Here is a 52,555-nt window from a genome sequence, read left to right as displayed (position 1 = left end):
CAACCGGCCAGACGGTAGAACTGATCCCAGGTTCGAGCCCGTGGCGAAGGGCGACAAGGTTGCCTTCCGCGACGAGTATCAGGGCTGGTGGTTCGTCATTCACGACGGCACCTATGGCTGGGTCCAGAAGAGCGACTTGACGAAGTGCAAGAAGATGGACGGAACGCCATAATGCGAGTCCTGGTCTACGGCGGTCGGGACTTCGTCGATAGAAGATGGCTCTATCGCGTTTTGGACGAGCTGGATGCACGTTCAACCATCAGCTGTATCATTGAGGGTGAGGCGACTGGAGCCGATAGGATGGCCCGGGAATGGGCCAAGAGCCGCGGTGTCCTGTTCGATCCGTACCCAGCTGCGTGGAACGACATCACCCGCCCCGGCGCCGTGGTCCGACGCAACAAGGCCGGCAAGCTGTATGATGCAGCTGCCGGCCCATTCCGGAACGAGAAGATGCTTCGCGAGGGTAAGCCGGACTATGCGGTAGGCTTCCCTGGCGGGACCGGCACCCGGGACATGACGATCAGGTGTTGGGAATACGGACTCGCCCCTTTGCTTCCGAAGACCACCTGATCAGGCTTGGCACTGAGACAGCAACGATGACGTTGAGAGCGATATATATGGACCCCGCGGCGGTCGGCGCGCTCACCTCGTTGATTGGCGGGACGATGCACCAGTTGTAGCAGACGGCGCCGAGCATGGTCACGACGATCGCCGCCCATAAGCCCCAGACAATCCCGAAGCGGCTGTGCAATCGCCGCTGCTGCTGGCAGGGCCGGACTTGACGGTGAAGCGGCTGCGGAATGCGACAACTCCGGCCGGGCTGCTTACTGGCGCGGCACCATCAGCGAAATCGAGATCCATACGGCACATGGGCTTTTCGAGCAGGTCGCGGATCCACGACGGCTGTTCATTTTTTAAGATATGCTGATCAAGGACTTCCTCTGCTGCGACCCAGAGCGCATCCACGCTTCTTAGGACCCGCAAGAGGTGGTTGGACGTCATCAAAAAATCATCCCCATCCAAGGACTTCGCCTGGTAACGGCCGTCTTCAGCCGAAATTTCGTAACCCCGATAACAAAAAGAACGCTTCATGGTGTTCCGCCGCCAGACCATAGCCGAGACCCCAACGTCCCGGTTCCGTCGTTTGCATTAGCTAGGCTTGCGGCAAAATGCAAGTTTTCACCGCGGCCACAATGCTATTCCGGCAGGAACTGAAAACATCCAAAAACCCAGTATTTCCGGCTTGAAAGCCCCTTCATCGGGTTCCAACCCAAAACTTGCTTGTTTGCATTTTGTATTGTATTGCAAATCAACAACGCAAATGGAGAGGCAAGGTGTTTAGCCGGTTGATGCTGGGTTGCTGTTCCGCCGTGAGTCCCTGCTCCCATCAGCAGCGCGATCCAAATTCGATCTGCGATATCTGCTGCCAGGCGTCCCGAATCGCTCCGGTCGCTGCGCCAGTTAGGACCGAGATCAAGCGCAACAACCTCGACTGGGATCGCTACCACCTGCGCGTGGCTCGCGAGATCGCCAGCGGATCGAAGGACCCGAGCACGCAAGTCGGCGCGGTGATCGTCCGACCGGACAGAACGATCGCGGGAACCGGATACAACGGCTTCCCGCGCGGAATCGCTGACACCTTCGAGCGCTTGCATGACCGGGACACCAAGATCGCCCTGGTCATCCACGCTGAGATCAACGCGGTGCTGACTGCTCGTGAGCCGCTCCACGGCTACACGCTCTACACCTGGCCGTTCCTCACCTGCGACCGCTGCGCCCTCCACATGGTGCAGGCAGGCATCAAGCGCGTCGTCGCGCCTGAGCTGCCGGAAGACAAGCGCGAACGGTGGAAGGACTCGATGGCAAAGTCACGCTCGATCTACGACGAATGCGGCATCCAGTGCGACATCATCGACCTGCCGGAGGACGAAGATGTCGCATGACCGCGGCTGCCCGTGCGGCAACGAGCGATGGGATTTTCGTGAGTGCGCCATCCGCAAGGGCGATGACTGCTATCGTTACCATCTCGTCCAGAACTGGGAGCCTCCTAAAACGAAGCCCCGCATCCGAGTGAAGGCAGCTACGGAGCGCGTCGATGCGACTTGAAGACTGGCCCCTGGCGCAGGTCCGCGTGAAGTGCGCGCAATGCAACCGCGAAGGCCGTGTGAGCAAGGTCAAGCTGCTGGAGCGCTTCGGTCACGACCGCGAGATGTTCGTGGTCAGGGCCAAGCTAACGGAGCCGACCTGCGACCGCAAGGACAAGAAGCAGCCCTGCATGTCGATCCTGCCGGATGCCATGCTGGTCCAGGCGATCCTCGCAGAGCGCAAGGAAGACGTGCTCAAGCCAGAGCTGATCGAGGAAGCGATGCAATATCAGCCGCGGTGGCTGAAGGAGGAGGACTGATGAAGCTGACGAGCAGGGAGAAGTTGGCCTTGAAGGACGCTGTCGAGCGGCCCGGCGGTTGGGGACTCTTCAACCCGAAGACGACCGCGAAGCTGGCGGAGCGCGGCTTCTTCATCAAGGAGAATCTGAACGGCTACGGCATGCAGTGGCGGATCACCGATGCCGGCCGCGCAGCGCTCACAGAGGCTGACGTATGAAGGTCGGCGACAAGGTCGAGAAGATCAAGGGGTACAAGTGGCCGGGCGTGGTCGTCTCGATGTTCTCGACACTCAAGGGCAAGCCACGCCTGGTTGTCGAGTGTACCGTCCCTGAAGTCGGAGGCGCGCTTCACATCTACAATCCTGAGCAGCTCCGTCTGATCGATTGACGACCAAAAGTTGACAGCCCTCGCCTGCTCTGGCATTTGCATGAATGCAAAGGATATAAATGCAAATGCCAGAGTTCCAACTGAGCCCTCTCCTGAGACACCACTATGGCCTGGCGAAGATCGACCCGCCGTGGACGTTCCAGACCTATTCAGAGAAAGGCAAGGGCAAGTCGGCTGAGCAGCACTACGAGTGCATGTCGATCGACGACATCTACGAGCTGCCGATTGCGGAGCTGGCGCACCCAGATGGCATGTGGGTTTGGCTCTATGCCACGGGCGCGATGTACGACGAGGCTCGCGAGTGCCTCAGGCGCTGGAACGTCAAGTACGTCACCCAAGGCGTCTGGGTGAAGATGACGAAGGACAACAGCCGGCCGACCTTCGGCACCGGCTACGTCTTCCGCAACTGTCATGAGCCGATCCTGATCGGCAAGGTTGGCAAGCCTCGCGTTCATGCCCGCGACATCCGCTCTGCCATCTTGAGCCCGCGCCGCGAACACTCACGCAAGCCCGAGGAGGGATACGTCAACGCTGCCAAGATGGCAGGACCGTATCCGAAGGCGGACATCTTCGCGCGCCAAGAGCGGCCGGGATGGGACGCCTGGGGCCATGAGGTCACGAAATTCAATTCCGAGCTGGTCGGTGAGCCGGCTCTGAACGTCGCTGGCGAACCAGCAATCCTCGCAGCTTAACCAGGAGATCGAAGTGAAGAGAGCAATCTCGGCGCTGCTCTGCGCCGCTGCCTTGGCCGCGACAGTCAGTACGGCTGAAGCTCGTCCCCGTCATCATCATCGCCAATACCATCACCAGGCGGTCGTGCAACAGGAGGAGCAGAGCGTCTTCGGCGGCTTCCAGAATGGTCTGCAGCATGGTTTCGGCGCCGGCAGCAGCTTCGTCGAGCGCGCTCGTCAGTTCGTCGGTGAGACGGCCCATCAGGTCGGCGTCCGCAGCACCCTGTGGTGCTCCGCCTTCCTGCGGAAGATCACAGGCGCCACGGGCGTGGATGATCGCGCCCTCTCATGGGAGAGCCACCGCCGTGTCGCGCCCCAGGTCGGAGCTGTCGTGACCATGGGTCGCCGCGGCGGCGGGCACGTCGGCATCGTCTCCGGCTTCACCGCGAAGGGTGATCCGATCGTCATCAGTGGAAATCACGGGCACCGAGTGGCGGAGAGCGTCTATCCGCGCCACCGCATCCGCACGTGGGTGTCGCCAACCTAAGGAGCAGAGATGCCGATAAAAAGGATGGATTGGATCACGAGACAGGACCTCCGGGGCAACCCGGAGGCAGTCTTCGTCTTCGGCGACAACATGGAGCGCCGGGGCTACGGAGGTCAGGCGGCGGCCATGCGCGGCGAGCCCAACGCGATCGGCGTAGCCACGAAATGGAAGCCCAGCATGTCCGCTGCGGCGTTCTTCGACGACAGCATCGAGTGTCAGGTGGCGGTGATGCAGGACCTGAAGAAAGTCCAGGACGCGCTCGACGCCGGCAAGACCGTCTACGTGCCAAAGGACGGCATCGGGACCGGGCTATCCCGCCTGTTTGCCACGGCGCCGAACCTCGATCGCTTCATCAAGCGGTGGTTCGAGGATCGCGAGAAGCCGCACGGATTCGGTCGCTGCCCGACCTGCGGCTAGCCTGGCCACGTGATGGAGAAGCGGCCCAACGGCGACACGATCTGCATCGAAGGCCACAAGCATCCCTCATCGGAGTTTCGCTGATGTCAATCGACCTGACGTGGAGGCCAGGACCTGAGTGCCTCGCCCACTGGGCAAAGGTTCGCGAGAAGATCCAAGCGAACCCGACCATGATCAAACCTCAGTCACTCACTCATGTGCGCGCGTCAGTTCTCGAAGCTGAGCTGCTCAAGTTGAAAGCTGAGCTTCGCAAGCTGTCTGAATAAGGGGCGATTGCTCACATGACGATGTTTCTGACCAGAGGAGATGCGATCCTCTTCCGGACCGACGACTTGATCTCGGAGCTGGAGTCCCGGGGCTTCAAGGTGCTGGCGAAGAGCGCGTCTCGTCCCGCGCTGTCGTGGCATCGGACAGAGCCCTTCCCCAAGGGATTGGACTTCAAGGCTGAGGCCACGGAGAAGATTCGCGGACAGCTCACGGCCGCAGATCTCGAGTTTCGCACAAGGCCGCACATGACGTGCTCAATCAGCGACGGAGAGCTAGTTGAGACGACCGTCCATTCCGCATACCTGAGGGTGTTCCGATGAGCGCCGCAGCAGCCCACAGGCGCGAGATGGCGCACAAGATCTGGCGTGGAACGTTGACTGGATGGAGCCGGCCGACGTGGAGGCTGACGAAGAAGGATGAGGCCGCGATTGTCTACTGGGAGAAGCACGGCCACATCGAGCAGGCGAACTACGTGATGCGGCTCACGGATGCTGGTCGAGCTGCGCTTCTGGAGCCATGGCCGGCCGGATGCCATTCTCCGAACTCGTGCTCGCGGCACCGCAGCTGCATGTACACCGGCTGCCAGCACGCGGGCAGCGCTATCCTGCAAGCCGACATCGACAAGGCGATTGAGCTAATCAGTCCGAAGGCTTGAGGTGATCCTGCTGCGAGATCAGCTGCGGCAAACAGCGTTGAATACGCTGGAGAAAATCCCGCGGGGAGATTACGGTGCCGGGGTATTGCGGATGTTGCGAAGCGGAGACAATGAGGTACAAATGGGAAGAGTCAGCTCGCTTTTGCCGAACTATTGAGCGAAGTGCATGTTGATAGGGCATATGCTCTGTCTACTTTGCGTTGCGGAGGAGGACAAAAATCGTGTCATCTTCAGCACGCGAGGCAAGCGCTCGCGCAAAGCACCTCAAGTCAATACGGAGAAAGTATGGAAGCAACAATCGGACTAACGCTTGGACCGGTCGACATCACCGGAACCGGATTGCCCGGAACCGGTGCTGCCGTCGTGATCGTGATCGCGATCATCATCTACCTGATCAAGGCAAGACCCAGCATCAGTCTTAATCTGACCTGATGTCTGACCGGAGCGCTGGCGGCTGGACCCCGTCAGTGCTCTGCGGTCATTGTGCACGACCACTGACCGTCTGCAAGGCCGATGAAATACGAGCACGGGAGGGTGACGCGCCCCGGCCACACCTCGGCTGGGCGATAGGCCCTCGCGCGATCACAGGTGCCGCGCGATCACCGGCTAGGTCACCCAGACGCAGCAGGCAATGATCACGACGCACGTCGTGACCAACGGAACGATGCTGCCCGCGATGTCGCCGTCCGACATGGCGTCTCGCAGCTTCCGATCGCGGTGCAGGTCCATCAGCAGCATGAACATCCAGGCGTTCAAGTCAGATGCTCCAGAGCTGCGATGTCCTCATAGATTTTCTGGCACCAGGAGGCGAAGCGCTTGATGTGGACGGCAAAGAACCTGCGCACCAGGTAGGAACGCACGACCGAGATGACGGTGAACGCCAGCGTGATGCCCACTGACGCCCCGATCTTCACGGGGGCGCCGAAGAGCGGGAGGAGCACGAAATTCACCGGAACGGAGGTGACAAAGCCGATCAGGGCGTTCGTCACCACCTCAACCAGGGACATCACCCGGGACTGCTCCATCAAACCGCACGCCGAAGCTTCAACGCACCCCGCATTAGCGAATCGACGTTCTGCTTCAGCTCATCCAGAGACCCGTTGTTGTCGATCACGAAGTCGCACATCCAGGGCTCGATCGTGAGCGAGGTACGCGGCTCGCGATACTCCAGGCGTTCGCATGCGTCGATCCAGATCGATATGTCGAACACCCTCGCATTCCGCAGGGCGTGAAATTCGCGGGCATTTCGGTTGCCCACATAGAGGTCGTATTCGTTGAAGATCGCACGTCCCAGCGTGGTGAGATCGGCCTTGTTGGACTCAGCGATCAGATCGAACCATATCGCCCGATGGCTCGCCCGGTCATCGTAGCATTCCTGCACCGATGCATACTTGCCGGGATACTTCTCCTCGAACCACGGAAACACGACACGCTCGGCCATGAACCAGCTCGACGAGACAAACGTAGCGCCGTGCTCATCGCGCAAGATCTCGGCGGCCGTGTCCTTGCCATGCCGACCGTGGCCAACCACCATCATGCGATACGGAAAACTCATCAGAATCTCTTCCCCTTTTTGCATTCATGCAAATCGTCAGGCAGCAGAAGCCGCTGGCATGCGGATGACAGGCTTCTCCGGACGCCACTTGCCCTTTTGCAGCGTGATCAGCGCCCGCTTGCCGTCCTGATACTGGACGACGTGCGAGACGGCCCAGCCGGAAGGTCCCTTGTTGTAGCCATGCCGCAGGTTCATCGCGCCGGCCACGTACACGCCCTCGTTGATCTCAGGGCTGTGCTTGTCGCCGATCGTCATCTTGCGACCCATGCGGGCGAAGCCAGCCACGGTGCCCTTAGCGCCGTTCGCGCCGCGGAAGCCGTGGTTGCCGACCTCGATGCCGTCGATCAGATGGCTGTAGCCGTCGTGGCACCAGACCACCCTGTCGCCGAGCTGCGGGTACTTCATCCGGATGGCGTATTCGAGCAGCGAGAAGCGCGGGATCGGCAGATCGTTGTCGATGGCGTACGAACGCTTCTCGACGTGCGCCATGTAGGCGTCTTCGAGCTGCAGGCCGAAGCGCAGGTTAGTGCCGTGCCCGCGATAGCGAGCCTCGCGGACGTACTTCTCCAGCGCGATGTCGTGGTTACCCTCGGCAACGATGCCCTGGCTGTCATCACCGATCGTGCGGTGCAGGAAGTCGCCACACTGGTCGACCTCATCCTCCACCCTGTCACGCCCCCGGAACGCCATCTCGTACTGATAGGCGACGTCGTGGACGTGGTGATGGTTGCCCGGCTCGTTGTCGAAGATGTCGTGGTAGATCCGGTACTGCGGATTGAGTACGTCGGTGAGGCTGTTGCGATACCGGGCGATGTTGCCGCGCATGTCCCAGCCAAACGTCGCCATGGTGTTGGCGGCATCGAGCTTGCGGACATGGATGTCGGCATAGGTGATCGCCCGAGCGCGGTGCCCGGTCGTGACCTCGCCATCCGCCACATGGGCGTCGAGATCGTAGAATGAGCCGTCCTCGTTCGCCGTGATCTGCCGGCAGAAGACGTCGCCGTCGCCATCGAACTGGACCACGGTCGCCCCGATGACCTGGTGGAAGATGGATTTCACGCCCGCCTTGCGGGGGATCACCTTCGGCCGGGTCACCGCGCCGGTCGTCATGACCTGGTGCGCCTGGATGTTCGGATCGGTGGATGGAACGCTCTTCAGCTGACGCTTGGCGTGCGGGAAAACGGCCCAACGGCCCCGGCTGTAGGTCACGAGATCCGAGATCGGCTGCGACGCGGTCGGCAGCGTGTTCATCTCGCCGCAGAACATGAAGTTGTCGCCGATCTTCATCTGGCCGAAGCACAGATATTCCGTCAGCTCGTTCGAGTACGCGCGGGCGGTTGGGTTGTTCTCGGCCCACCACTGGGTCTCGTAGGTCCACGGACCGACGACGATCTCGGCGTTGATATGCGCCGCATAGACCAGCAGGTTGGCCCAGAACTCCTCGTGCAGCAGCGCGTCGTTCTGAGCGCCCGTGAAGATGAAGTTGCGGTTGCGGGCGTTCCGGATCGGTGCGACACGCAGGGTGTCGGTCATCCAGGTCCGTGGAGTCCCTTCCTTGGTCACGTAGCCGCGCAGCTCGCGGTCGTATTTGCGGACCAGGTAGGAGTCGATGATGATGGCTTCGGGGTTGATGACCGGATAGCGGGATCTGGTGATGAGGTTGGTCACCTCCACCGACAGATCCTGGGCGCGCATGTGCGCGTGGTCCTCGGCGGACAGCTCCTCGCCAGCCTCATCGGCGCCCCGGGTCACGGTAGCGGCGGGCTGCGGCGGGATGTAGAGAGACCAGTCGACAGCGAAGTGCTCTTTGCGCTTTCGCTTCAGCGCCTCTTCTGCGCGGACCCAGTTCGGGTAGTTGATGCCTTCGCGGCGCTCCGCCGTCTTGGTGGCTGACGCAAGGCCTCCGCGCGAACCCTGAGGATGATATCCGAGCCGCAGCAGATCCTCGATGACCTGCTTTCTCCGGGCGCGCTCGTCGTTCGATAGTGTCATGGAACCCCAAAAGTCGGCGGGAAATCGTAAATTTGCACTATCACATAATTTGCATTCATGCAAATGACAGTGGGTTTCGCATGGCTTTGAGGCGCCCCCCCCGGGGGGGGGGGATGGTAATTTCCATGGCTATCGACTGGCCGGGATGCCAACCATTTACGGGCGATATGCCTCTTGCAAATGGCAAGGATTCTCCGCAACCATAACGCGGGCACCAGTCTTGGTGCCACCAACCAGCCCTGATTCGAAATCGAGAGCGGTCCAGTTCTATGGCGTTGGACGACGATATTGAACGGCTTGGAATGATGTTTGTGCTGTCGGGACCTTCAGGTGCCGGAGTGACTACGCTGTCGCGCCTTCTGATCGAGCGCATACCGAGACTGCAAGTGTCGGTGTCGGTAACGACCCGCCCGATGCGTCCCGGCGAGATCGACGGTCGCGATTATCAGTTCGTCGACCGCGCGCGGTTCGAGGAGATGGTCAAGCGCAAAGAGCTGCTTGAATGGGCGACCGTGTTTGATAACCGTTACGGCACGCCGCGGGCGCCGGTCGAAGCGGCGCTGTCGGCAGGCCAGGACGTGCTGTTCGACATCGACTGGCAGGGCACGCAGCAGCTGCGGGAGACGGCGCGGCAGGACGTCGTCAGCGTTTTCATCCTGCCGCCGTCAACTGCCGATCTTGAGAAGCGGCTGCACATCCGCGCGCAGGATTCCCAGGAGGTCATCCAGGCGCGCATGAGTCGCGCCGGCAATGAGATGAGCCACTGGGCGGAGTACGACTACATCGTTGTCAATCGCGATCTCGATGAGGCGTTCGCCGAGGTGCAGTCGATCCTCAAGGCCGAACGTTTGAAGCGCGAACGGCGTATTGGACTGCGAGATAAAATCCGCGCTATCGGTACCGGGGTCGTAGAAATCACGAACTCTCCGCCTGATCGCGAGACTCTCACCGCGGATGCGGATACACTTTCGGCCGACACAGTCGAAACTTCGCCCAGTGATCTTGCCAGCGCAGACCAGGGCGCTGGTGTCGTGGCCCTGACCGCCACCAGTCACGCCAGGGTTACAGGTGGTGCTCTCCCAAGTAGCGAGCCTCGCGGTGGGGCCACTCATGTGGTTACCTCAAATGGAGCTGACGCAGCTCAGTTGCGGGAGGCGGCCTTTGAGTCGCTGCAAGCGCGCGTCGCTGTGTTGGAAGCCACCCTATTAGCTCGACCTGCCGGAATTGGTCACAACCGCGGCCCGAACAACGACAACGAGCCGGGTGTCGATGAGGACGAAATTCAAGCGTTTATTTCTCGCCTGAAGGACCAGCGCGCAACCGCGCCGGTTGAGCTGCCAAAGCTGATCGAAGCAGCGCGAGTCGCCGATCCGGCAGTCAACAAATGGCGAGAGCGATTAGATGATTTTGTGAAGGGCGCGCTGAAAGGAGCAGGCTTCGCTACTGGGAAAATAGTTGGCGAAAAGCTCGTGAGGGCTGCGTGGGTTCATTCTGTTTATTCGGCCCTTGAAGCTGTGTACGAAAGCCTCAAACATTGGTTGACTTGGTTCTAGTACCCACAATCGTTTAAAGCAAAACGGGGCCCCAGCTCGAAAGCCAGGGGCCAGTCGCCGACTTCTTAAGCGTTCGGCTTGAAATTCAGGAACTTCATGATCCTATCGACCATGACGTCGGGGAGTTTCATCACCTGATCGGAGATGTCGTCCATTCGGGCGGTTAGGCGACTCTCGATCGCCTGCACAGTCTCCCAGGAGGCGTACTCCTCGGCGACCTTCAGCTTGAAGGCTGCAAGTTCCCTCTCGTTCTGGAGGGCCTTCTTGGCCGCCTCGTCGATCTTCCCGTCCACGCGCCACCAGACGCCCAGGATGAGGCCAACGGCAGCGATGAAGGGGCCGGCAACGCTGACGATGCCTTCCATGGTGATGGCGTCAGCGGGAGGGGTCGGCGCGACCATTATGTTGTTCCAATCTGTAGAGCGTCGATCTCGGCGAGACACTCGGCTACGCCGTCGATGCGGATGTTCGCGGTGATGAGGGCAGCTCGGTAGCGGGCAATGATCGCGACCTTGTCCATGCCCGGAGCGATCGGCGGCAGAGCCACCTTGTGAGCGACCTTCTGGCACTCTGCCAGGCCGTCCGGCATCGCCCAGGGGACGATGTCACCTGATGTCAAGCAGCCAGCGAGAATCAGCGGGAGACAGATGAGCGCCGCCGCTCGCAGGGCGCTTCGCAGGTTGAGGTGCATGCATCTTTGCCTTGGTTTTGGGGGCCGGCTCGGGCGGCGAAGCGAGCTGTTCAGCCGGCAGCACCGGACATGCAGGGGCGTTCGCCCTCGCCTGCTCCGCAGCTGCGAGCTGCAGCTTCACAGAGCCGAGTTCCCGTTTGAACTGCTCGATGGTTCCCTGCTGGCTAGAGACGCCCACGTGATGGGCAAGGCCGAGCGCGGTGATAGCGAGCAGAACAGCCAGGCTGATCTGGCCCTCCTTTGAGGTGGGATAGTCCGGGACGGCCTTCGCCTTCTCCCGGACCGTGGGGATGAGCCCCACGATCTTCTCGATGATGGACATGATCACCTGTTGAGGTTCTGGCCTGTCTGGTGATCCTTCAGACGGGCCTCGATGACATCGCCGTAGCAGCGCCACAGCACGAACCCGACGACGATCGCGCCGACCCACCAGTACGGCAGGAAACCGACGACGACGTCGTTAGCAGAGTCCAGGATGCCCTTGGCAACCCGCACCTGGCTGACCACGTCCCTGGCCTTGTCGAGGACACCGGCCGTGTTGGCGCCGCCGATCGCTCCGGCACCGACGATGATCTTGGTCAGCGTGGAGCCTTTCTGGGCCGCCTTGATCGTCTTGGAGCCGGCGGCGGCCAGATCATCGGCCGTAGCGTTTGCGCGCTCAGGCGAGGCCGGACGGGGCGCTATGGCCCTATCCAGCGCGTCCGTCGTCTCAGCATTCGGATGACCGGTGACCTTCAGGCCCTCACGCCTCTGGAACGACGCGCAGGCGCCCGTGGTGAGATCGCCCCAGTCGCCATCAACATTTCCGACGTTGTAATTCAGGCCCTTCAGCTTCTGCTGGTAGACGAGCGTGATGGCCTTGCCAGGCTTGGCCTCATAATTCCCGCTCGCCAGGCGCCGCTCCCAGGCCGTGTTCGCAGCCTGCATGCGCGTGTCGTAGTGGTTCTGGGCGTAGCCAGAACCGTTGTAGCCCCGAGCGAAGCTGGTGAAGTCCTTGGCGATCAGGAACCGGTCGAGCTTCGTGTGCATGATCTCGCGGCACAGTGCATCCACCTGCTCGGCGATACCCCGCGACAGCTCGGCGACCATTGCCGTGGCATTGGCGTATTTCAGGCCCTCAGCGTTGAAGCCCATGGTCTGGCCGAGACCCCAGGACGCCGCCCGGTTGGCGACCTCCTCGTCGATCTGACGCGCCCTGGCGATCAGCGACAGGCGGCCAGCCGACTTGCCCTGATCCTTGTACTGGGTCTTCGGCGACCACTTCTGGATCGCGAGGCCGGCGGCGATCGCGGACTTCAGCTTGCTTGGCTGATGGGCCTGCATCTCGGAATAGAACTTGTGGCGCTCGAACAGCAGCGTCGGGGTGTGATTGTCCTCCTCGAAGGGCTTCCCGGACGTTTCGCACTCGACGACGGCCAGCAGCGAAGATGCCGGCCAGCCGTGCTGGTTCGCCGCCGCCACGATGGCGTCGATGATCTCTTGACTGAACATGTTGGATTCCGTGGTTTAGGGAGCCGCGTTGCCGCTTCCGGGCGCTCCGGGAAGCACACCGCCCATCGGCTCTCCGGGCATGGGTCTGAGGAAAAGGTCGTCGGCGCGGTCGCTGTAATCGACACCATCGCCAGGGGCTCGGCACTGCAGGCTGGAGCGGATGCCGGTGCTCTTGATGTACGTGTGGGTTGCCTTCTCAACGACGTAGGAGCCGTTGATGCCGTCCCGCATGTTGGTCACAAGGATCGTCTGCGCGTCGCGGATCCAGGGATCACCCTTGGCGAGATCGAAGATCGCCTCGACGGAGGCGCGCTTGATCGCCCCGGCCTTTGCAGCCGCGGCAGCCTCAGCCTCCATCTGAGAGTTGAAGATCTGGCCGATAGTGAAGGGATCGCCATCGCCGCCGGGAAGCGCGGACGAGATCCATCTCCGGATGTGCTGATTCTTATCCCAGTAGGCAGCCTTCACTTCAGACGCATCATTTCGGCCCGCGTAGCGGATGCGCCACGTTCCGAAGTGCTCGGGATGCAGTACCAACGTCGGCAATGCGACGCCGCTGACGCTCTCGGTCGAGTCGCGCGGGACGAAAACCAGGTTGCCGTCAGCCACCTTGCCAACGGCGCCGAACATGCGCTCCAGCTCGTGGATCATGTGCAGGTTACTGACCTGCTGATTCTTGAATGGGATCTGCCGGCCAGCCAGGTCGCTTGGGATCGATAGCTGAAGTCCGGATTGTGAGGCCATCTCGCCGAGGATGTCGCCAACAGTCTTGTTGCTGAAGTTGGCGATCTGCGGTGCCTTCTTGATATCGTTGAAGCCGGTCGATGTGCCGGTGAGCTGGATGCTCCGCGGCATACCTTCGAAGATGACGTCGTCAATCGTATAGGTTCCGAGATAAGCTAGGCCGATCTCCTTGTAGCCCAACCAGACCTGGATCATTTCTCCACCGAACGGCCTGGCAATGCGCCAGTCGCGGTCATCGAGTTCGATCTCGCATCGGTCGCCCTCGCCCCCGCCGGACGTCAGGTCAACCTTGATCTTGGTGGTCCGATCATTGAAGTGATCGGTGATGTCGATCCCGCCTTTGTAGATGCGGTAGATCGGAGTGTAGCCAGTGGCCACGTACGCCTCCAAATGCAAAAGGCCGCCCAATGGGGCGGCCAGACTGATCAGGGCTTAGACTGCCTGCGAAACCTGCTTCGCTCTTGCACCAAGTCGAAGTCAGCCTAAGAAAGCGATCTACCTACCGCCCCCAGAGATCTGGTGGTCGCGTATAGCGTGCGCGGCGTCGATCGTATTTTTGATCCTTTCTTGCTCATGTCGCTCCCAAGTTTGGTTACCAGTCTCGCGCGGTCTAGCATCCGGACTATCACTTCCGACATACGCCACCGAGCCAGATGGTCCTCTGTTTGAACGACCTCGGCCCCTCCCGGATTGCGTTGGCTCGTTAGGCCATGTTGGAGAGAGGGAAACGCTTCCTGGCTTGTTAAAGCCGAGAATCGAAAACGGATCCGGAGATACCTTCTCACACTTGCAGCTACAAAACCTGCCACTCTCCGAGGCCGTACAGAAGTCCGGACAGGATAGCACACAGATTTTTTGGGCTGCGGCCGGTCCTTCAGATGCGATTAAAGACAAAACAAAGCAGACAATTGCAATTATCCTCTTCATTTTCTTCTCCTGAGCTACCTAACAGCATGCCTATTGCGCGCACACCTATATTCGCGAGTCAAGGAGCTTTAGATAGACCACAATGTATTAGTCCCAGAGGAATAGCTGCGGAAGGACAGGCACCGCGGCGACCTTCACCGGAGGCTCCGGGAGGTTGATGCTGACGCCCATCGGTAGAACGATGCCATATAGCTCGATGCCGTCGTTCTGCTCGAGGACCCATTCCACGAGACGGTTGTTGGCCGAGCCGTACCGTGCGTAAACGATGCGATCGAGCCGGTCGAACATCTTGGTGACGTAAATCGACATCATGTGGCCCAGAAATCTTGAGCAGCTGCAGTGTTCAGGTCGTCGCCATACCGCGTCAACTCCAGCTGGAAGTCGATCTTGTGCGCGATGCCGATCGTGCCGATCTTGGACTCCACGGTGCGAAGCCGCTTGATGACGAAGTTGCCAAGGTTCTCGCTGCCATACGAAAGAGAACCGCCAGGCTGCGACAGCGGATAGAAGCGCGCCAGAATGTAAGGCTTACCTGATCGGCCGGCCTGATCGAGCAGCTTGATGGTTGAGAGGCCGCCGAAGTGATACGGATACATCCGACCTTCGACGACGATGTTCTCTTCTCCAGGCCCAGTGAACTGCATCGCGGGATCGCGCGACAGGCGGTCGTTAGAAACCCAGGTGAACTGTCGATCGCGCTGCAGCTGCTCGAAGCCGGGCGTGTCGTTGTTCGGCAGTGGGACGTAGAAAAGGATCACATTGTCGCTCGCGTTGGGTTCGAGCGAACCCAAACCCATGAGCACAGACGCCATAGAACCCTCTCAAAATGAAAAGGCCCCGCCGGATGGCGAGGCCTCTATCGGTGGAAGTTGTGTCCCGGCCCCGTAGGGCCAGGCGCATTAGGTGTATTCGGACTCGCTGTCGTGAGCGCGGTAGTTCATGGACTCGTCGATGCGGCGCTGGACCAGAAGCGCGAGAGATTCAGGATCATGCGAACCACCGTTGATGTGGATCGCGACCTGACCGCCTCCGCCCATGCGAACATCACCAGCGCCAGCACCCGGAGTAGCGGGCATCGGCACCTTGCTCGTGGCTGCGCCGGCAGACGGGACCTTGGAGGTCTCGCCAGCGATGCCCTTCTCGATCATCTGGCGATAATCGCGAGACCGCTTGTTTCCGAGCCATTCGGTGAACTCGTTGCCGCCGTAGTTCACGGTCGGCAGCGCGGGCAACCCCTTACGACGCCGCGTGACGGTGCCGTTCGGATCGGTCGGCAGTCCCTGGTCGGTAAAGCCACCGATCTTGTGGCTTCCGGCGAGCGCCTGCTGCGTATAGCGATCGTACTTCGCAAACAGCTTCGGATCGTTCTGAAGCTTCCGGATTGCCCCCGGCAGCTCATGACGCTTGATCGGCCCGTAGAACTGGAACTTCGTGTTCGGAAGACCGTCCTGGCCTGCACCGAGGCCGTGACGAAGCGACTGCCCCGTCATGTCCATGCGGTTCATCAGAGCCTCAATCGTTCCGCCGCCGCTCGCGCCTTCGGTCATCTGCATGGCCGCGAGGTGCATCCTCAGGGTCGGATCGTTCTTCAGCTCCTCAGCGAACCGAGCGCGCCTTGCCTGCAGGAACTCAGAGCCGGCCAGGCCAGCTCCGACACCGTCGTCGGCTGACGATCCTCCCCCGCCGCTGAAGCTGGGAACGTTGCTCGGGCTGATGATGCGTCCGTTCGAACCGTTTCGAATGAGTCCGCCGCCACGATGCAGGATCGAGCCGCTGGAGCCGACACCGAAGTCAGGCAGAATGCGGCCAGGCGTGCTGCTGAACAGCGCGGTAGGGCTGCCGCTACCAGACCCGAGGGCCATGATGCGACCGCCGGAGCCACCGCCTCCAAGAGACGATGCAACAGCACTGCCAGTTGAGCCGATGCCGCTGCCGATGAAGGCAGCCTTCTCGACGTTGCCGCCGAGCTTCTTCAGCTGGTCCGTCAAATCGTCGACCTGGCTGGTGCGACGACGACCGGAGAAGTCGGTCGGGCCGGTGTAGCTCGACCGCTTCAGCAGTTCCAGGCGCTTGAGGTACTCCTCGGTGCTCTCTCCGGGCTTCATCGCCGGAGGCGGCACCCAACCCTTGCCCTTGAACTTGTTCTCGCCCTTGGGCTGACCCCTGCTCTTGCCGGCCTCCTTCTGGAGGGCGTCCATGTCCTCGGCGCTGTTGTCCGCGCGGCCATCACCCATCATGATGCCGCCGAGCATGCCGCCGGTGAGGCCACCAACTCCGAGCTTGGCGAGCATCGCCAAGACAGCCTTGCTGACCACGCCCTTGCCAACGCCCTTGAGCGCAGCGCCGATGGCGACGATGCCAACGACCAGCGATGAGAACACGCTCATCACCGGGGCCAGCGCCGTCAGTGCGACCACCAATGCGGTGATACGGCCGGCGAACTTGCCGATCACCTCAGGATCGGACGAGTTCTGTCCGAACATCTGGAGGATAATCTTTCCGGCAGATCCGATCGCCGAAATGATCGAGGTGATTCCTTCAGCGAGGCCCTTGCCGAATTTTCCGATGTTCTCGGCGCTCCAGCCACTCTGGCTGCCAGGCTTTCCGAAGACCTGATCCAGGAGATCTCGGAGGGTCGCTCCCTTCTTCCCGGTGAAGCCCTCGATCAGACCATTGATGAACGCCCTCAGGCGCTCCTTCATGCCGCCGGTCTTGAGCGACTCATACATGTCGCCAGCCCAGACGCTGATCTGCTCGATGAACGGCTTCAGCGTGTCACCGATCTCAGCCTTCAGAACCTTCCAAACCGCACCGAGGCGGTCCATCATGTTCTCAAGGCCCTTCTGGTATTCCGCCCAGGCCCGGTTGATCCCGTTGTTCTCTGGGTTCTCGGCCGCCGCCCTGCGGGCGATCTTCAGGTTCTCCCACATGTTGCCCGGAGCGTCGATCATGTTCTTGATGATCGGTCCGAACTCAGAACCGAAGAAGGCATGCAGCGCCTGGCTGCGCTTTTCGAGATCCTTGATGTTGCGGAAGGACTCGATGATCTTGAACAGACCTTCGTCGGGGTTGTCCTTCAGCATCGCACGCATGTTTCCGAGCGAGCCGAAGCCGAGTCTGGTGGGGATCGACATGAAGAGGCGATCCTCTTCAGTCCGATGACCCTTGCTGTTGATCATCTTGCGCTTCATCTCCAGCTCGGAGAACTGCTCTCCAAGGTGGGACAGGAAGCGCGACGCCTGACGTGCCTGAGCGCCGGCCAGGATTGCGGCGTTGCCGAATGCCATGGTGCCGACGTCGGACATGCCAACCGATGCACCAGCACCGAGACCAGATCGCAGGAACGACAGGGTTTCAGCGGGGTCGGTCGCGGTCTCTGCCGCGAGGGTCGATGCGATGTTGAACTTGCGGGTCAGCCCCGTGATATCGTTGCCCTGCATGCGGCCGGAGCCGATTTCCTGGGCAACCGCACGGCCGATGGCCGTCATCATCTCGCTGGGATCGATGCCGAAGCGCTTGGCGGTCTTGAACGACATCTCCGCGGCAGCCTTGGACATCCCCTCAGGGACGCCAGCCTTCGACGCCTCGACTGCTCCGCCCATCAGCGTGCCAGGGTCGATACCCATCTTGACAGCAGTGGGGAGCGCCCAGTTGTCACGCAGGTCTCGTGCATTGAGCTTGGACTGGTCCATGTTCATGCGCGCGGAGGTCTCAGCCGCGTCGACGTTGACTGCGGCGCGGACCGCTGACCTGGTCCCCATGGCGAGGCCGGCTGCAGACAGCGCGCCTCCGATGCCGACCGTCCGTCCAATGCTGGACAGGCGGCCCGGGACTTCACGGACGCGGTTGAAGCCACGCCTCAGGCCACGACGAACGCGAGCGCGCTCCTCAAGCGCCTGCTTCTCAGCACGAGCCCGCTCACGGGCTGCCTGGCGCTCCTGGCGCTCCAGCTTCTCCAGGTGCTGCTTCTGCTCCCTGGCCGCCTTAGCGAGCGCACGCTTCTTCTCAGCCTCGGATCTATCGGACAGCCGCTTCTTGGCTCGCTCCATCACCTCGTCGCGGCGCTGCTTTGCCAGCTCAAGCCGGCTCAAAGCCTGATGATGCCGGGATACAGCGCGCTGATGTCTCTCGTGCTCCTGCATGTAGACGTATCGGAACGCTCGTGCGTATCCGACCTGGTCGCGGAGCTGACGCGCCAGCTCGGCGCGCTTCTTGCCGGTCGACTTCTGGAAAGCGCTGACCGAGTTGTTGATGTCGTTGGTGATCTTGGTCCAGACCGTGGTGTTCATCCGCCCGAGCATCTTCTGCTCGCGAGCCCAACGCTTCTGTTCTTCGGTCAGGCGGTTGAAGCCCTTCTCGGTGACCTTGAGCGCCTTCTGCGCTTTGCTCTGGACTTCGGGATCGACGATTGATCCCTTGATCGGGGCTGCAGCGAAGCTCTTCTTGATCTGAGCCTCGAGCTGCTTGATCTGGGTGAGGAGCCGTTTGATATTGGCAGAGGCCTGGTCTTCGGCCGTAAGCCTGGCCCTAATGTCGAGAGTTTCGTCGGCCATCACCGCTCCTGGAGAGGGAAAGGGCGACCCGGGGTTAACGCCCCCGGGCCTTTTGCGCGGCTTCCATCGCTTCCTGATCACGCTTATTCAGGAACTGAACGCCATCGGCGATTAAGAGGAAGTCGTCCCATTCGAGCGCCTCGACGGCGTCAAGCGTCCAGTGGAAGCGCTCGAAGATTGGGAACGAGTCCTCGATTATTCGTCCGATCCGTTCAGCATGGGCTTCAAAAAACTCTCGAACCACGCCTTCATCGGACCGAAGTCCTCGATGTCGATCTCGGCGATGATCTTCTCGTCGACCTCGCACAGATCGGCGAGCGCCTTCTCGAAGGCCGCAACGCTGTCGCGGTCGACGTTCTTCACGAAGTTGCGGAGATCGCGCACCTTCGGCCGGCGAGCCTTGAACTCGATGTAGTTCGCGCCGCGATACTCGAAGGGATGGGTGAGGTTGAACACTTTGATCGTCATTGGCTTGCACACCTATGTGACAGGGAAAGAAAAAGGCCCCGCCGGATGGCGAGGCCTGAAGTTCGGGAGATCTCGGGCTTAGTAGGTGAAGCCCAGGATCTGCCGGGCATTGGCGGTCTTGTCGACGCCGCCGATGTTGGTGATCTTGTTGAAGACGTCGATCTCGGTGACGAGGTTGTTGTCGATGTAGTGCGCGTAGTAATTCGCACACAGATTGATCGTCATCTCGACCTTCTTGCCGGGCGTGGCCTTGCCGGGCTTGATGGACTTGATCAGCGAGCGGGTCTCGATGATCACGCCCTTCTCCCCGCCGGCTGCCGTCAGCATGTAGCCGCGGAAGGTGACCGGAACGTCGAGCGAGCCAGGGCCATAGCCGAGGTTCTGCCAGATCTGCTCGTCCCAGGTGTGGAGCTGGAAGTCGAACTCGATCTTCTCGATGCCCATCGGGATCTCGACGGTGCCGTCCATGCCGCCACCGCGAAACTCTTCGACCTCGATGTTGATCTCCGGGGGCTGGAACTCGGGGGACTCGCCGATCTTGCCGATGTCCTGGATCCAGACCGTGAAGTCCTGGAGAATGTTGGAGTCGCGAAGGTTGTTGTTTGCCATTTAACTCTCCGGCCATGCGGAGCGCGTCCGGCCCAGGAAGGACCGAGCGACCCGCGATGGCTCTTGGTGATGTGATCGTTGCGGAGGCGAAGCAGCGCTTAGCTGGTCGCAACCTGCCGCGAAAACTCCTCGATGAAGTCCGCGTAGTAGTTCGGGTTGCGGCGGGCGCGGAACTGCAGGTGCTCCAAGCAGGCCGGGGGCTCCAGATCGAAGTCCACCGTCAGCTCACCGTTGGCGAAGGTCGCCGGGGTGTTGATGGACTTGTCGATCCAGCACTTGCCGCCGATCAGCGCGCCGCGCGAGCGGAGCAGACGGAGGTAAGCGTTGACGTCGCCCTGGATGCCGGAGAGCAGCTGGTAGCTGAACGGCTTGTCGAGCCGGACGCGCTCGGCGCGCTCCAGGCTCTCGTACACCATGTCCGCGGTGCGGCGGACCGACAGCTGAGCCCAGAGCGGGTCGGTGCCGGTGTTGCGCAGACCCCAGAACCGGAAGCCATCATCGTGGATGATGGTCGTGACCTGGTTGGAGTTGAGCATGTTGGCTTCGCTGTCGCGGTCGTTCGGCATGAAGTCGACCGGACGTGCGGGGCCTCCGATGTTCTGGATCAGCTCGTTCGAGAACGAGTACCAGAAGCCCTTCTCCTCATCGACGCGGGCCTGGATGCCGGCCGCGTAGGCCGAAGCAGGCTTCTGCACGTAGACCGAGTTCTCGGTGTCCCAAGACAGGACGCCGGGGTCGACGATCGAGATGCGCTGGCTGCCGTAGTCACCGCGGTACTCGACAGCGTCCTCATACGAGGTGCCGGGACCGTCGAGGAATGCCACCGCGCGGAGGCGATCGACGATCGACGCAAAGGCAACGCCAACCGGATTGGCAACGTGGCCGAGGGTTGCGGTGAGGGTTGCGCCAGTGCCGGCGCCCGTCACGGTCACGCTGGGCACTGCGACGTAGCCATAGCCGGGGTCGGTGATGATCGCGCCGGTCAGCTTGCCCCCAACAACCTGGGGCACCGCCTTGGCCTGCCGGCCGCCGGCCGGAGGTGCGTCGATGATGATCGTGGTCGTGGAGAGCACGTAGTTCTGGCCGACGTCGCCGATGACCAGGTTCTTGACGCCATTGGTCGGGCGACCGGAGGTGAGGCCGGGTGCACAGAGCAGCTTCGGGATGACCTGCAGCGTCGGACGCGACTTCAGGAGCGACCAGATGCCGGTCTTGCCGGTCGGCGAGCCAACCGCGTTCGACCAGGTCCCTTCCATGCTCTGGCCTTCGGCCACGCGGGTCACCACGACCACTGCCGACTTCTGGCTGTAGATGGCGTCCACGGCGTCGAGCAGGGTGCCATCGCTCTTGAGCTGGCCTGCCTTCAGGGCGTCGGCGAACACCGGGACCGGAGTGTTGAGCGGGAAGATATCCGGGTCGGCGTTCGGGGCGGTTCCGACCAAGCCGATCACGTTCGACTTGACGGTCTCAACCGGACCCGAGGGGCTATCGAGTTCGATCGTCTCGATGCCGTGGAGATATTGAACAGTCACGTATGGTTCTCCCAAACGAAAAAAGCCGCCCGGTGAGGGGCGGCCTGGTGGAGGGTGGTGTTGGTGTTTGGTGGGATACGGCTACAGAGCCGGCATCAGTGGTCCTTCGCCGTTGGCTAGGTAACGCTCGACGGCAGCGGAGACGATATCGAAGGTCTTTCTCATCCTGATGTCGAGGGTGAGCATGATGGCGTACCTGTCATCCGTCCTCGATCGGTTGAAGACGTTATGATAGTGCGCGCCGTTGAAGGCCCAGGCCTCTCCAGCAGGATAGTTCTTCTGATGGATCTGAAGCTGGCCAGCCGAATAGTCGGCCAACTCGAAGATCCTGGTCTCGATGACCTCGTAGCTGAACTCCGTGTTGGTCCGGATCGGAACGTGGACGATCAGCTCGTACCAGTTTGGACGCTTGCCATTGACGCCCATGATCATCGACAGCTCGGACCCGTGGCGGTGCCAGGTCAGGCTTCCGCCTGCCTTGACGCGCATCAGCCTGACGCGCTGCCCCTCTCCGCCAAGCTCGGTGACCACCTGCTTGATGTAGGGGCTACCCTCCGCAACAGGCGTCCACACATATCCTGTCCTGCCTTGGTATGGCGCCTCGGTCAGGTCGTCGTGGATCGCCCCGTCAGGAGCAACCAACGAGAAGCCGCTCCAGAACTTTCCGATATGCTGTGCATTCCGGCTCTTGGACCTGAACGACGCGAACATCGTTGGGTCTATTTTCGACAGTTCCGACTGTAAGAGATTCGTGTCGTATTTCTTACCGAGGTCGAGGTGCGGGATTCTATCGAGCTTCTCGACGAGATCAGCGAACTTCGACATCTCGATCCTTCTTGAGCCTTGGCCTCACGATGTCCCCGCTGAAGCCGACCATCCAGCGACCCGTCAGGATGAACAGTGCCGCCCTGAAGAAGGCCAGGTTGTAGTAGAACTCGGCGTTGCAGCTGTGGGTCCAGTTGTCGCCGCCCTGATACATGCACGCACCCTGGCACAGCTGCAGCACGGGGCAGCTCTGGCACTCCGGGCGCTTGCTCCAGTGGCGAGAGGTGTTGAGCGCGATGTCTTCGAACTCGCTGACGTGCCCGATCTTGTGGTTGCCGTTGGCCCCCACATTCTGGCAGGTCATGACATTGCCCTTGAGGTCGACCGCCAGATATTCCGGCATGTCCATGCCGCACTTCTGGAAGAGAGACTCCGAGGAGCGCTCGTTGACCATCGACCTGACGGCACGCCGCAGTTTGTCGTGGAGCATGAACGAACGGAGCGCGGACCCATCGATCAGCTGCCTCGACAGAACGTCGCTGAATTGACCGAGCTTCTCTTCTGAGAAGATCGAGGCGGGATCGCCGGCATAGCTGTGAACCACGCCCTCAAAACCAACATTGCAGCCCGGAATGCAATCCTGGAACCAATCGATGATGGCGTTGACATCGTTGCTTGCCGGCGTCAACACCGCGTTGAACGAGAAGCGCGGGTGAAACGTCTTCTGCGCATACTGGATCATCGCGAACTGGTGCGGATCCTCAAACGGGTCGCTCCCGCGCACCGCCTGGCCCGGTCCATCGTGGCTGATCGCCATCGAAAAGTTCCAGGCCTTCAGCTTGTCGACGATCTCCCGCGTCAGCAATTCGCCGTTCGTGATGATCGATAACCGCGCGTTCGGGAACTTCTTGATCAGCTCGGGTGCGAGTATCTCGATCTTCTTCCAGTAGAGTAGCGGCTCGCCGCCCCAGAACTCGACCTTCTCCATCCCCTCAGGAGCTTCGATCCAGCCATCGATGTTCGCCAAAAACTCGCTGGCATCGCGCGTCGACGACGCCGCGGCCTTGTTGATCTGGGCTGCCTGAAGGCAATAGGAGCAGGCCTTGTTGCATCCGAGACCGAGCTGAATCTTCAGCTTCTTCACTTGACGCACCTTGCGTCCAGGCTGGTCATAATCGACCGCGATGAACGGGCGAGCTTGCACAGGCTCACGCTCAAGCATCGGGTTATTGGAGAAATCGACGGCCCTGAAGCCATTATTGTCGAGCAGCCGTGAGGCGTGCTGATCGTAGAACAGAGGCACGACCTCTCCGTCGCTACTCAGCATTTCAAGTCGGATCATCTGGCACTTTGCAGGTATGCCGCCATGGGCAGCGGGTCATTGAACCGATAGATCGCCGTGGCGTCGTCGAACGATGACCACGTGACCCTCTGATATTCCTGCGGGGGCCGCTGGCCTCCCGGGATGTCGACGACCTTCTCCCGCGCGTACTGCGTCAGCATGCAGTTCGGATGCGCCGAGATGTGCCGATCCTCTCTGCCGGCGAACAGCCGGCTCCAGAAGGTCGAGATGCCATCGGTCCAGAAGAAGCCGATGCCCCAATTCACAAGATCGACCGCGGCGTCTGACCATGCGGCGCCGTCCTGCCTTGGCAGTGCTGCCTCTGGATCTTCGATGACGGATCGGATCGTGATGTTGTCGTTGTCGGCCCAGCGGGTGAAGTTGACCCAGGAGACAAGCTTTCCAGAGTCGTCAAAATACCCCCAGAAGCTCGACATCGCGTGCTCAAAGCAAAGGTCCACATGGTCCTTCGCGAGCTGGCGGAAGTTCTGCTTTGTGGGTGCCTCAGGGTCATTGCACCAGGCACCCATTCCGCTGCTGTGCTTGTCGATGATGTCGCACATGTCGCCAAAGTCAGCCGGCGTCAGAAAGCGGATCTTGGGCATTTGGCTCCTTTCAGCGCCAGAGCTTGGCGCCCATCACAGGCTCGATGATCTTGGCCGTGAGCGGCCTGGAGATCTCCAGCATCGTCGCGCCACGGAACTGGCTATGGGAGATTTCGATGAGGCCCTCGGCGAGGTAGATGAAGTTGCCTGGTTCCACATCGAACGTCTCGCCGGCCTGTCCGGACACGAAAGCGCGCTGCCAGAAGAACGGCACCTTGCTCTTCGGCGTTATGCAGTGGTACTCGCTGCCTTCCGCCGTGGCGCGGAGGCGATAGTTGTCAATGCCGCGCACGAACTGGGTCGCGCCGCTCCCAGCCGGCCGCGGGTCAGGCGCGTGATCGCCGCCGAGCGCCTCAAATCCGCCCTTCGTGTAGACCGGGATCGTGTAGAGCGGATGAGCATCAGGCTTGCCTTCGAGCAGATAGGCGATCGACGGAGCGTCTGCCCACGTCAATCCGCGCGTCAGCTCCACTGGAGGGCAGATGCGCTCTTCTCCGGCATGGGCCGTGAAGATCGTGATCGTGAAATTCTCAAAACGGATGCGCCTGAACTGCATCGTCACACCTTGTGCGTTTCCAGAGGCAGACCGACAGGGTCTTCCATCGGACGGTCAATTCGGTATGTGAACTGCCCTTCCATGGCCGCCGGGGCCAATGGCGAGCTGCGCGACAAGATCGACATCCACCGCGCAAGGAAGGGCTGTGACGGAAACTGCATCACGATGGCTCCCCGCTGCTCATCTGCGGAGAAGTGGAGAGGAACGAGGACGTTCTTGATCATGCTGCCGAGCAGCCCGTGCTTATACTCGACACGAGCCCAACCATCCTGGCTGACGTCCAATATCTTGTAGCTAAACGTGCTGCTCGGCACCTGATCCATCATGTCCTCACTTACCGCATGCGCCGCAATCGCAAGCGCACGCACAGTTCCATTCATCGTGTCCGGAAGTCCCGTAGAACGAAGACATTGGGAAGTTGGCCGTCGGGAACGTCCCGCCGCCACCTGCCCTGTAGTACGTTCTTCCGGCGTACTGGCTCATTTGATTGCCCCAACCGAACACAGAGTTGACGGTCGAAAATCCGACCGCGCCTGTTGATGGTACGGCCATTATGCGCCCTCCAACCCTTCCACCCTGGTCGCCAGGCTCTTGATCGCCTCGACGAGGAGACCAGTGACCTGCTCATAGAAGATGTTCAGGAACTCGCTCCCTGACTTGCTGTTGCCGTCCTCGTCACGGTCAAACGGCGCAATGCCGACAGCCTCAGGAAGGACTTCACGCAGCTCCTGCGCAAGCAAACCAGCCTTGCGAAACTTCTGCTCAGGGGCCCCGACCTCTTTGGCAAGATCGCTCTGGATCCAGGTCACGCCTCTCAGCTTCTTGACCTTCTCCAGCGCGTCCTCGATCACCTGGATCTCGTCCTTCAGACGGATGTCAGAGGCGCCGTAGACGACATCGCCAGTAGCAACAATCGAACCGCTTTGCGTCGATGCGAAGGTTCCTACGCCGAGTGATCCTCGCAGGTAGCCGTCGCCAACGCCAGAAACGCCGAACCGCCAGTTCGCCCCATCCGACCATCCGCCGATACGCCACCAGTTATCGCCATCGAGGCCGGCCTGTACCGCATAGGCACCGCGGTGGTAGGTGACGAATGCGGCACCCTGGTCAGGCGCATAGACAGTCAGGCCACCGTAGGTGTTGTGGTTGAAGCCGTATGTCTGTCCAGAGCTGAACTGGTGAATGTGTTTGCCGGTCCACGTCGGCTGGATCGACATGTCGAGCTTGATGCTCGCATCCGACCGCATGTAGGTCGTTGCCGTTCCGGCCGAAGCATTCATCGTTGCAGCCCCAATCGGGGTCGCGAACGAGATGCCGAGGTTCGTCAGAGCCGCGGCCTTGTTCGGCACGTCCGCGAGGTTCTGATCCTTCTGCAACTTCCCAGCCACAGACGTTGTCAGTGCGCCGACAGCGCTCTCGTCGGACGCCAACTGATCTGCAATCTCCTTAAGCGTGTCCAAGGTGCCGGGAGCACCATTGACCAGAGCGTCGATCGCGTTCTTGACGTAGGCGGTCGATGCCGCCTTCAGCGAGTTATCGCCAGCCGTGACTGTTGGGACGGTCGGGCTGACCGTGAAGTTGACGGAGGCGCTGAACGTGCCGCCGACGTCCTTCTTGATGTAGAATGACGGATCGAAGATCTGGGCGTTCGCCGCATAGGTCGCACACTGGTCGCGAGCTGCAAGAGCATCCGACTTCATCTGAGCGACCGCGGACCTGTCCTGACCGGTCTGGGTCGCGTACGTCGAAGCCGTGTCACGATAGCCCTTCGCTGCGTCGCGGGCTGCCTGAGCATCCATCAACGCCTGCGTCACCACCTGCGGCAGCGCGGTGCCAACGTAGATGATCCAGTCCGAGAACGGTCCGGCATTGCCGAAAATCTGGATGGGCTGCAGGGTCAACTGGCCGCTGCTGCGGTTCCAGTTGACGAGCTTTGCGAACGCATAGTCGGTGGTGTTGGCCTGCCTGACGATCGTGACGAACGGCGATGGCGCGAAGAGGTCACGCTCTGCCTCATCAGGGATCGCGAAGGTCTGGGTGGTCGCGACGTTCAGCGTCACCGAGTTGTTGGCGTGCGCCAGCAGGAAGCCCTGCTCGGACACCAGCGCGATCTTGTCGAGCGCGGGCGCTAGAACGAGATCGAGACGGTTGAGCGCGAGGCCCTCGACGTAAGAGGTCAAGCCGCCGATGGCAGCAAGACCGTCTTCGTTCGAGTTGATTCGGCGGTCGAGGTCTTCGAAGCGCTGGTTCCAATACTCGGGGTCACCGAGATTATCCCTCGCCTTGACCCGGTAGAATTGATCGTACCTGCGCGCCATCGGGCTTAGACCTCTTCGTAGCCGATGACGGCGTCACCGAGGCCAGCGATCAGGTTGCCCTTGACGATCACCTCGTGCCCGGGACGCGCCCAGATCTTGGGAGCGACCTCGATGGCCCGCGCGAGCTTCAGGCGATAGCTCTTCGCCGGATCGACGGCGAGCTTCGGAGGAGTATTCGTCGGCACAGCAACGGGTGCAGCAGCCGCCGGAGCGGCTGCGTTTTCAGTGTCGGCCATGAGGTTGGTTCCTTACTTGCTGTAGAACGACCGCTCGGCAACGTGGTACGTGACCTGCGGCGAGTTGGTCGTTCCGGTCTGCTCGATCGTGAACTGTGTGGTTCCGGCCGGCAGACTAAAGGTGTAGGTCTTCTCGTATCGCTTCGCCTTCGCATCCTTCAGCACCGTGACGGTGGTGTCGGGCGAGTATTCCGTCGAGCCGACCCGAACCGTCATCGCGTAGGTGTGCGGCGTCGGATCGAACATTTCGAGCAGGTTGACGAAGGTCAGGTTGTGCGTGACGTTCGACAGAGCCGGCACCGTCATCGTCGTCGAGACGTGCTTGAAGGCCGCCTTCGGCCGCGAGACATGGACGCGCGATCCCGTGAGATGCAGGATCGGCATCATGTCCCTGGTGCCGACGAAGCGAGCCCGGAACTGAGCCAGCGGCGGAGCGACCGCGAGCACGCCGGAGTTATCCTGGGTCAGCGACTGCCACTCGCCGGTACCGTTCGGCCGCATCTCGTAGACCAGCTCGCACGAGCCCGGCACCCACTGCTCAGCGAGGATGTCGATGTCGCGGAAGCCGCCGTCGAGGTTGATCGGAGCGAACTCGATCGCGACCTGGGACGAAGCGAACTGAGCGCCATAGACCTGGATCATCATGTCCTTGGTCAGGTCACCCATGTAGTAGATGCCGTCCGTCGAGTAGAAAAACGTGCCGTCCAGATAAGACTGACCGTTGGTCATACCGATCTGATGGTTTGCGTTCGAGATGAACACGAAAGCATAGCGCTTGCCCTTCGCGAGGAAGGTCGGCTGGATCTGGCACAGGTTCCAACCCGTGACGATGTTCTGCTGCGCGTAGACCGTCTTTAGCACGACCTTTTCGAGGTCGGGCTGGCCTGCAGTCACCTCGCAGAGAGCGATGTGGATGTCCTCGTTCGCGGCCTTCTGGGTGATGTAGAAGCCCACCTGAGTCGCGATGATGTCGTTCGACACCAGGAAGGTCTGCGCAACCTGAGCACCAGTCACGGAGAGGTTCGTGGTGACCTCATACATGAACGGCTCTTCCCAGGTGTCGAGCCAGTAGTAGTCGGTCCGCTGTGACCAGGCGCCGTCACCGTTGCCGTGAACGTTGTAGTTGTTCGTGACCGTCGAGTATTCGATGGTGTTGAAGTCGTACAGATTGGTGGTGTCGACCGGGTTTCCGGGCGTGCTCCAGGCGTTGCCGTTGGTGCAGACCGTGTAGCTTCCGCCGTACCGGACGCGGGTGCGGGACATGTACCCGACCTTCATCGAATGCACCTGGTAGCCGTACTGCGCGATGCCAAGCGACTCGGTGTAATTGCCGGTCTGGATCTTCAGCACGTTGGTGTATTTCGGCATCAGGTAGCCGCCGGCCATCGCCGCGTTCGGATCGTTCGCCGAGAACAGCGAGATCTCGAACTGGTTCGCGTTGGCGTTGTTGAAGCGGATGCCCTCCTCGACCCTGGCGTCGAAGCCCAGCAGCTTGCTGTTGGTCATGTCCGACTTCGTTTGATCGAGGAAGAAGTCGGTATCAAAGCCGGAGGCGTCAGCCGGATAGCGCAGGCTCTCCTTGACCCGAGCCAGGTCGAGGTAGATGCGGGACAGGTCGGAGGCGCTGCTCAGGCCGGTCATGCGGTTCGCGAGGTCGGCGAGGTCCGACGCCAGCGATGTGACGCGCGGCTCGATGATCGACCGGAAGGTCTCCAGCAGGTCGGTCCGGATATCCAGTGCGTCGGTCGAGACGACCTTGTTCTGGTCCTGGATGTCGATCGAAACGATCTGCGTGGTGTCCAGCATCACATTCGCGATCACCACATGGGTGGCCGGGACAGCAGCCGGGACAGGGTCGGCAGCCTCGGCGCCGGCCGTGAAAACGATCTGGACGTTGCGGGAGCGGGTCATGGCGACCGAGCGCGGCTCCACGGTGCCCGTATCGACGTCCGTCAGATAGTCGCGCTGCTCGACGTCGGTCTCGACCTCCTGGCCATAGGCCGAGATCGTCACGATGCGCCGGGCCGCTGCGGCCACGTAGGTGGCGAGCGACTGGGTCAGGACCGAGCGGAGTGCATAGACGGCGCCCGTATCGTAGACGCGACCTGCGCCGATCGTGACCTCGACCTGCCCGGTCTTGGTGATCATCAGTCCGGAGTACTTCCGTGTCGCAGAAACGGCATCGGCGACAATGTGGTCCATCGCCGTCTGAACGTATTCCTGGATGTTGTTGTGATCGGTCGCGGTCTGTTCCTGATAATCGCGAAAGATGACTTGCTGGTCCATCTAAGGGCCTCTTGCTGCGAACGCGAAAAGGCCCACCGTCCCCGCGGACGATGGGACCAATGCATTCTGGTTATTGTCAGATGATGATCGGGCTGCCCGCGAACCGCGGCAGGCCGGCGATGAAACCAGGCTTGGTGTCGGTATCGAGCAGGATCTTGTCGGTCATGCGCTTGGCCGCGATGATGGCCTGTCGGTTCTTGGTCATCAGCGTGCCGTCATGCGGCGTGAAGAAGCGCGTTTTCGGAGAGAATGGCTGCGCGAGACGTGCCTTGTATTTGCTCCACCGCGTCTGCATCTGGATCTTCAGCTCGGCCGAGCGCGGCTCGATGCCATACCGCCCGACGCCCATGAACTGGATCGATGGACGTTTGGCGTCTGCAGCGGACCCGTCATTGACCGCATACCGCTCGTAGGTGTGGTACGGCGCCATTGAGGGCACGAAGAACCGCTTGTGGATGGGGCGACCGGAATAGACGGCTTTGCCTTCCTTGCCGGAGATCGTGATCAGCTCCGGCGTGGTTGACACCGGCTCGATCTGCGGACCGACCGCTCTGCGCCATGGCGCGCTGACGATCGGGGCGATCGTGACGATCCTGCTGGCTGCCGTGGACGGCATCGGAAACTTCTTCTTCAGGCCAAGCGGCGTGTTGCAGAATGTCGAATACGGCCGGACAGCCTTGATGTAGAGCCTGAAGTAGGTACCTTCGTTGTCGATCTTGGTGTCGGTCTCGACACCATTGACGACCCAGGACGCTCGCTTCGAAAGCCGCGTGATCGCCTCATTCGGGGTCGGGAACTTCTTCTCCAGAAAGCTGCTGTAGCGGCTTCCGCCTGAGAAGATACGACGCCGGGCGGCGCCGCGCAGGTAATTCTGGTAGATCCGAACCTGCGGCAGCTTGGCGAGCCAGGCTTCCCGCTGCTCCTTGTTGAGCGAGGGGCCTGAGAACACCTTTGCCGGCGGCGTCGTGGCCTTCAGGACCTTGCTGTCGACGAGGTCGACGTAGGTCTCGATGGCTTTCAGCGTGCCCTTGATCTGGTGATGCTTGATCGCATTCGCGACCACGCTCCGGCGCTTCGTCAGCGGCCATTCCGAGTCCCACAGGTCTACCGAGAGAGCCCAGGCCAGGTAAGGCAGCAGATTCTCAGGGCAGGTCCACGGATTCCAGAGCTGCCGGATCGGGATGTCGATTTGGAGCAGGCGTTCGACCTGGGAGGCCAGCGTGCGCTCGTACTCCGTCGCATTCGGGGACAGGATGTGATCCATCCTGCGCGTCGGGAACGGGCCCATGGCTTACTCCAATCTAGTCGGGAGCGGCGTGACCTTTGCGGAATCGATGACGACGCACTGGTCATTGCCGGCCACGACATCGGCAGCCGGCGAGATCAGGTCGACGTTCTGGACGCCATTCTGGTTGAGCGCCGAAATGATTGCCGACCTGGTCAGATCTCGTCCGATCATGGAGACGTTGGTGCGGACCTTCGTCAGGGCCGTTCCGATGTCGCTCATGACCAGCGCGGCATCGGGTCCTGGATACAGCGTGACGTTGGCAACGATCTGCGTCCGCAGCGGCATGACCGGACAGACCGAGATGACGTCGGTCAGCGGCTTGATCCCTTTCTGGTTCAAGCGCTTCACGACGTTGGCGATGATGTCCTTGGTCGGTACCGGGTCGGTTCCGCTCTGCATGACGGCGACTTTGACGCCGCCGAATTTGTTGACCTTGGTCGCCGTTGCATCGCGGATGCGGACGTCGGCGCTCAGGGCCTGGAAGATGTAGGCTCCCTCGGAGCCGCCCGTCGAATAGGCTTCTGGCGCCATCTGAGCGCGGCGCCGGAGGCTGTCATCCAGCTCGTCCGGCAGGCGCTCAACGCCGAAGAAGGCAGCCAGGTTTTCAAGGTCCGCGCCCTTGGCGAAGGCCAGCATGACGGCGCGTGCAGCGGCGTTGACCCGCGCTCGCACCAGGACCTCGCCGTAGGCCTGCGGCTCCAGGATGACGTTGGTCGGAGACTGCTCGAGGACAAGCGCTGCCTTCAGCTTCGGGTTCTTTTCGAGAACCTCGTCCTTGTAGCGCTGGAGCAGAACCTCGTAATCAATGGTCTCGATGACGTCGGGTGGGGGAAGACGCGCGAAGTCGATATACAGCGCGGGCGACGTGTAATTGGGCATTCAACCCTCGCTAGATGGTGACCGAAGTTCTCCGCAGCACCTGCTCTACGAGGTCGATTCCATCGATGGTGATCGTGATCGCACCGGTCGCGTCGGCCTCGTCAATAGCCACTCGCGTGACCTTGAACTCCGGCTCGTAGGTGTTGATCGCGGCGATCGCGGCCATCATGCCGGACATCATCGTCTCCTCGTTGGAGGGCTTGTCCTGCATGTCCTGAAACCTCGACCCCCACCACGCCCGCATCAGGCGAACCTTGAGGCGGGTGGTGAGGATGACGAAGATGCTCTGCTTGATCCGGGGCCAGCCCTGGATCAGTTCGCCGGTCTCACGATCGATATCGACCAGGTGCTCACTTGGAAGCGTTGCCATCGGCCGGCTTCTCCGAAGCAACGGCACCGAGCACCTTGGTCTCGACAGCCTTCGCCGCGGTCACCGCCTTGGTGACGGTCTCCTCGACCTTGGCCACGACGGCCTCGGCCTCTTCGACCTTCTCCTGCACGACGTGCTTGAGATACTTGACCTCAGCCTCGACCGCGGTGACGACGGAGCCGGCCGGCACCATGACGCCCTTGCGCCAGAAATCCTTGATAACTTCGTAGGTCTTCATTTTTCTTCTTTCTCGCTACGCGATCTTGGCCCAGACCACCTGAGATGGTCCAGCCTCTGTCATAACGCGCTGGTCAGCCTGCTCATTGGGTCCGGAGACCCCGAGGTTGACGCGCTCCTTGGTGATGTTGACCCATCGGCCATCGACGCCGGCCGAGCAGCTGTTCGCGCCCTTCACCTCGACGTGGTCTTTGTGGAATGTGACTGTCGTCCCATCGCCGTGCTTCAGGACAATCGCGTCCTGGTCCAGCTTGATGTTGGCCTGGTTCTCACCGTAGGTGACGTTCAGGTCGTTCTCAGTCCACTTGACGCTGGCCTTCTTGTCCTTGAACTGGATCTTGACCTGGTTCTCGTCCATCAGGACGTCGCCCTTGGCTCCCTTTTCGCCATAGCGGACGTTGACCAGCTTCTCATCCTGCCTGTAGTAGGACTTATTCTTGCCGACCGTCTTGAGGATCTTCTCCTTGTCCGCCAGCTGCCGCGTGACGCCGTCATCGCCCTCTTCCGGCACTTCCGGAAGCTTGGGCGGCTGCGTCTGCTGTGACTGCTGCTGTTGATCGGACGATGAGGCATCCGAGCTGCTCGTGTCCGAGCTGCCAGATCCGCTTCCACCTCCACCGCCGCCACCTCCTCCACTGCCGCCTGCAAGGCTCGCCGGGATGCCGGCCGCTCCGCCCGCGCCGCCGCCGATCATCTGACCGACGACGCCCATGAGGTTGCCGGAGGCGACCTGGTTGGCGATGCCGGCGAGATTGCCGAGTTGGGACAGCCCTGGGAGGCCGGACAGGTTGGCGAGCTGGCCAACATTGGCGAGCTGGCCGAGCTTGAGGCCCGACAGCTGCGAAAGGCCCGCCATGTTGGCGATGTTCGAGATGTCGAGGCTGGCGAGGTTGCCCAGGTTGCCGAGATTGCTGAGGCCGCCGAGCATGCTGGAGAAGTCCGTGCCGCTTAGGCCGGCCATCTGGCTGATGCCTGCGAGATCGCCGAGACCAGAGATATCGCCGAGTCCCGTGGGGGCGCCCTGCTGCTTCTTCTTGGTCTTGATGATCAGGTGGTTCGAATCCTTGGTCTGGTGGATCCAGTGCTGCTGATCCTCTTTCTCGTGGATCAGCCCGACCGTCTCATCCTGCTTGCCGTGCGGCGATGGCGTGTCCGGGCCGTAATGGAACGGCTCGACCGTCCCCAGCTCGGGGATGCCGCCGACCGAGCGCAGGATGCCGTGCATCCCGATCTTCGGCGGAACCGAATACTTGATCGTCGCATGCGAGTGGCTTTGCCATGGCTGCCAGTCGCTCTTGAAGGTGTCCTGCTTCGAGTAAGTCTCATTCCCGCTCGGGGTCTGATCCTCGCCGTCGTTCATCTTGACGTACCAGCGATTCTTCTCGAACTTGACCGCGACGATCTTTCCGAGCCGCTCCTTGTTCTGGAACTTGCGCTCCAAATCCTGGAGCCGGCGCTCCATCGCGTGAATTGCACGCACCATTACGGCACCTCGGGTGTCACATCGACCGTCTCGTCGCCGGACAGACCCGCTGCAGTCTCCACATGACCGAGGATCTTTGCCTTGGTGCTCGGCACCTTGGTGACCATCTGGCCGTTATTCCAGACGAAGTCTCGCTGCAGCACCTTGTTGGTGCCGATCATGAGATCGCTGTGCCACTCGACCACGCCGACAGAGACGCCTTCGCGCCTCAAGACAGGCTGGCTGATGCGCTTGAACTGGACGTTCAGAGCAGGAGCGGCATCGGGATGTCCAAACTGATTTTGATGAGCCCAGGTGGCCACGGTCTCGACCATGTCCCAGGCCCGCGAGTCGCCATCGAGCGACACGTACTTGTTCTCGTCGATCAAGACCACGACAACCCGGAGCAGAGCATTCAGCTCGCCCGTGAAGGTCGGATCGCTCTTCGAGGCCATCACCGCGACGCGAGCGCATGGCGTCTTCAGCGTCCAGTCGGCGATGTCTTTCTCATCGAACAGGCCGTCGTACCATTCGACGTCCATTGTCGGGTACAGCGTCTTGATCCCGTCGATGATCTTCTGGCGGAAGTCGACGACTTTTCCCATCATCAACCTCCGTGCGCGATATGGTCGCGGAGCATTTTCGAGATGCGTTTGACGTTCTCTTCCGAGAAGCCCATGAACGGACGCGCCGGCACCTTGTCGGCCTTGCTGTAGCGCTTGCCGCCACGCCGCGCCTTTCGGCCGGCATGGTTGAAGCCCTCCTGCATGAGCGATGCGTATTCGGTATCCGCCGTCAGCTCGAAGCCGTGGTCGTTCACGTCGGTGACCTCGATGCTGCGGGACAGCTCGCCGCTTTCGAACAGCGGCCTGTCATGCCCCTTCAGTGCGATGGTCACATCGGACAGCGCAGCCCACAGCTCACCCTCTGGCGAGCGCTTGGTGCGAAGGATGCGGTTGATGGTGGCACGCTGCATGTACTCGGCAGCCTGCTCCATCACCGGATGGAGGTGCTCGGCGTCCTGTAGCAGCTTGGTGAGGCGGGCATTGAGGCGGGCGAGGTCTTCGGCATTCAGATCGACCGCAAAGGCGCCCATCAGGCCCTCCCGCAGTCGAACGACCGGCCACCTCGTGTGACGTTCGGGTTCGTTGTCGTGGTCACCGGGTTGCCATTGGCATCGGTGCCAGTCGTGGTGACCGGCGGCAGGCCGAGGCCGACCTTGCCGGAGGAAATCTTCTCGAGGATTGAAAGCGCGTCCTCGTAACGCACGCGCATCTCATCGGTCCGGCCAGTCCGGCCGAGTGCGATCTTATAGACCGCGATGTCGATGGCGCAGTTCTTGACGATGCCCGGCGTCGGGACAACCGGGACCGTGTATTGCGACGACAGATAGGCGTCGCAGATCTCGTCGGCGCCGTCGAGTCCACGCTGGACAACCAGCGGGTCTGGTATGCCGTCACGGTCATAATCGGCTATGCGAACGAGGAGATCGGTCCCATAGAGATCGTCGATGTCATCCTTGGTCGCGTAGCCCATTATGAACCTCTGTCAGGTTACTTCTTCTTGGTCTTGGTGGCCGCAGCAGCGGCTTCGGCAGCAGCCTTGTCTGCAGCTTCCTTCTCAGCGGCTTCCTTGGCAGCAGCTTCAGCAGCAGCCTTCTCAGCTGCTTCCTTGGCGGCGGCTTCGGCAGCGGCCTTTGCAGCAGCATCGGCTGCAGCGTCGTCGGCCGACGCATTGCCGTGGAGGTTGGCGAAGCGCGCGGCGCGCACCTCGGGCGATACGATCCGCTGCTTGCGCAGACGAATGTTCGCAGCCGCCTCACGGGCTCGGAAGCCAGTCGTTCCAATCATGGATGTCTCCAAACAGCGAAAAAGCCCTCCCCGGCTTTCACCGAGGAGGGTCGATTTCAGTTCCTACCGTCTGAGGTCAGACGATTAGGAGCCCAGCTTGTGCTTGAACGCGACGATCCGGATGACCTTCGGATCGTAGACGCGCTGCCAGTTGGCGACGTCGGCCAGCTCGGAGTTCGCGGGGGTGACGCCGACCTGGTTGGCGCCGAGCCACTTGATGCCGCGGGGATGCATGACCCACTGGCGGCGCTGCACGATGTACTCCTGGCCCATGCCCTTCAGAGCCTGGCGCTCGACCTCGACCGGGGTCTTCGGCGACTTCTCGCCGTAGCCGATCGCGCCGGGGCCAAAGATGTAGGTGGTGAACACGCGGTTCGCGCCGGAGCCAGTCACCGGCATGCTGTCGTCCACGATGACGGTCTTCCCCATGTAGGTCGGGATCGTCAGCTTGCCCTCGGAGTCCGGCATGAACTCGATGAGGTCGGCCTTGACCATCGCCTTCAGGGTCAGAGAGTGGACGGCGACGGCGTTCAGGCCGCCCTGCTCGTCACCGAGCAAGAACGCAGCGTCGATGAACGAGTCGGCGTCGAAGTTCTCGGCACCGCCGGTCAGGCCGGAGATGTCGTTGACGTTGGCTGCCATGCCGGCCGAGCCCATTGCGCCCGCCAGGGTCGCGAGCAGAGCGGTCTGCATGCGGCGATTCCACCACTCGGCGAACCGGTTGGCGATCAGCTGGATCGGGTCGGCGCCGGACAGGTCGGACGACAGGTCGGACGCACCGAACGCCTTGCCGCGCAGCAGCTTCACGGCCACGTCCTGGCCGGTCGAGGTCTTGCTGACGGTCAGGTCGCTGTTGTCGTCGAGCACCTGCTCGGCGTCCGCGGCGTCCAGATCGTTGAAGAACGGCATGTTGACGGTCTTGCCGCTGATCTCCGCGTCGATGACGCTGGTCAGGTCGGTGATGATGCCCGACTGGAACAGGGCCGACTTCTGCGTCGAGAGCACCTGCACGTAGTTGTTGAATTCGGTCGGGACGATCATGTCCGCGAGACGAGTCTCAGTCATTTCTCACTCTTGCTTTTGTTGAGACGGCGTTTGCGGCTGCTTGCATTCAAGCAAACGCCCGGACAGAATCCGGGCGCATGCAATTGTTCGGATGGGCGAGAAGGGTTACTTCACGCCGGCCGCTGCTTTCAGCTGCTTGGCCAGTTCGGGTTTTTGGTTCGACAGCAGCATCTGCTGCGTCATGTTCCAGGTGTCCTTCATCCAGGGGTTGGTCTGACCACCACCTGCCGGAGGATTGCCGTGGGTGCCGGGTTGCGTTCCCAGACCGCGCTTCTCTTCCGGCTTGAAGAGCGAGGCGCGGCTCTCGCGGATCTCGGCGACGAGATCGGCGACAGTGAAGGGGGTGCCATTCACGTCCTTGATGCGGGGGTTGCCGTTGGTGTCGAGCACCTGGACGGAGACCTGACCGTCCTTCATGGACGTCTTGACGAACTTGGACACCAGCAGTTCGACGGCATCCCGCGCGTCGTCCAGTGGGTTTGCTTTTGCGACTTCAGACTTGATCTGGCTGTCGGCCATGATCGTCTGCAGTTGCCCCGTGAGGCTCTCGACCGTAGCGTTGGCGTTCTTGACCTGGGTGCTCAGCTCGGTCTCGCGCAGAGTCCACTGCGCGGTGAGCTGACCCTTCAGGGTCTCGAACTTCTCGCCTGCGATCCGATCCGCCTCTTTCGCGGGATCGAGCTTCGACAGTCGTTCTGCGGTTTCAACAGCCGTCCTGGCTGCGTCAGGGGTGATCTCTCCGAAGGCGGAGACACGCTCGATCGCGGTACGAGCCGCGCCGGCATCGAGGCCTTCGTAGGGCTTCAGCTGCTCTTTGAGGACTGCAACGTTGTTGCGCTCCGCTCCGAGAGCCGTCTTCAGGCCCTTGACGTCGTCGAGTTCGTAGCCTTCGGCCGGCGTGACGTTGAGGAAAAACTTCCCGTTCTTCTCGACGTAAAAGGCGCGATGGGCTTCATCGACGGTGTTGATATCGGTGACTACTGCTTTGAGCATTCCAATCCCTGGAAATGCGGGGCATCCCGCCCCTCGTGATAAAAGACCGCTCAAGCATCCCGCCTGAGGGTCGGTGATATCCCCGAGGATCCGGGGAATCGGAGATGCCAGCAGCGATCGTTCCGAGGCCGTCCCGGCGCTCGGTTGGTCATTGCGGGCGAATTGGATGGCTGGCACGGCAGGTCTCGAACCTGCGACCTCCTCGTTAACAGCGAGGCGCTCTACCGTCTGAGCTACATGCCAACGGAAAATGTTCAGCGGCGGCGCGGGCGTGCGGCACGCTCTTGGATATCTCTGCTCGTCTGGTGCGGGATGCGAGCTGAGACCGCTGAAGCCGCGCTCGACCATTCAAGGGAGCGCGGAACCGAAAGAGGTGGCCCGCCGGGCCAAAAAAATGCCCGCCAGGCGCGAACCGGGCGGGCAAGTGTGAGTGAGTGACCGATGCAGAAAAGCCGCCAGGGAGGTCCCGAGCGGCTTCTGGATGCTCTATGGAGAGAGCGTCGGATTACGCTGCGATCTGCAGCTCCTTGACGGGTTCGAGCTTGTCGAACTCCTCCGGTTTGGCGAACTGGATGGTGTCATCCTCGGTCAGGAGGACGACGTCGCCAGCGGCACAGGATTGCACGCCCCACGCCGACGACATGGTCAGCCCCCCGAGGGAGTTGACCTTCAGCTCACCACTCTGCAGACGGCTGACGAGCCATTGCGGCGCGACCTCCTCGGCAGCCTGCCCCCAGAGGGGCAGTTTGAACGCTTGGACCAAGATCTTGCGGTGAAACAGGTTCATTTGCACACTATCTGCATTTCACCTGACTTGAACCACAATATACGCCCTTTGTCAAGCGTTCTGCAAACAGAAATGCAAATCGTGGAACTCAGCCATAGATCCAGACGTGGATGATGATGTAGAGGATGAAAATCCCCATCAGCGCCTTAAACGGGTGCATCAGGACCGGCTGCATCATGAGCCAGAAGTTGGTCTTCTCCTGCTCCCGAACCAGCCGCTCCAGCGCGAGCTGCTCAGGCGTCGGAGCTGGGGCCGGAGGTGGCGACGAGACGGGGGCCGGTGCCGCGCGTCGCGGCTGAACGCCTTCCTCGGGCAACCCCAGAAGCTTCTCCCACCACTTCAGCTTGACTGGTTCCATTGACCGGCTTCCTCCCCTTGACCGTGAACTTCGGCTCGAAGCAGATCGGGCAGCACCAGTATTCGTCACCGATCAGCTTGCCGAAGGCCACGACCGAGCGAGGGATCATCCGCACCAGCTCGCGCACGGGCGTGCCCTGCCTGTTGGTGCAGGGCTCGCACACGTAGCCTTCGCATTTGAATGAAAGCTTCTCGGTCATGGGCTGAACCGCCTACAACTTGCACGAATGCAAGTCAATTAGAACTGCGGCGTCGGGCGCGTCGAACCATTCGGGAAGTTCGGCTTCGGCTGGGTTGGGTTACCCGCGGGTGGTGTGGAGGCATTGCCTCCGGCCGACACCGCCGTGCCGTTGCCTGCCTTCGCAGGATCTGCCTGGGTCCACCGACCCGGCAGCATGTTCTCGCCGGCCGCCTGCATGTTCTCGTCAACAGCCTGCCACAAAGCAAGTTCCGCCTTTAGGTCGAACTCGTCGCCGAGCAGGTTGCGATCCCTGATCTCCTGCAGCAGCACTTCGCGCGACAGGCCGCGCTGAGACCACAGAGTGACGAGCTGGGCGACCTCAGCCAGGCGGTCGGCTGTGTTCGAGAACTCGGTGTTCAGGACCACGTTGACGTTGGAGTAGTCGGCGCCGGTCCAGTTGCCCATCATGCGGATTGCGCGCTCTAACGCATCCTGACAGTTGATCGCCATGTCGTGGACAACCGAGTGGACCCTGGTCTCCTGGATGTCACGCTCGTTCTGCGGGACGTACTGACGGTGCGTGCCCGTGACCGGGTTCAGCGCCATCATGTCCATCTGCATTTCGAGCTTCTCCAGGTCCTTCATTCCGGAGTCGATCGCGGTGCCGCGGGGCTCGACGTAGTACCAGCGGCCGTTGGCCTCGGGTGCGTAGAGCACCTTGTAGGGTCCAATGGCGAACTGCGCCTCGTCTTCCGGGTCGATCTGGACGCCGGAACAGGCCAGCATCGGGAAGCGGGCGGCCGACAGGATCGACCGCTGATCCGAGCTGGAAATCCAGTGCTCGATCTGCTTGTAGGCGAGGTCGATGAAGACCGGCCGCACCTGGTAGTCTGCTTCCTTCTCGCCGGCATAAAGGGTGACGAACGGCACCTCCGTCATGTTGGTGAGCGGGGTCTCTTCGACGAATGTCCAGTTCGAGCCGCCAGAGGTGGCGAGCTGTTCCCAGAGCTGCACGATGCCCTTGCCATTCGACGTCGGGTCGATCTCGATGACCCGCATCTGGTTGTAGAGCACCTCCTTGAAGCCATCGCGATCGGCTCGCTGGCCTCGGATGCGGACGTGGACGGTCTTGGTGTCGCCGCCGACATACGCATCGTAGGCCGCGGCCACGTCGTCGACCTTGTACATCTTCATGAATGGCCGTGCGCCGGAGGCCTTCTGGTCCGCCAGGCTCTTCATGTTGTAGGTGTCGGGATGGTCCACCAGAATATGGCACATGCCGTCCAGCATGGCATTGTTGAAGAACTGGTGGGCGAAGACGTGCAGGTGTGTGCCGATCAGGTCGATGTCCTGCACCCACAGATCGAGGTTCGGATCGCTGTGGATCACCTTCAGCAAGGTGCGGAAGGGCTTGGCCGATGCAGCATCCACCGCCTCGCGCAGCTTGTTGAGAGCGAACGTGGATGCCAAGCGCGACGCATAGCGGCTGTCGGATTCCTTCTCGTACTGAGGCAGGAATGTCGCACCCTGGGCGCGCATGGTCTCGGTTCCGCCATAGACGGCGCGGAGCATCCTCGTGCGCTGCTGCATGGTCGTCGCGGCTGACGACAGCAGTCCAGGGTTACCGTCCTTGGGAGACGGCGTATACTTGATCTGTTGGGTGGCGGTTGCCATGGTGGTGAGATGTCCTGACGTTACCAGTCAAGGACCGCTGCTCTCTTCGGACCGAGGAGTGAGTTGAATGCGTCGGCAGCAGCGTCGACCTGGTCGTCGTAGGTGCCGAGTGGGAAGGTCTCCAGCTCGTCCGTGAAGACGGCGTTCCAGGAGCCTGGGACCATCTTGACGTTGCCGGCTTCCGCCTGCGCAGCGAATGCGGCAGCACGGACTTCCTTCGATCCTGTGGGGCGGGCAGTCTTAACGATGTAGCCGGCGAGCCGGCGAATGAAGCCCTGGACCTGGCTCTTGCCGGCCTGGCCTGGGTCTTGCGGGAGAAAGATCTGGACCGAGCGACCGTCGTTCTTGGCGGTCTCCTGGATCTTCTTCTCGACTTCGAGCGGCGATCCACGGAAGCGGATGACATGCTCGATGTAGAAGACCCCGTTGGAGTCCTTCGACATCAGGACGCCAACCGTGTAGTCGCCGTCAGAAGATGCCGCCAAATCCCATGCGCGGACCTTTGCCCGGCGCGGGGGAAGCTCAGCAACGGCGACCGGAGCGAACCAGTCAGCGCGGAACATGCCACCGTCGTCAGACATCGGCTGCTGCTGGTACAGGGCAGAGAACGAGCGCTCGCCGAGAACGTCGAGACGATCCTGCAGGGCCGCGTAGGAGAAGCGGTGCGGAGCCAGCGGCTCGTTCGGCTTACGTCCGAGCGCGTCACCCGGGACAGTGCCATCCTCGTTGAGGATCAGCTGACCATCGGGGGTCTTCTTCACCCACGGCAGTGCCGGAAGATACAGGATCTCCCATGGGAGGCCCTTGCCATCTTCCATGGCCTCGATGATGCGGCCGGCGATGTCGTCGTAGTGCCAGCGGGTCAAAGTCAGAATGATCGGCGCGTCTTCTTCGAGACGGGTGTAGACGACGTCTCGGTACCAATCCCACTGGTCGTCTCGGAATGTTGCCGACTTGACCTCTTTGCGATCCTTGATCGGGTCGTCGATCAGGAAGAGATGGGCGCCCTTACCGGTGGTACCGGTGCCGACGCCGACCGCGTAATACTGGCCGCCGCCGGACTCGTCCGTGAGCTGCCATTCATCGGCAGCTCGAATGTCGGGCCTGATCTTGATGTGCGGGAAAAGTCGCTCGAACTCCTTGCCCTTGATGATGTCTCGGACGTTTCGGCCGAAGCCGGTGGCGAAGTCGCCGTTATAGGATGCCGAGATGATGTTCTTCGACGGGTTCCGGGCCATGAACCAGGCGGGGAAGCGCCTGGTTGACAGCTCTGACTTTCCGTGCCGCGGCGGCGCGAAGATCATCAGTCGCTTGCACTCGCCGCGCTCGACACGCTCAAGGGCCTCTGCGACCTTGTAGTGGAACGGATCGGCGTAGTATTTCGGGAGCGTGTAGGTGGTGAAATCGATGAGGTGCTCGCGGCCCCTCCTACGACGCAGGATCTCGGCCGCTGCCTCCTCGGGGGAGACATCGGTGACAAAATTCACGATGATGGCCTTTTAGAACTTGAAGCCAGGCGCCTGGATCGTCAGTTCGTCCTTGTTGGCGGAGCGCGACTGGACTTCGAACATCACGGTGGGAGAACCGTTGGCGAACGGGTCGCCATAGAAGCGAACGGTGCGGAGCCAATTTCCATCGGTGTCCTGGACCAGGTCCGACACGGTGATGAGACGAGCGTCCTCCAGGTTCACCTTCTGGGACAGGGTGGTGAGTGCGGACATCTTCTTGATTTTCTCGAGTTGGAACTCCGGCCGATGCATTGAGCACCGGCCAGAGCGACGACGTTCGTCTTAGATGTTGCGGTTCGCCGCGGGGGCGTCGACGGACAGCGCGGCGGCAACCGCAGCGGTGGCGTCAGCAGCCGGAGCAGCGTCCTCGACCACTTCATCGGCGGCAGGCGCGTCGACAGCGGCATCGGCGGCCGGCGCCGGAGCAACCGCAGCCTGGGCATCGGCGACCGTGGTCGCGATGTCGGCGGCGACGCCATTGATGGCGTCCAGGTCCTCGGCTGAGATGCCAGCGGCCGGGACAGCATCCAGGCGAGCCTGCAGGTCAGCGGCCTGGGCCGACACCGTGTCCAGCTTGCTCTTGAGCGCCTCGACGGCAGGCTTCAGCTGCGCGTTGGCGTCGACGAGGGCCTGGACTTCGGGGGTAAGTGCCATAAGCAGATCCTTCACATAGTTGAGGTGGCGTTCGATCGCGGCAAGGCGATCACTTCCCATCCGGTCGTGGACCTGATGGGATTGGAAGAGCTGCTGCAGCATCTGCTTGACGGAAAACTCATCGAAAAAGGACACTCAGCACCTCAGGTGTTCTTGTTGTTATTGGAGGCAGAGCCCCGCAACCGAAGCCGCGGGGGTGTCCTTGCTGATCAGACGATGTTGAGGCCTGCCACATCGAGCTTGGCGAAGACGTCCTTCTCCCACTTGCGGACCTTGCCGCGGTACATGAAGGAGTTCTTCGGATCCTTCTCGAACTCCCCGAACGGCACGCCGGCCGCATCCACTAGCTCCATCGCACGCGGGTCGAGCATCGGGATGTCGATCAGCGAGCTGCCGAGCGCGAGCGCCTGGCGGGTCACCTCGTCGATACCTTTGAAGAACTCGGCGCCGTTGTATCGGTTGAGCACGATGCAGTGCTTCGAGCCGGCAAGTAGCTTGGCCACCTGATCGATCTCGCCGAACGAGTCCATGGTCGAGCCGATCACGTGCATCACGGCGCTGTTGATCGCGCCCGAGCGGACCATCTCGTTGTAGCCGACGTCCTCCAGCAGGGAGAGCGTGTCGGTCAGCAGGCCGGCGCGGATGTCGATCAGGGTGATCGAGGACGAGTCTATGTTGTCGAACACCTTGGCCTGATCATCCGAGTCGCGCAGGTTCACGATCTCGGTGATCTCGCTGAAGAAGCGCTTCAGGCTGCCCTTCGGGCTCTCGGTGTCGAATGCACGGACCGGCAGCCCCTGGGCGCCGAAGTAATCCAGCATAGCTCGAGACAGCGTGGTCTTACCGACGCCGCCCTTGTCTGCACCCACAACGACGACCGCGGGCTTCTCAGCAACGAAAGGCATTGTTCTATCCTTTTGGGGATCTGGAAGTCGCGCAACTTCCCTTGGGTGGACCGGCTCAGCCTTGATGGACACCGGTTCTGAAATGACGGCCGGAGCGTCCACGATGGGATCCGGCTCCGGCTCTGGTAGTGGTGTGGCGACGTGCGCCACAGGCTCGTGTATTGGTGCCGGCTCTGCCCGTATGGGCTCCGGCTTGTCGTGCGGAGCAGCCACAACGATCGGCGGCTGCCGCATGAGCACGGCGATGCGTTGCCGGCGCACATCTTCTTCGAGTGGACGCCGGCTTCCCATCAGTGAACGCTCTCTGGTTTCTCCTCCGCCTTCGGCTTCTTTGCGCGGCTCGCGAGTTCGAGCAGCTCGTCCTCCGACATCTCGGAGGCCTCCTTGCGGACGTTGAGGTTGGTGTGGTTCTCGTCCTTCTGGCCGAGGTAGTTCTTGCCGAGGAAGATGGAGGCCGGCGCGTTCTTGTCGGCCAGTGCCATCTGCTTGCGTCTCAGGGAGACCTTGGCGTGCTGCAGCCCGTCATCCCAAACCTCACGCGCCTCAGGATAGACGTTGAAGAAGTTGGTCAGGGTGCGAGGGCTTACGCCGAGGATTGCGGCAGCCTCGTCTTGGGTGCCGAAAAGGCGGGCGATCTCAGCCAGAGCACGAAGCGTGTCCTCATCAGGTTGAAGTTTCGTCTTGCGACGACCGATCGGTCGAGCGAGAAGCTCATCGAGAAACTCGGTCTCCTTGGCATCCTTCTCGGCGGCGGCTTTGGCTGCTGCCTCGCGGGCAGCCGCCTCCTCTTTCGTCGGCCGGCCGCGGCGACGCTTGGGCAGGTCGGTCATTTTTGTTCTTCTTGTTCAGTGGGGCTTGTCGTCGACCACCGCGGCGCCCTCGCTGACGAGGTCCTCGATCGCGATCGCGGTCACGAGTCCCTCTCCAGGCCATTCGACCAGGATGTATTCGGCTTCGTTGTGATCGTCGGTCTCGTCGTCGAAGCGATCGAACATGGCGATGATCGGGACGGCCAACCCGCCGTCATAGACGATCGACATCGTGTCGAAGTCGACCATGGAGCCTATTCCTTGGCCCCGGGGATCGCCGTTCTGATCCATTGCAAAATCTCAGCCTTGGAGCCGGCGCCGACCCGGTTTGCGATCACGACACCCTTGTCGATCGCGACGAGGGCTGGGATCTGGTTGACGCGGTAGAGCTGAGCGGCATTCATGCACTGCTCGACGTCTGCGACGTAGAAATCCACCTTGCCGTCGAGTTGCTTCTCGATGTCATCCAGCATCGGCTTCATGGCCTTGCAGGGCTGACACCATCGCGCCTCGAACTTGATGACGATGGGATGCTTGGCCCCGTGGACCGTTTCGAGTGTGGTGCTATCCGTGATAGATTTCATCGGCTGAAGATCTTCTTGAAAGCTGATACTCCGCCGATACCGCAGACGGTCAGGATGATGTTGTTCTGCATGTTGGCGTACATGCCGGGCAGCGAAGCGACGTTCCAGCTACCGATTTCGTGGCCTAGCAGCGGCATAGAGTCGAAGACCACAGCTGCGGCGTGAGACAGGAAGACGCCGAACGCCACCGGCACCATCCAGGCCGTGAACCAGTGCTCACGATCTTCAGACCGCTGCTGGTTCACCATCTTGGCGAGTTCGATCCTCGCCCTAATCTCCTCGACGTTGAGCGTGGTGTCGGCGCCGACAGCAGCTTTGTATTTCTCAAGGTCGCTGTCGGTTTTCTTGTTGAGCCAGGTCAGGAAGCCGTTGGCCAGACCCGGGATGAGAGAGAGTAGAGCCCACATAATCGTTATCCGTTGAAGCCGTTCGATCGCGCCCAGCTCAACAGGGCCTCGATCTCCGCCTGCTGCGCCTTGATACCTTCGATGAGCACGGGAACGAGCTTGTCGTAGGCGACGGTGCGCCAGCGTTTTCCGTCGTTGCCATCGTCTGGGATTGAGAGATTGACGAGTTCGGGCAGGACAGCCTCGACCTGGTCGGCCAAGACGCCAATGTCACGCCCGCCGGGCCTTCCGATCAGCTTCGTCTTACCATTCCAGGTGAAGCGCACGCCGTCGAGCTGCCCGATGATGTCGAGTGCATCTGCGATCCTGACGACATCGTCCTTCAGGGCAGGATCCGAATAGGCCGTGATGTTGCCGCCCGCAGTGACGTTGCCTGACGGGTCCGAATAGAAGGACCACGGTGCACGAGACCAGCCACCGAACCCGAAATAGCCGTCGGCTCGGATACCGAGCTTCAGCGCGTACGAATCGTTCCAAAAGGTTATGCCGGCGAGGTTGCTGTCGCCGTTGCTGGGAGCGCGACAAACGAAGCTGCCCCTCGTCGCTCCGCCGTCTTGCGACATGGCCATGCTGGCCGAAGCGCCGGTCAGCGACCCCGTCAACTGGATTGAGCCGTTGAGCGGCACATAGTTTGCCGGGTTGAAGTTCCCGCCGTGCCAGACGGCATTGCCGCTTACAGTCAGCGTCGTGAAGGCACCATTGGTAAAGCGAGAGTCGTCGCCCGCAGCGACAGTGCCCGAGGCCGTGCCGACGTTTCTTGTCGCCGCGCCACCGAGGCCGGAGATGTCGCTGTACGACAGCGTCACCGCACCGACGCGACCGGCAACGCTGGTCACTTCCGTCGCAAGGCCGTCGATCTTATCCCAGGTGGTACCGTTGAAGACGATGCAGTCGCCTTGATTCCACTGCGAGATGCCGTCGATCGCAGTCGTGCCGGCGACCGAGACCTTGTACAGGGTGCCCTTCTTGCCGGTGCCAGAGGCGAGAGCCGGCGTGTTCGTAGAGGCGTTCCAGGTACCTTGATAGTTCACAGAGCCGATGAGTGGCGCCATCGCGTTGGTGACGTAGGCCGTCGTGGCAATCGCCGTGCTGTTGTCGCTTGCGGCCGGCGTCGGAGCAGTCGGGGTGCCCGTGAAGGCCGGCGAGTTCAGCGGAGCCCGCGTCGTATCGACAGGGTGGACGTGATCCTCGTGTGCCCACCTCGCGCTCGAGCCGACCGTTCCGGAGCCACTGGGCGCGAGAGGTGTCGCTGTGCCGATCTTCGCGTCAACATAGGCCGTCGTCGCGATCTTGGCCGAGTTGTCGCCGGCCGCCGGCGTCGGCGCGGTCGGAGCGCCCGTAAAGGCCGGAGACGCAAGCGGCGCATAAGCTCCCAGAGTCGAGGTCAAGGTCGACGAGGTGACGTACAGGGCCAACGTGGTCGTCAGCGCGGTGGAAGTCACGTAGCTCGCCAGACTGGCGCTCACATAAGCCGTGGTGGCGATCTTGGTGCTGTTATCCCCGGTGGCCGGCGTTGGCGCGGTCGGATTTCCAGCGAATTCCGGCGAGTTCAGCGCGGCGCCGCCGAGATTGTGGAGCGCCGTCGAAGCATTCGCGACATCCGACAGGTTGTTGACCGACAGCATGTCGCCGAGACCAGGAACACCTTGATCTCCCTTCGGACCTTGCGGGCCGACATCGCCCTTGTCACCCTTTGGACCCTGGATGCCCTGAGGGCCTTGGTCGCCGGTATCGCCCTTCGGGCCCCTGATGCCCTGGATGCCTTGGGGACCCTGATCTCCGGTGGGGCCTTTGTCGCCTTTCGGTCCCTGAGGACCGATGGCGCCATTATCTCCTTTGTCGCCGTTATCGCCTTTGTCGCCCTTGGGACCTTTCGGACCAATGTCACCTTTGAAGCCCTGAGGGCCGCGGAAAGGCCCGATGCCGATCCAGATGCCCTGGCTCCAAACCCATCCTGTGCCCGTCGCAGAGACGACATATGCGTCACCGTCTGGAGCATTAGTCGGCAGATCCTCGTAGGCACCGACCTCGCCCTTCAGTAAAAAGCCACGGCCAGGCTCGCCCTTGTCGCCCTTGGGACCAGGTTGACCTGCGGGACCGGGGTCGCCCTTGATGCTGGGGAACATGTCCCTGAGCTGTGTGAGCGAGACGGTCCTGATCTGGTTGTTGACGAGGATGTCGATGGAGACGTCATCCTCGTTCGGCCCTGATGGCGGACCGTTCGGCGCTTGCTGAGAGGCGAGAGCGATCTTCCGGTTGAGGAGGAAGTACTTCGCGCCCTCTGCCGTCAGCTTAACAATGGAGTTCGCAGGGTAGAAATCCGTGCCAATGTAGATGCCGCTCGGTGCCAGCACCCGATAACGCAACGTGCTCATTGTTCTTCTGTTTGTTGGCACCAGGGGAGAGACTCGAACTCTCGCAGCGCAGTTTTGGAGACGGCCGCCTACGCCGGAGGACCCTGATACGATCACTTGTTGTGTGGTGACGCCTGCCAGATGAAGTCGTGCCACTCGACAGGGCTGAGTTCGATGAATGCCTCGGAAGAACCCCGCACGGTCACACGCACAATTCCGGTCTCTGGCTCACGCTGCGCGTGGATCGAGCCGTCCGTCTTGGTGAGTGCTGCTATGCAGTCCATTGGCAATTCTCGTATTGAACGGCGCACCAGAGCCTGGGATTGAAACGTGGTTCGTGCTCTTGTCCGTACACTGCGACGCCCCGGAAGGGCCGTGCGCCGATAGGCCGAATAGACCTACTTGAAACTGATGCCGGGGGCTGGACTTGAATCTGCGACCCGCGGACTATGACCCCGCCGCTCCATCACTGAGCTACCCAGGCGAATTGGGCCGAGCGTTACCGGGGCGCAGACCCAACGCTCGGGAGAATAATCTGCGCTACTCTCGCGCGAGATGCTTTACTTGGTTAAGCGACAGGTCGCCCCGGCCTTACCGGTGGACCCGGTGGGCATCGAACGTCACTTCTCTCGCACGAGCGATCGGCTTGACGTATGGCCTCATTTAACCCACCACCCCTATGTCTTCAGGTGACGTTCGGTGGGGACCGAGAAGCCAATTACAGCAGGTACGCGGGATGCGACTTCCACCCCTCTGGGGCAAACTCGCTGGGCTTCTCAAAGCGAAGGTCGACCCGTAGACACCTATCAGGTGAGAACTCGTCAGGTCGGATGCTGTCGAGATCAGCAAGGATGCGGGCGTGACCAAATTCCTTGCCGTCGTAGACGACGATGCCGTCGAAGGCGATCACGCCTTGGCCGAACTCTTCGGCGAGGCGCGGCCTGTCGAACCCTTGCTGTCTGAAGAATGCCCAGAAATCTTTGATCCGTGCCCAATCATGCATCCTGGTCACATAACCGCGGGGGGCTAGATCCGGTACCATATCGTCGAAACTCACACTGCTCTCCGATGCGTGAACAGAAGCCCAAGAGCGACCCGACTCCTATCGTCTTTAGGGGCTTGTGGGTCAGCAACGCCACGGCACAGTTCCTGTGCTGGATGCATGTCGCATCGTCGCTCGCTGGGGCTTGTATCTTGCGGTAGTTGCGATCCTTTCGACCTCGACGCGCCCTCAGGCGTTACTCGTCTCAGACGGTCGTCAGCGCCATACCATGGACCTCTGCGCTGATTGGCTGTGCGTAAGTCCCCGCCGGTCCGCAAGCTAGGTTCGGGATTTCCGCCCGATGTCCCTGAGCGCTCAGGGTCTGCCGGCACGCAACGGGGGCGACCCGAGTCGTGTCGACGAAGCTCACTTGCAGTCGCGATCCTTGCGATCGTCGAGGTGGATCATGGGCTGCAGCATTGCGATGTAGAACGGAAGCAGGCCAATCACAACCGCGGCCAGCTCTGCGCTCATGTAGTGCTGCAACAAGGGCTTCAGGTCGATGACCTGCAGTTGCTGAAGCAGAACGGGAGTTGCGCAGATAAACGCGGCGAAAAAGGCATGCAAACGAAATCGAACGCGAGCCCGAAGTTCTCGAAGCTTGTCCATTGTCGTTTCTTCCTGGTTGGCGTTATGGGCTCCGAGGTTTTGCAGTCGGTGGGCGCCGGCTGATTTGTTCTCGGAGCGGCACGGGTGCGGGTAAAGGAGGGAAACCCCGCAGCCGTGCGGCCGGGCTGGGTCAGACGGTTGGCGCTGTAAGCCCCACTCCCTGTTACACGACAGCTCCGGTCGTTCGTTTTCGTCAGCCGGCGGCCTTGCGACGCGCCCGCGCTTTGCGCTCCAGACGCAGGTCGGTGGTGATCCGAGCCCTGGTCGCGGCTTTCTTCTTCTTTTTCTTCTTCGTGGCCATCAGGCGATATTCTCCTGCGGGAGCCGCCAGTGCTGCGGCAGCGCGTCGATCGCCATGCTGGTGCTCGGGATCAGTTGCTCCAGAACCCAGTCGCAGTGCTCGTCCGAGACGCCGCGGGCCGGGTAGACCAGCAGGGAGTTCGAATACAGCTTGGCGATCTTCTGCCCGTATGTGACGGGCTCCCAGTCCTTGGGGTCAAGTCGCAGCCAGGCGATCATCACCTCGGCGTGCTTCTTGGTGTCGGCAACCATTGCGTTGCGCATGGTCAGTCTTTCTGGGCAATGGCGCGATCGATCCAGGCATAGATCGCTGGATTGTCGCGGCGAGCCATGATCATGACCGGCGTCAGCCGGTTCACGACGGTCTCCTCCTGGGCGCGGCTCTTGAGCGAGGCGGCGTGCCAGCAGGCATGATTGATCTCGTGTTCGAGGACTTCAGCGAACGATGAGTCCGGAAGGTCGTCTCGAACGTGGATGATGAAGTTGAAGCGGTCGCATAGACCCATCAGGTCTTGCTCGTCCGCGACAGCGGGATCCCAGTGCTCCAACTGGTAGACGAAGATCCCGATCTTGATCGTCGACGGAAGCTGGCGGCGATCCGGCAGAACGCCGCGTGTCATCTCAGGTCGTCCTTCGTGCAGTCACGCGCGATCAGGCGAACCTTCGTTCCCTTGACCCAGATGACCTCGGGGTGCGGGATCTCCGGCCGGTCACCATTCCAGCCCATGCCCCTGACCATCTTGCGGACCCGCGGCGGATACATCCGCCACATCAGAGACGACATCTCGACGGCGTGCCCTTCCCTCATGACGCCATTCTCATCGCGCCATCGCGAGGTCGCGGTATGGAAGCCGAATGCTGCCGCCTGGGTGGCACAGAACTGAGCACTGGGAAGCATTCCGAGCATCATGGTGCATGCGGAGGCGCAGTCGCCATCGACCACCACTGCCTCTCCTGAGGCCCGCAGACGGGAGTATTTGTCGATGAAGTCGACGATCTTCCAGCCGGGATCGTTCTTGATCACAACGGTGGCTTCGGCATGGGTAAAGACAAGCGCAAAGAGCCCGGCCAGAGCCAGGCGGACCAGGGCTTTCATGTCGGCGACTCCGGCTCGTCTCAACGGGCGGTTAAATGCTGGAGCGCATCTCGGCGAGGTTGAAGGTGAAGGCGCGCTCGATCGAGGTTTGCCAGATCACGTAGCTGAAGAGGAAGATCGACAGCGGGAACGGCATCAAAGATCCTCGTCCTCGTCTTCGATGTCCTCGAACATCGCTTCGAGCGTTTCGCTGATCCGGATTCCGGCCTGCTCGATGCCATCGCCGATATTGCAGATTCCTTGGCCGACACTGGCCAGGCCGAAATAGATCGCCAAGGCGATCATGAGGGTCTCGATGAAGCTCATTGTGCCTCGATGCAGAACAGGTTGTTGATTTTGTCAGTGGCCTCGTGTGCCTTGATGACGGCAGCCAGGTTCATGGCAGCGGAACGGGTCAGCAGAACCGCCATCGCGATGCCGAACAGCCCGGCGGTACGCATTGATCAGATGATCGTGAGATGTCCGCAGCGGACGAGCCGGGTCATCCAGGCCTTCACCTGGCCCTCGAAATCGATCATCTCGCCGCCGCTGGTCTGCCAGTGCGGGCGGATGATCACGATGCGATCGAACTGATAGCTGCGCGGGCTGTCGCCGTGCCGAAACACGCGCCAATGCCGGGTATCAAGATCAAACGCTGAGATGTATTTCTCGGCAATGTCCGTGCTCGCCGCGATGATGGCGTTCCTCATGGAACAGTCCTTGAATTGGAGCGAGGGGCGGGACTCGAACCCGCAACCTTCTGCTTGGAAGGCAGACGCTCTACCGTTGAGCTACCCCAGCAATGAGATCTTGCAGCCGCTTCTCTTCCTGGCGGCACAGGGCTTGGCCGAGATCGGTGCGACGCTTCGGGTCTGTCAGGCAGGCCTTTAGATGCTTGATCTCGATCGGGATCAGAGAGGGCTTCATGCCGATTTCCTTGTTACGGCCAAAAGCCGAGCCAGATGCCCCAGCCATGGATGACGCCAACAGGCCATGCGATGGTGCCGACGAGCAGCAGAAGTGTGCGACCATCCTTGATGGTGGTTACGCCATGCGTGATCCAGGCGCTGGCCGCGATGATCAGGCAGCCGAAATACCAGTAGAGTAGCGTTGGGCTCAGCCTCATGATTCCTCATACGTTGGGTTGCCGAAGACTGGGCTCGAACCAGCGCATCCCCTGCGGGCATTCTCCCACTGAACTACTTCGGCGGAGGTGGCAGGAAGGGCTCCTCGAAGAGCCCCCTTTCCATGGCGACGGCGCGCATGGCTTTGAGGACGTCGTCGATCCGACGTTCCTTGATGGCGCCGACCGGCGTCAGGCCGCCGAGCATCTCATTTCCGCGGGCCATCCAGGCCTGCGCTTCGACCGTTCCGACCACCTGGTCCAGATGCTTGATGACTTGGTAGGCCTGCATGGCGAGAGGCGATGTCGAGATCGGATCAGGCTTCGTCATGTCGAAGCACCGTTCGTGGTCCAGCCGATGCAGGATCGTAGATGCAGGCGATCTCGACCGCCTGTTCAGCATCCGCTCCGGCGCACATTGCGCCGAACGCATACTCCTTGCCAGATCCGATCGCAGTCCAATTCACCTTGCAGCGGTATGAACCGCCTTG

Annotated in this window: 71 protein-coding genes, 4 tRNA genes and 1 pseudogene (2 of these 76 cut by a window edge); 13 read left to right on the top strand and 63 right to left on the bottom strand. The window is 61.4% G+C overall.

What is annotated here, in order from left to right:
* Both QW887_RS10205 and QW887_RS10200 read left to right on the top strand, forming a co-directional pair.
* On the top strand, positions 1-172 hold the 3' portion of the coding sequence (locus QW887_RS10205; RefSeq protein ID WP_316194491.1) for a hypothetical protein. 104 nt of this gene lie to the left of the window's left edge; only the last 172 of its 276 coding nucleotides appear in the window; its start codon lies off the left edge, out of view; it ends in the stop codon at positions 170-172.
* The gene (locus QW887_RS10200; RefSeq protein WP_316194490.1) at positions 172-570 is read left to right on the top strand and encodes a DUF2493 domain-containing protein; all 399 of its coding nucleotides are present in this window, start codon (positions 172-174) and stop codon (positions 568-570) included. Before QW887_RS10205 ends, QW887_RS10200 begins: the two co-directional genes overlap by 1 nt.
* Before the next feature lie 129 nt (positions 571-699).
* Here QW887_RS10200 and QW887_RS10195 read toward each other — a convergent pair whose 3' ends face one another.
* A complete protein-coding gene (locus QW887_RS10195) occupies positions 700-1,092 on the bottom strand; it encodes a hypothetical protein (RefSeq protein WP_316194489.1) in 393 nt (130 codons plus the stop codon).
* Positions 1,093-1,334: 242 nt separating this feature from the next.
* Here QW887_RS10195 and QW887_RS10190 point away from each other — a divergent pair, with 242 nt between their 5' ends.
* From QW887_RS10190 to QW887_RS10145, 10 genes are all read left to right on the top strand, one after another.
* Positions 1,335-1,943, top strand: coding sequence for a deoxycytidylate deaminase (locus tag QW887_RS10190; RefSeq protein WP_315740162.1), 609 nt, complete (start codon positions 1,335-1,337; stop codon positions 1,941-1,943).
* Between the two features lie 152 nt (positions 1,944-2,095).
* Positions 2,096-2,404, top strand: coding sequence for a hypothetical protein (locus QW887_RS10185; RefSeq protein WP_315740161.1), 309 nt, complete (start codon positions 2,096-2,098; stop codon positions 2,402-2,404).
* Entirely contained in the window at positions 2,404-2,601 is a 198-nt protein-coding gene (locus tag QW887_RS10180) for a hypothetical protein (RefSeq protein ID WP_315740160.1), read from the top strand. Before QW887_RS10185 ends, QW887_RS10180 begins: the two co-directional genes overlap by 1 nt.
* Positions 2,598-2,771, top strand: coding sequence for a hypothetical protein (locus QW887_RS10175; RefSeq protein WP_316194488.1), 174 nt, complete (start codon positions 2,598-2,600; stop codon positions 2,769-2,771). The genes QW887_RS10180 and QW887_RS10175 overlap by 4 nt, the downstream gene beginning before the upstream one ends.
* A 59-nt stretch (positions 2,772-2,830) precedes the next feature.
* Positions 2,831-3,463 (top strand): MT-A70 family methyltransferase, encoded by a 633-nt coding sequence (locus QW887_RS10170; protein ID WP_316194487.1) that lies wholly within the window; start codon positions 2,831-2,833, stop codon positions 3,461-3,463.
* 13 nt (positions 3,464-3,476) lie between these two features.
* Entirely contained in the window at positions 3,477-3,989 is a 513-nt protein-coding gene (locus QW887_RS10165; protein ID WP_316194486.1) for a TIGR02594 family protein, read from the top strand.
* 24 nt (positions 3,990-4,013) lie between these two features.
* Positions 4,014-4,406: a hypothetical protein gene (locus QW887_RS10160; RefSeq protein WP_316194485.1), complete on the top strand. Its 393-nt coding sequence runs from the start codon at positions 4,014-4,016 to the stop codon at positions 4,404-4,406.
* 281 nt (positions 4,407-4,687) lie between these two features.
* Positions 4,688-4,993 (top strand): hypothetical protein, encoded by a 306-nt coding sequence (locus QW887_RS10155; protein ID WP_315740155.1) that lies wholly within the window; start codon positions 4,688-4,690, stop codon positions 4,991-4,993.
* Entirely contained in the window at positions 4,990-5,328 is a 339-nt protein-coding gene (locus QW887_RS10150; RefSeq protein WP_316194484.1) for a hypothetical protein, read from the top strand. The genes QW887_RS10155 and QW887_RS10150 overlap by 4 nt, the downstream gene beginning before the upstream one ends.
* Positions 5,329-5,613: 285 nt before the next feature.
* Positions 5,614-5,760, top strand: a complete 147-nt coding sequence (locus QW887_RS10145) for a hypothetical protein (protein ID WP_316194483.1) — start codon at positions 5,614-5,616, stop codon at positions 5,758-5,760.
* Positions 5,761-5,934: 174 nt separating this feature from the next.
* On the opposite strand, the gene QW887_RS10140 is transcribed toward QW887_RS10145, so the two are convergent.
* The 4 genes from QW887_RS10140 to QW887_RS10125 are packed head-to-tail and all read right to left on the bottom strand — an operon-like array spanning position 5,935 to position 8,875.
* Positions 5,935-6,072 carry a hypothetical protein gene (locus QW887_RS10140; RefSeq protein ID WP_316194482.1) on the bottom strand — a complete coding sequence of 46 codons (138 nt, stop codon included), beginning with the start codon at positions 6,070-6,072 and terminating at the stop codon, positions 5,935-5,937.
* Positions 6,073-6,080: 8 nt separating this feature from the next.
* On the bottom strand, positions 6,081-6,335 hold the full coding sequence (locus tag QW887_RS10135; protein WP_316194481.1) for a polysaccharide biosynthesis C-terminal domain-containing protein: 255 nt from the start codon (positions 6,333-6,335) through the stop codon (positions 6,081-6,083).
* Between the two features lie 17 nt (positions 6,336-6,352).
* Positions 6,353-6,907 carry a hypothetical protein gene (locus QW887_RS10130; protein WP_316194480.1) on the bottom strand — a complete coding sequence of 185 codons (555 nt, stop codon included), beginning with the start codon at positions 6,905-6,907 and terminating at the stop codon, positions 6,353-6,355.
* A gap of 12 nt (positions 6,908-6,919) precedes the next feature.
* Positions 6,920-8,875 carry a hypothetical protein gene (locus QW887_RS10125; RefSeq protein WP_316194479.1) on the bottom strand — a complete coding sequence of 652 codons (1,956 nt, stop codon included), beginning with the start codon at positions 8,873-8,875 and terminating at the stop codon, positions 6,920-6,922.
* A 269-nt stretch (positions 8,876-9,144) separates the two neighbouring features.
* Between QW887_RS10125 and gmk the strand changes: the two are divergent.
* Positions 9,145-9,771: pseudogene (gene gmk, locus QW887_RS10120) on the top strand (guanylate kinase); the annotation flags it as partial.
* 722 nt (positions 9,772-10,493) lie between these two features.
* On the opposite strand, the gene QW887_RS10115 reads toward gmk, so the two are convergent.
* The 58 genes from QW887_RS10115 to QW887_RS09830 form a co-directional block, all read right to left on the bottom strand.
* Positions 10,494-10,829, bottom strand: coding sequence for a hypothetical protein (locus QW887_RS10115; RefSeq protein ID WP_316194478.1), 336 nt, complete (start codon positions 10,827-10,829; stop codon positions 10,494-10,496).
* The gene (locus QW887_RS10110; protein ID WP_316194477.1) at positions 10,829-11,017 is read right to left on the bottom strand and encodes a hypothetical protein; all 189 of its coding nucleotides are present in this window, start codon (positions 11,015-11,017) and stop codon (positions 10,829-10,831) included. Before QW887_RS10110 ends, QW887_RS10115 begins: the two co-directional genes overlap by 1 nt.
* Before the next feature lie 16 nt (positions 11,018-11,033).
* Positions 11,034-11,441, bottom strand: coding sequence for a hypothetical protein (locus QW887_RS10105; RefSeq protein ID WP_316194476.1), 408 nt, complete (start codon positions 11,439-11,441; stop codon positions 11,034-11,036).
* Positions 11,442-11,443: 2 nt separating this feature from the next.
* Positions 11,444-12,610 (bottom strand): N-acetylmuramidase domain-containing protein, encoded by a 1,167-nt coding sequence (locus QW887_RS10100; protein ID WP_316194475.1) that lies wholly within the window; start codon positions 12,608-12,610, stop codon positions 11,444-11,446.
* 15 nt (positions 12,611-12,625) lie between these two features.
* The gene (locus QW887_RS10095) at positions 12,626-13,732 is read right to left on the bottom strand and encodes a hypothetical protein (RefSeq protein ID WP_316194474.1); all 1,107 of its coding nucleotides are present in this window, start codon (positions 13,730-13,732) and stop codon (positions 12,626-12,628) included.
* Between the two features lie 636 nt (positions 13,733-14,368).
* A complete protein-coding gene (locus QW887_RS10090; RefSeq protein WP_316194473.1) occupies positions 14,369-14,593 on the bottom strand; it encodes a tail protein X in 225 nt (74 codons plus the stop codon).
* Positions 14,590-15,093, bottom strand: coding sequence for a phage tail protein (locus tag QW887_RS10085; protein ID WP_316194472.1), 504 nt, complete (start codon positions 15,091-15,093; stop codon positions 14,590-14,592). The genes QW887_RS10090 and QW887_RS10085 overlap by 4 nt, the downstream gene beginning before the upstream one ends.
* Before the next feature lie 87 nt (positions 15,094-15,180).
* The gene (locus QW887_RS10080) at positions 15,181-18,915 is read right to left on the bottom strand and encodes a hypothetical protein (RefSeq protein WP_316194471.1); all 3,735 of its coding nucleotides are present in this window, start codon (positions 18,913-18,915) and stop codon (positions 15,181-15,183) included.
* 114 nt (positions 18,916-19,029) lie between these two features.
* On the bottom strand, positions 19,030-19,302 hold the full coding sequence (locus QW887_RS10075) for a phage tail assembly protein (protein ID WP_316194470.1): 273 nt from the start codon (positions 19,300-19,302) through the stop codon (positions 19,030-19,032).
* Positions 19,303-19,380: 78 nt separating this feature from the next.
* Positions 19,381-19,911, bottom strand: coding sequence for a phage major tail tube protein (locus QW887_RS10070; protein ID WP_315740140.1), 531 nt, complete (start codon positions 19,909-19,911; stop codon positions 19,381-19,383).
* Between the two features lie 98 nt (positions 19,912-20,009).
* Positions 20,010-21,443, bottom strand: a complete 1,434-nt coding sequence (locus QW887_RS10065) for a phage tail sheath subtilisin-like domain-containing protein (protein ID WP_316194469.1) — start codon at positions 21,441-21,443, stop codon at positions 20,010-20,012.
* 81 nt (positions 21,444-21,524) lie between these two features.
* Entirely contained in the window at positions 21,525-22,268 is a 744-nt protein-coding gene (locus QW887_RS10060; protein ID WP_316194468.1) for a hypothetical protein, read from the bottom strand.
* Positions 22,252-23,511: a radical SAM/SPASM domain-containing protein gene (locus tag QW887_RS10055; RefSeq protein WP_315768357.1), complete on the bottom strand. Its 1,260-nt coding sequence runs from the start codon at positions 23,509-23,511 to the stop codon at positions 22,252-22,254. The genes QW887_RS10060 and QW887_RS10055 overlap by 17 nt, the downstream gene beginning before the upstream one ends.
* A 35-nt stretch (positions 23,512-23,546) precedes the next feature.
* Positions 23,547-24,155, bottom strand: a complete 609-nt coding sequence (locus tag QW887_RS10050) for a hypothetical protein (RefSeq protein WP_316194467.1) — start codon at positions 24,153-24,155, stop codon at positions 23,547-23,549.
* A gap of 10 nt (positions 24,156-24,165) precedes the next feature.
* Positions 24,166-24,711: a hypothetical protein gene (locus tag QW887_RS10045; protein WP_316194466.1), complete on the bottom strand. Its 546-nt coding sequence runs from the start codon at positions 24,709-24,711 to the stop codon at positions 24,166-24,168.
* A gap of 2 nt (positions 24,712-24,713) precedes the next feature.
* Positions 24,714-25,091: a hypothetical protein gene (locus QW887_RS10040; protein ID WP_315768363.1), complete on the bottom strand. Its 378-nt coding sequence runs from the start codon at positions 25,089-25,091 to the stop codon at positions 24,714-24,716.
* Between the two features lie 171 nt (positions 25,092-25,262).
* Positions 25,263-27,029 carry a tail fiber domain-containing protein gene (locus QW887_RS10035; protein WP_316194465.1) on the bottom strand — a complete coding sequence of 589 codons (1,767 nt, stop codon included), beginning with the start codon at positions 27,027-27,029 and terminating at the stop codon, positions 25,263-25,265.
* 5 nt (positions 27,030-27,034) lie between these two features.
* A complete protein-coding gene (locus QW887_RS10030) occupies positions 27,035-27,265 on the bottom strand; it encodes a hypothetical protein (RefSeq protein WP_315740132.1) in 231 nt (76 codons plus the stop codon).
* A gap of 12 nt (positions 27,266-27,277) precedes the next feature.
* Positions 27,278-29,551, bottom strand: a complete 2,274-nt coding sequence (locus QW887_RS10025; RefSeq protein WP_316194464.1) for a hypothetical protein — start codon at positions 29,549-29,551, stop codon at positions 27,278-27,280.
* 76 nt (positions 29,552-29,627) lie between these two features.
* Entirely contained in the window at positions 29,628-30,839 is a 1,212-nt protein-coding gene (locus tag QW887_RS10020) for a phage tail protein I (RefSeq protein WP_315768368.1), read from the bottom strand.
* A 3-nt stretch (positions 30,840-30,842) separates the two neighbouring features.
* The gene (locus tag QW887_RS10015) at positions 30,843-31,718 is read right to left on the bottom strand and encodes a baseplate J/gp47 family protein (protein WP_316194463.1); all 876 of its coding nucleotides are present in this window, start codon (positions 31,716-31,718) and stop codon (positions 30,843-30,845) included.
* A gap of 10 nt (positions 31,719-31,728) precedes the next feature.
* Positions 31,729-32,088, bottom strand: coding sequence for a GPW/gp25 family protein (locus tag QW887_RS10010; RefSeq protein WP_316194462.1), 360 nt, complete (start codon positions 32,086-32,088; stop codon positions 31,729-31,731).
* Positions 32,069-32,326 (bottom strand): hypothetical protein, encoded by a 258-nt coding sequence (locus QW887_RS10005; RefSeq protein ID WP_315782383.1) that lies wholly within the window; start codon positions 32,324-32,326, stop codon positions 32,069-32,071. The genes QW887_RS10010 and QW887_RS10005 overlap by 20 nt, the downstream gene beginning before the upstream one ends.
* Before the next feature lie 15 nt (positions 32,327-32,341).
* The gene (locus tag QW887_RS10000) at positions 32,342-33,808 is read right to left on the bottom strand and encodes a hypothetical protein (protein WP_316194461.1); all 1,467 of its coding nucleotides are present in this window, start codon (positions 33,806-33,808) and stop codon (positions 32,342-32,344) included.
* Positions 33,808-34,392: a hypothetical protein gene (locus tag QW887_RS09995; protein ID WP_316194460.1), complete on the bottom strand. Its 585-nt coding sequence runs from the start codon at positions 34,390-34,392 to the stop codon at positions 33,808-33,810. Before QW887_RS09995 ends, QW887_RS10000 begins: the two co-directional genes overlap by 1 nt.
* 2 nt (positions 34,393-34,394) lie before the next feature.
* Complete coding sequence (locus QW887_RS09990) at positions 34,395-34,883, bottom strand: phage virion morphogenesis protein (protein WP_315740124.1); 489 nt, start codon at positions 34,881-34,883, stop codon at positions 34,395-34,397.
* Positions 34,883-35,323 carry a DUF1320 domain-containing protein gene (locus QW887_RS09985; protein WP_315740123.1) on the bottom strand — a complete coding sequence of 147 codons (441 nt, stop codon included), beginning with the start codon at positions 35,321-35,323 and terminating at the stop codon, positions 34,883-34,885. The genes QW887_RS09990 and QW887_RS09985 overlap by 1 nt, the downstream gene beginning before the upstream one ends.
* A 17-nt stretch (positions 35,324-35,340) precedes the next feature.
* Positions 35,341-35,637: a hypothetical protein gene (locus QW887_RS09980; RefSeq protein ID WP_315740122.1), complete on the bottom strand. Its 297-nt coding sequence runs from the start codon at positions 35,635-35,637 to the stop codon at positions 35,341-35,343.
* Positions 35,638-35,721: 84 nt separating this feature from the next.
* Positions 35,722-36,702 carry a major capsid protein gene (locus tag QW887_RS09975; protein ID WP_315740121.1) on the bottom strand — a complete coding sequence of 327 codons (981 nt, stop codon included), beginning with the start codon at positions 36,700-36,702 and terminating at the stop codon, positions 35,722-35,724.
* Positions 36,703-36,807: 105 nt separating this feature from the next.
* Entirely contained in the window at positions 36,808-37,695 is an 888-nt protein-coding gene (locus QW887_RS09970) for a hypothetical protein (RefSeq protein WP_315782374.1), read from the bottom strand.
* 167 nt (positions 37,696-37,862) lie between these two features.
* Positions 37,863-37,938: transfer RNA gene (locus QW887_RS09965), tRNA-Asn, on the bottom strand.
* A gap of 262 nt (positions 37,939-38,200) precedes the next feature.
* On the bottom strand, positions 38,201-38,482 hold the full coding sequence (locus QW887_RS09960; RefSeq protein WP_315740119.1) for a hypothetical protein: 282 nt from the start codon (positions 38,480-38,482) through the stop codon (positions 38,201-38,203).
* Between the two features lie 233 nt (positions 38,483-38,715).
* Entirely contained in the window at positions 38,716-39,039 is a 324-nt protein-coding gene (locus QW887_RS09955) for a hypothetical protein (protein WP_316194458.1), read from the bottom strand.
* A gap of 38 nt (positions 39,040-39,077) precedes the next feature.
* Positions 39,078-40,694 (bottom strand): DUF4055 domain-containing protein, encoded by a 1,617-nt coding sequence (locus QW887_RS09950; protein ID WP_316194457.1) that lies wholly within the window; start codon positions 40,692-40,694, stop codon positions 39,078-39,080.
* Positions 40,695-40,714: 20 nt separating this feature from the next.
* Positions 40,715-42,181: a phage terminase large subunit gene (gene terL, locus QW887_RS09945; protein ID WP_316194456.1), complete on the bottom strand. Its 1,467-nt coding sequence runs from the start codon at positions 42,179-42,181 to the stop codon at positions 40,715-40,717.
* A gap of 12 nt (positions 42,182-42,193) precedes the next feature.
* On the bottom strand, positions 42,194-42,415 hold the full coding sequence (locus QW887_RS09940) for a hypothetical protein (protein ID WP_316194455.1): 222 nt from the start codon (positions 42,413-42,415) through the stop codon (positions 42,194-42,196).
* 69 nt (positions 42,416-42,484) lie between these two features.
* Positions 42,485-42,991, bottom strand: a complete 507-nt coding sequence (locus tag QW887_RS09935; RefSeq protein WP_316194454.1) for a hypothetical protein — start codon at positions 42,989-42,991, stop codon at positions 42,485-42,487.
* Positions 42,992-43,065: 74 nt separating this feature from the next.
* Positions 43,066-43,761, bottom strand: coding sequence for a hypothetical protein (locus QW887_RS09930; RefSeq protein WP_316194453.1), 696 nt, complete (start codon positions 43,759-43,761; stop codon positions 43,066-43,068).
* A gap of 290 nt (positions 43,762-44,051) precedes the next feature.
* On the bottom strand, positions 44,052-44,591 hold the full coding sequence (locus QW887_RS09925) for a hypothetical protein (protein WP_315740113.1): 540 nt from the start codon (positions 44,589-44,591) through the stop codon (positions 44,052-44,054).
* Between the two features lie 15 nt (positions 44,592-44,606).
* Entirely contained in the window at positions 44,607-44,819 is a 213-nt protein-coding gene (locus QW887_RS09920; RefSeq protein ID WP_316194452.1) for a hypothetical protein, read from the bottom strand.
* A 5-nt stretch (positions 44,820-44,824) separates the two neighbouring features.
* Positions 44,825-45,154, bottom strand: a complete 330-nt coding sequence (locus tag QW887_RS09915; RefSeq protein ID WP_316194451.1) for a thioredoxin family protein — start codon at positions 45,152-45,154, stop codon at positions 44,825-44,827.
* The gene (locus tag QW887_RS09910) at positions 45,151-45,561 is read right to left on the bottom strand and encodes a hypothetical protein (protein ID WP_315768398.1); all 411 of its coding nucleotides are present in this window, start codon (positions 45,559-45,561) and stop codon (positions 45,151-45,153) included. The genes QW887_RS09915 and QW887_RS09910 overlap by 4 nt, the downstream gene beginning before the upstream one ends.
* A 5-nt stretch (positions 45,562-45,566) precedes the next feature.
* A complete protein-coding gene (locus tag QW887_RS09905) occupies positions 45,567-47,936 on the bottom strand; it encodes a tail fiber domain-containing protein (protein ID WP_316194450.1) in 2,370 nt (789 codons plus the stop codon).
* A gap of 15 nt (positions 47,937-47,951) precedes the next feature.
* Positions 47,952-48,024, bottom strand: a tRNA-OTHER gene (locus tag QW887_RS09900).
* Positions 48,025-48,633: 609 nt separating this feature from the next.
* Entirely contained in the window at positions 48,634-48,972 is a 339-nt protein-coding gene (locus QW887_RS09895) for a hypothetical protein (protein WP_316194449.1), read from the bottom strand.
* Between the two features lie 351 nt (positions 48,973-49,323).
* Entirely contained in the window at positions 49,324-49,566 is a 243-nt protein-coding gene (locus tag QW887_RS09890) for a hypothetical protein (RefSeq protein ID WP_316194448.1), read from the bottom strand.
* A 300-nt stretch (positions 49,567-49,866) separates the two neighbouring features.
* Complete coding sequence (locus tag QW887_RS09885; RefSeq protein ID WP_316194447.1) at positions 49,867-50,130, bottom strand: hypothetical protein; 264 nt, start codon at positions 50,128-50,130, stop codon at positions 49,867-49,869.
* A 2-nt stretch (positions 50,131-50,132) separates the two neighbouring features.
* Positions 50,133-50,486 carry a hypothetical protein gene (locus QW887_RS09880; RefSeq protein ID WP_315740104.1) on the bottom strand — a complete coding sequence of 118 codons (354 nt, stop codon included), beginning with the start codon at positions 50,484-50,486 and terminating at the stop codon, positions 50,133-50,135.
* A complete protein-coding gene (locus tag QW887_RS09875) occupies positions 50,483-50,962 on the bottom strand; it encodes a hypothetical protein (protein ID WP_316194446.1) in 480 nt (159 codons plus the stop codon). Before QW887_RS09875 ends, QW887_RS09880 begins: the two co-directional genes overlap by 4 nt.
* A 135-nt stretch (positions 50,963-51,097) precedes the next feature.
* Entirely contained in the window at positions 51,098-51,268 is a 171-nt protein-coding gene (locus tag QW887_RS09870) for a hypothetical protein (RefSeq protein ID WP_315740102.1), read from the bottom strand.
* Positions 51,265-51,402, bottom strand: coding sequence for a hypothetical protein (locus QW887_RS09865; protein ID WP_315768407.1), 138 nt, complete (start codon positions 51,400-51,402; stop codon positions 51,265-51,267). Before QW887_RS09865 ends, QW887_RS09870 begins: the two co-directional genes overlap by 4 nt.
* Before the next feature lie 3 nt (positions 51,403-51,405).
* Positions 51,406-51,651, bottom strand: coding sequence for a hypothetical protein (locus QW887_RS09860; RefSeq protein ID WP_315768409.1), 246 nt, complete (start codon positions 51,649-51,651; stop codon positions 51,406-51,408).
* Positions 51,652-51,667: 16 nt separating this feature from the next.
* Positions 51,668-51,742: transfer RNA gene (locus tag QW887_RS09855), tRNA-Gly, on the bottom strand.
* Positions 51,722-51,868 carry a hypothetical protein gene (locus QW887_RS09850; protein WP_315740099.1) on the bottom strand — a complete coding sequence of 49 codons (147 nt, stop codon included), beginning with the start codon at positions 51,866-51,868 and terminating at the stop codon, positions 51,722-51,724. Before QW887_RS09850 ends, QW887_RS09855 begins: the two co-directional genes overlap by 21 nt.
* Before the next feature lie 13 nt (positions 51,869-51,881).
* Entirely contained in the window at positions 51,882-52,067 is a 186-nt protein-coding gene (locus QW887_RS09845; RefSeq protein WP_315740098.1) for a hypothetical protein, read from the bottom strand.
* 19 nt (positions 52,068-52,086) lie between these two features.
* Positions 52,087-52,150: transfer RNA gene (locus QW887_RS09840), tRNA-OTHER, on the bottom strand.
* Positions 52,141-52,395 (bottom strand): hypothetical protein, encoded by a 255-nt coding sequence (locus tag QW887_RS09835; RefSeq protein ID WP_315768413.1) that lies wholly within the window; start codon positions 52,393-52,395, stop codon positions 52,141-52,143. The genes QW887_RS09840 and QW887_RS09835 overlap by 10 nt, the downstream gene beginning before the upstream one ends.
* A protein-coding gene (locus tag QW887_RS09830; RefSeq protein ID WP_316194445.1) for a hypothetical protein crosses the window boundary here: on the bottom strand, positions 52,382-52,555 show its final stretch. 258 nt of this gene lie beyond the right edge of the window; 174 of the gene's 432 nt are visible here — the last part of the coding sequence; the start codon falls outside the window, past its right edge; the stop codon is at positions 52,382-52,384. Before QW887_RS09830 ends, QW887_RS09835 begins: the two co-directional genes overlap by 14 nt.

This window comes from Bradyrhizobium sp. SZCCHNRI3052 (genome assembly GCF_032484895.1).
Lineage (GTDB): Bacteria > Pseudomonadota > Alphaproteobacteria > Rhizobiales > Xanthobacteraceae > Bradyrhizobium.
Note: the sequence above shows the minus strand (reverse complement) of the source record. Positions and strands in the feature narration are given on the sequence as shown.

What these genes read in the sequence shown, in the direction of transcription:
- QW887_RS09985 (WP_315740123.1), bottom strand. Translation starts at nt 35,323, where the DNA reads ATGGGCTACGCGACCAAGGATGACATCGACGATCTCTATGGGACCGAT.
- QW887_RS09955 (WP_316194458.1), bottom strand. Translation starts at nt 39,039, where the DNA reads ATGACCGAGAAGCTTTCATTCAAATGCGAAGGCTACGTGTGCGAGCCC.
- QW887_RS10035 (WP_316194465.1), bottom strand. Translation starts at nt 27,029, where the DNA reads ATGGCGCGCAGGTACGATCAATTCTACCGGGTCAAGGCGAGGGATAAT.
- QW887_RS10130 (WP_316194480.1), bottom strand. Translation starts at nt 6,907, where the DNA reads ATGCAAAAAGGGGAAGAGATTCTGATGAGTTTTCCGTATCGCATGATG.
- QW887_RS09910 (WP_315768398.1), bottom strand. Translation starts at nt 45,561, where the DNA reads ATGTGGGCTCTACTCTCTCTCATCCCGGGTCTGGCCAACGGCTTCCTG.
- QW887_RS09980 (WP_315740122.1), bottom strand. Translation starts at nt 35,637, where the DNA reads ATGATTGGAACGACTGGCTTCCGAGCCCGTGAGGCGGCTGCGAACATT.
- QW887_RS10070 (WP_315740140.1), bottom strand. Translation starts at nt 19,911, where the DNA reads ATGGCAAACAACAACCTTCGCGACTCCAACATTCTCCAGGACTTCACG.
- QW887_RS10040 (WP_315768363.1), bottom strand. Translation starts at nt 25,091, where the DNA reads ATGAATGGAACTGTGCGTGCGCTTGCGATTGCGGCGCATGCGGTAAGT.
- QW887_RS09950 (WP_316194457.1), bottom strand. Translation starts at nt 40,694, where the DNA reads ATGGCAACCGCCACCCAACAGATCAAGTATACGCCGTCTCCCAAGGAC.
- QW887_RS10005 (WP_315782383.1), bottom strand. Translation starts at nt 32,326, where the DNA reads ATGAAGACCTACGAAGTTATCAAGGATTTCTGGCGCAAGGGCGTCATG.
- QW887_RS10195 (WP_316194489.1), bottom strand. Translation starts at nt 1,092, where the DNA reads ATGAAGCGTTCTTTTTGTTATCGGGGTTACGAAATTTCGGCTGAAGAC.
- QW887_RS09890 (WP_316194448.1), bottom strand. Translation starts at nt 49,566, where the DNA reads ATGGACAAGCTTCGAGAACTTCGGGCTCGCGTTCGATTTCGTTTGCAT.
- QW887_RS10020 (WP_315768368.1), bottom strand. Translation starts at nt 30,839, where the DNA reads ATGGGCCCGTTCCCGACGCGCAGGATGGATCACATCCTGTCCCCGAAT.
- QW887_RS10200 (WP_316194490.1), top strand. Translation starts at nt 172, where the DNA reads ATGCGAGTCCTGGTCTACGGCGGTCGGGACTTCGTCGATAGAAGATGG.
- QW887_RS10050 (WP_316194467.1), bottom strand. Translation starts at nt 24,155, where the DNA reads ATGCCCAAGATCCGCTTTCTGACGCCGGCTGACTTTGGCGACATGTGC.
- QW887_RS09905 (WP_316194450.1), bottom strand. Translation starts at nt 47,936, where the DNA reads ATGAGCACGTTGCGTTATCGGGTGCTGGCACCGAGCGGCATCTACATT.
- QW887_RS10010 (WP_316194462.1), bottom strand. Translation starts at nt 32,088, where the DNA reads ATGGCAACGCTTCCAAGTGAGCACCTGGTCGATATCGATCGTGAGACC.
- QW887_RS10015 (WP_316194463.1), bottom strand. Translation starts at nt 31,718, where the DNA reads ATGCCCAATTACACGTCGCCCGCGCTGTATATCGACTTCGCGCGTCTT.
- QW887_RS10030 (WP_315740132.1), bottom strand. Translation starts at nt 27,265, where the DNA reads ATGGCCGACACTGAAAACGCAGCCGCTCCGGCGGCTGCTGCACCCGTT.
- QW887_RS09885 (WP_316194447.1), bottom strand. Translation starts at nt 50,130, where the DNA reads ATGCGCAACGCAATGGTTGCCGACACCAAGAAGCACGCCGAGGTGATG.
- QW887_RS10025 (WP_316194464.1), bottom strand. Translation starts at nt 29,551, where the DNA reads ATGGACCAGCAAGTCATCTTTCGCGATTATCAGGAACAGACCGCGACC.
- QW887_RS09940 (WP_316194455.1), bottom strand. Translation starts at nt 42,415, where the DNA reads ATGTCCGCACTCACCACCCTGTCCCAGAAGGTGAACCTGGAGGACGCT.
- QW887_RS10125 (WP_316194479.1), bottom strand. Translation starts at nt 8,875, where the DNA reads ATGACACTATCGAACGACGAGCGCGCCCGGAGAAAGCAGGTCATCGAG.
- QW887_RS09850 (WP_315740099.1), bottom strand. Translation starts at nt 51,868, where the DNA reads ATGAAGCCCTCTCTGATCCCGATCGAGATCAAGCATCTAAAGGCCTGC.
- QW887_RS09860 (WP_315768409.1), bottom strand. Translation starts at nt 51,651, where the DNA reads ATGAGGAACGCCATCATCGCGGCGAGCACGGACATTGCCGAGAAATAC.
- QW887_RS10140 (WP_316194482.1), bottom strand. Translation starts at nt 6,072, where the DNA reads ATGTTCATGCTGCTGATGGACCTGCACCGCGATCGGAAGCTGCGAGAC.
- QW887_RS09920 (WP_316194452.1), bottom strand. Translation starts at nt 44,819, where the DNA reads ATGGTCGACTTCGACACGATGTCGATCGTCTATGACGGCGGGTTGGCC.
- QW887_RS10135 (WP_316194481.1), bottom strand. Translation starts at nt 6,335, where the DNA reads ATGTCCCTGGTTGAGGTGGTGACGAACGCCCTGATCGGCTTTGTCACC.
- QW887_RS10160 (WP_316194485.1), top strand. Translation starts at nt 4,014, where the DNA reads ATGGATTGGATCACGAGACAGGACCTCCGGGGCAACCCGGAGGCAGTC.
- QW887_RS10000 (WP_316194461.1), bottom strand. Translation starts at nt 33,808, where the DNA reads ATGGTGCGTGCAATTCACGCGATGGAGCGCCGGCTCCAGGATTTGGAG.
- QW887_RS10150 (WP_316194484.1), top strand. Translation starts at nt 4,990, where the DNA reads ATGAGCGCCGCAGCAGCCCACAGGCGCGAGATGGCGCACAAGATCTGG.
- QW887_RS10180 (WP_315740160.1), top strand. Translation starts at nt 2,404, where the DNA reads ATGAAGCTGACGAGCAGGGAGAAGTTGGCCTTGAAGGACGCTGTCGAG.
- QW887_RS09990 (WP_315740124.1), bottom strand. Translation starts at nt 34,883, where the DNA reads ATGGGCGCCTTTGCGGTCGATCTGAATGCCGAAGACCTCGCCCGCCTC.
- QW887_RS10100 (WP_316194475.1), bottom strand. Translation starts at nt 12,610, where the DNA reads ATGTTCAGTCAAGAGATCATCGACGCCATCGTGGCGGCGGCGAACCAG.
- QW887_RS10085 (WP_316194472.1), bottom strand. Translation starts at nt 15,093, where the DNA reads ATGGCGTCTGTGCTCATGGGTTTGGGTTCGCTCGAACCCAACGCGAGC.
- QW887_RS10155 (WP_315740155.1), top strand. Translation starts at nt 4,688, where the DNA reads ATGACGATGTTTCTGACCAGAGGAGATGCGATCCTCTTCCGGACCGAC.
- QW887_RS09970 (WP_315782374.1), bottom strand. Translation starts at nt 37,695, where the DNA reads ATGCTCAAAGCAGTAGTCACCGATATCAACACCGTCGATGAAGCCCAT.
- QW887_RS10105 (WP_316194476.1), bottom strand. Translation starts at nt 11,441, where the DNA reads ATGTCCATCATCGAGAAGATCGTGGGGCTCATCCCCACGGTCCGGGAG.
- QW887_RS09835 (WP_315768413.1), bottom strand. Translation starts at nt 52,395, where the DNA reads ATGACGAAGCCTGATCCGATCTCGACATCGCCTCTCGCCATGCAGGCC.
- QW887_RS09960 (WP_315740119.1), bottom strand. Translation starts at nt 38,482, where the DNA reads ATGAACCTGTTTCACCGCAAGATCTTGGTCCAAGCGTTCAAACTGCCC.
- QW887_RS09975 (WP_315740121.1), bottom strand. Translation starts at nt 36,702, where the DNA reads ATGACTGAGACTCGTCTCGCGGACATGATCGTCCCGACCGAATTCAAC.
- QW887_RS09995 (WP_316194460.1), bottom strand. Translation starts at nt 34,392, where the DNA reads ATGGGAAAAGTCGTCGACTTCCGCCAGAAGATCATCGACGGGATCAAG.
- QW887_RS10115 (WP_316194478.1), bottom strand. Translation starts at nt 10,829, where the DNA reads ATGGTCGCGCCGACCCCTCCCGCTGACGCCATCACCATGGAAGGCATC.
- QW887_RS09930 (WP_316194453.1), bottom strand. Translation starts at nt 43,761, where the DNA reads ATGCCTTTCGTTGCTGAGAAGCCCGCGGTCGTCGTTGTGGGTGCAGAC.
- QW887_RS10060 (WP_316194468.1), bottom strand. Translation starts at nt 22,268, where the DNA reads ATGTCGAAGTTCGCTGATCTCGTCGAGAAGCTCGATAGAATCCCGCAC.
- QW887_RS10185 (WP_315740161.1), top strand. Translation starts at nt 2,096, where the DNA reads ATGCGACTTGAAGACTGGCCCCTGGCGCAGGTCCGCGTGAAGTGCGCG.
- QW887_RS10110 (WP_316194477.1), bottom strand. Translation starts at nt 11,017, where the DNA reads ATGCCGGACGGCCTGGCAGAGTGCCAGAAGGTCGCTCACAAGGTGGCT.
- QW887_RS10045 (WP_316194466.1), bottom strand. Translation starts at nt 24,711, where the DNA reads ATGCAGTTCAGGCGCATCCGTTTTGAGAATTTCACGATCACGATCTTC.
- QW887_RS09870 (WP_315740102.1), bottom strand. Translation starts at nt 51,268, where the DNA reads ATGAGCTTCATCGAGACCCTCATGATCGCCTTGGCGATCTATTTCGGC.
- QW887_RS09865 (WP_315768407.1), bottom strand. Translation starts at nt 51,402, where the DNA reads ATGCGTACCGCCGGGCTGTTCGGCATCGCGATGGCGGTTCTGCTGACC.
- QW887_RS09880 (WP_315740104.1), bottom strand. Translation starts at nt 50,486, where the DNA reads ATGACACGCGGCGTTCTGCCGGATCGCCGCCAGCTTCCGTCGACGATC.
- QW887_RS10175 (WP_316194488.1), top strand. Translation starts at nt 2,598, where the DNA reads ATGAAGGTCGGCGACAAGGTCGAGAAGATCAAGGGGTACAAGTGGCCG.
- QW887_RS10170 (WP_316194487.1), top strand. Translation starts at nt 2,831, where the DNA reads ATGCAAATGCCAGAGTTCCAACTGAGCCCTCTCCTGAGACACCACTAT.
- QW887_RS09875 (WP_316194446.1), bottom strand. Translation starts at nt 50,962, where the DNA reads ATGAAAGCCCTGGTCCGCCTGGCTCTGGCCGGGCTCTTTGCGCTTGTC.
- QW887_RS09925 (WP_315740113.1), bottom strand. Translation starts at nt 44,591, where the DNA reads ATGACCGACCTGCCCAAGCGTCGCCGCGGCCGGCCGACGAAAGAGGAG.
- QW887_RS10075 (WP_316194470.1), bottom strand. Translation starts at nt 19,302, where the DNA reads ATGACGATCAAAGTGTTCAACCTCACCCATCCCTTCGAGTATCGCGGC.
- QW887_RS09845 (WP_315740098.1), bottom strand. Translation starts at nt 52,067, where the DNA reads ATGAGGCTGAGCCCAACGCTACTCTACTGGTATTTCGGCTGCCTGATC.
- QW887_RS09915 (WP_316194451.1), bottom strand. Translation starts at nt 45,154, where the DNA reads ATGAAATCTATCACGGATAGCACCACACTCGAAACGGTCCACGGGGCC.
- QW887_RS10145 (WP_316194483.1), top strand. Translation starts at nt 5,614, where the DNA reads ATGGAAGCAACAATCGGACTAACGCTTGGACCGGTCGACATCACCGGA.
- QW887_RS10090 (WP_316194473.1), bottom strand. Translation starts at nt 14,593, where the DNA reads ATGATGTCGATTTACGTCACCAAGATGTTCGACCGGCTCGATCGCATC.